At 44.3% G+C, this 55,258-nt stretch carries 43 protein-coding genes; 35 read left to right on the top strand and 8 right to left on the bottom strand.

Translation table 11 applies throughout. From position 1 onward, the window contains the following. Positions 1-284 precede the first annotated feature (284 nt). A complete protein-coding gene (locus tag NYE25_RS31050; protein WP_076298603.1) occupies positions 285-1,790 on the top strand; it encodes an alpha/beta hydrolase family protein in 1,506 nt (501 codons plus the stop codon). A gap of 430 nt (positions 1,791-2,220) precedes the next feature. On the opposite strand, the gene NYE25_RS31045 is transcribed toward NYE25_RS31050, so the two are convergent. Continuing rightward, complete coding sequence (locus NYE25_RS31045; RefSeq protein ID WP_341061677.1) at positions 2,221-3,114, bottom strand: AraC family transcriptional regulator; 894 nt, start codon at positions 3,112-3,114, stop codon at positions 2,221-2,223. A 197-nt stretch (positions 3,115-3,311) separates the two neighbouring features. On the opposite strand from NYE25_RS31045, the gene NYE25_RS31040 reads away from it, so the two are divergent. From NYE25_RS31040 to NYE25_RS31020, 5 genes are all read left to right on the top strand, one after another. After that, on the top strand, positions 3,312-4,163 hold the full coding sequence (locus NYE25_RS31040; protein WP_076283258.1) for an aldo/keto reductase: 852 nt from the start codon (positions 3,312-3,314) through the stop codon (positions 4,161-4,163). A 167-nt stretch (positions 4,164-4,330) separates the two neighbouring features. Continuing rightward, the gene (locus tag NYE25_RS31035; protein WP_341147842.1) at positions 4,331-6,235 is read left to right on the top strand and encodes an ATP-dependent DNA helicase; all 1,905 of its coding nucleotides are present in this window, start codon (positions 4,331-4,333) and stop codon (positions 6,233-6,235) included. 580 nt (positions 6,236-6,815) lie between these two features. Then, a complete protein-coding gene (locus NYE25_RS31030; RefSeq protein WP_042186676.1) occupies positions 6,816-7,859 on the top strand; it encodes a YeiH family protein in 1,044 nt (347 codons plus the stop codon). A gap of 113 nt (positions 7,860-7,972) precedes the next feature. Then, on the top strand, positions 7,973-8,785 hold the full coding sequence (locus tag NYE25_RS31025; protein WP_341147841.1) for a MerR family transcriptional regulator: 813 nt from the start codon (positions 7,973-7,975) through the stop codon (positions 8,783-8,785). A 203-nt stretch (positions 8,786-8,988) separates the two neighbouring features. Continuing rightward, positions 8,989-10,926, top strand: a complete 1,938-nt coding sequence (locus tag NYE25_RS31020; RefSeq protein WP_341147840.1) for an FAD-binding protein — start codon at positions 8,989-8,991, stop codon at positions 10,924-10,926. A gap of 73 nt (positions 10,927-10,999) precedes the next feature. Here the strand turns inward: NYE25_RS31020 and NYE25_RS31015 are convergent, their stop codons facing one another. Beyond that, a complete protein-coding gene (locus NYE25_RS31015) occupies positions 11,000-11,416 on the bottom strand; it encodes a MarR family winged helix-turn-helix transcriptional regulator (RefSeq protein WP_149643875.1) in 417 nt (138 codons plus the stop codon). Positions 11,417-11,553: 137 nt separating this feature from the next. Between NYE25_RS31015 and NYE25_RS31010 the strand changes: the two genes are divergently transcribed. Further along, positions 11,554-12,012 (top strand): DUF2798 domain-containing protein, encoded by a 459-nt coding sequence (locus tag NYE25_RS31010; protein WP_042186683.1) that lies wholly within the window; start codon positions 11,554-11,556, stop codon positions 12,010-12,012. 92 nt (positions 12,013-12,104) lie between these two features. Further along, entirely contained in the window at positions 12,105-16,196 is a 4,092-nt protein-coding gene (locus tag NYE25_RS31005; protein ID WP_341147839.1) for a choice-of-anchor I family protein, read from the top strand. Between the two features lie 73 nt (positions 16,197-16,269). On the opposite strand, the gene NYE25_RS31000 is transcribed toward NYE25_RS31005, so the two are convergent. After that, entirely contained in the window at positions 16,270-17,199 is a 930-nt protein-coding gene (locus tag NYE25_RS31000) for a MerR family transcriptional regulator (protein WP_341147838.1), read from the bottom strand. 346 nt (positions 17,200-17,545) lie between these two features. On the opposite strand from NYE25_RS31000, the gene NYE25_RS30995 reads away from it, so the two are divergent. After that, positions 17,546-19,228 (top strand): methyl-accepting chemotaxis protein, encoded by a 1,683-nt coding sequence (locus NYE25_RS30995; RefSeq protein WP_341147837.1) that lies wholly within the window; start codon positions 17,546-17,548, stop codon positions 19,226-19,228. A 416-nt stretch (positions 19,229-19,644) separates the two neighbouring features. Here the strand turns inward: NYE25_RS30995 and NYE25_RS30990 are convergent, their stop codons facing one another. Continuing rightward, positions 19,645-20,532 carry an NAD-dependent epimerase/dehydratase family protein gene (locus NYE25_RS30990; protein ID WP_341147836.1) on the bottom strand — a complete coding sequence of 296 codons (888 nt, stop codon included), beginning with the start codon at positions 20,530-20,532 and terminating at the stop codon, positions 19,645-19,647. A 420-nt stretch (positions 20,533-20,952) separates the two neighbouring features. After that, positions 20,953-21,792 carry an RNA polymerase sigma factor gene (locus NYE25_RS30985; protein ID WP_341147835.1) on the bottom strand — a complete coding sequence of 280 codons (840 nt, stop codon included), beginning with the start codon at positions 21,790-21,792 and terminating at the stop codon, positions 20,953-20,955. A 182-nt stretch (positions 21,793-21,974) separates the two neighbouring features. On the opposite strand from NYE25_RS30985, the gene clpP reads away from it, so the two are divergent. Both clpP and NYE25_RS30975 read left to right on the top strand, forming a co-directional pair. Further along, on the top strand, positions 21,975-22,556 hold the full coding sequence (gene clpP / locus NYE25_RS30980; protein ID WP_042186692.1) for an ATP-dependent Clp endopeptidase proteolytic subunit ClpP: 582 nt from the start codon (positions 21,975-21,977) through the stop codon (positions 22,554-22,556). Positions 22,557-22,574: 18 nt separating this feature from the next. After that, positions 22,575-22,784 (top strand): hypothetical protein, encoded by a 210-nt coding sequence (locus NYE25_RS30975; protein WP_231573413.1) that lies wholly within the window; start codon positions 22,575-22,577, stop codon positions 22,782-22,784. Positions 22,785-22,823: 39 nt separating this feature from the next. Here the strand turns inward: NYE25_RS30975 and NYE25_RS30970 are convergent, their stop codons facing one another. Then, the gene (locus tag NYE25_RS30970; protein ID WP_341147834.1) at positions 22,824-23,819 is read right to left on the bottom strand and encodes a LacI family DNA-binding transcriptional regulator; all 996 of its coding nucleotides are present in this window, start codon (positions 23,817-23,819) and stop codon (positions 22,824-22,826) included. Between the two features lie 272 nt (positions 23,820-24,091). Here NYE25_RS30970 and NYE25_RS30965 point away from each other — a divergent pair, with 272 nt between their 5' ends. Further along, positions 24,092-25,813, top strand: coding sequence for a glycoside hydrolase family 13 protein (locus NYE25_RS30965; protein WP_341147833.1), 1,722 nt, complete (start codon positions 24,092-24,094; stop codon positions 25,811-25,813). Between the two features lie 68 nt (positions 25,814-25,881). Here the strand turns inward: NYE25_RS30965 and NYE25_RS30960 are convergent, their stop codons facing one another. Continuing rightward, positions 25,882-27,768 (bottom strand): LTA synthase family protein, encoded by a 1,887-nt coding sequence (locus tag NYE25_RS30960; protein WP_341147832.1) that lies wholly within the window; start codon positions 27,766-27,768, stop codon positions 25,882-25,884. Positions 27,769-28,120: 352 nt separating this feature from the next. Between NYE25_RS30960 and NYE25_RS30955 the strand changes: the two genes are divergently transcribed. The 4 genes from NYE25_RS30955 to nspC all read left to right on the top strand — a co-directional run bounded on the left by NYE25_RS30955 (position 28,121) and on the right by nspC (position 32,500). Continuing rightward, the gene (locus tag NYE25_RS30955) at positions 28,121-29,611 is read left to right on the top strand and encodes an RCC1 domain-containing protein (RefSeq protein ID WP_341147831.1); all 1,491 of its coding nucleotides are present in this window, start codon (positions 28,121-28,123) and stop codon (positions 29,609-29,611) included. Next, positions 29,571-29,861, top strand: a complete 291-nt coding sequence (locus tag NYE25_RS30950) for a hypothetical protein (RefSeq protein ID WP_341147830.1) — start codon at positions 29,571-29,573, stop codon at positions 29,859-29,861. Before NYE25_RS30955 ends, NYE25_RS30950 begins: the two co-directional genes overlap by 41 nt. Positions 29,862-30,154: 293 nt before the next feature. Then, positions 30,155-31,354: a saccharopine dehydrogenase family protein gene (locus tag NYE25_RS30945; RefSeq protein WP_042126167.1), complete on the top strand. Its 1,200-nt coding sequence runs from the start codon at positions 30,155-30,157 to the stop codon at positions 31,352-31,354. Positions 31,355-31,363: 9 nt separating this feature from the next. Next, positions 31,364-32,500: a carboxynorspermidine decarboxylase gene (gene nspC / locus NYE25_RS30940; protein WP_341147829.1), complete on the top strand. Its 1,137-nt coding sequence runs from the start codon at positions 31,364-31,366 to the stop codon at positions 32,498-32,500. A gap of 49 nt (positions 32,501-32,549) precedes the next feature. Here the strand turns inward: nspC and NYE25_RS30935 are convergent, their stop codons facing one another. After that, entirely contained in the window at positions 32,550-34,073 is a 1,524-nt protein-coding gene (locus tag NYE25_RS30935) for a stalk domain-containing protein (protein ID WP_341147828.1), read from the bottom strand. A 298-nt stretch (positions 34,074-34,371) separates the two neighbouring features. On the opposite strand from NYE25_RS30935, the gene NYE25_RS30930 reads away from it, so the two are divergent. The 19 genes from NYE25_RS30930 to NYE25_RS30840 all read left to right on the top strand — a co-directional run bounded on the left by NYE25_RS30930 (position 34,372) and on the right by NYE25_RS30840 (position 55,038). After that, positions 34,372-34,995 carry a deoxynucleoside kinase gene (locus NYE25_RS30930; RefSeq protein WP_042186703.1) on the top strand — a complete coding sequence of 208 codons (624 nt, stop codon included), beginning with the start codon at positions 34,372-34,374 and terminating at the stop codon, positions 34,993-34,995. After that, entirely contained in the window at positions 34,992-35,645 is a 654-nt protein-coding gene (locus NYE25_RS30925) for a deoxynucleoside kinase (protein WP_042186705.1), read from the top strand. The genes NYE25_RS30930 and NYE25_RS30925 overlap by 4 nt, the downstream gene beginning before the upstream one ends. Positions 35,646-35,988: 343 nt before the next feature. Further along, entirely contained in the window at positions 35,989-37,200 is a 1,212-nt protein-coding gene (locus NYE25_RS30920) for a collagen-like protein (protein ID WP_341147827.1), read from the top strand. A 157-nt stretch (positions 37,201-37,357) separates the two neighbouring features. Next, positions 37,358-38,767 (top strand): extracellular solute-binding protein, encoded by a 1,410-nt coding sequence (locus NYE25_RS30915; RefSeq protein WP_341147826.1) that lies wholly within the window; start codon positions 37,358-37,360, stop codon positions 38,765-38,767. Positions 38,768-39,336: 569 nt separating this feature from the next. Continuing rightward, positions 39,337-40,995 (top strand): extracellular solute-binding protein, encoded by a 1,659-nt coding sequence (locus NYE25_RS30910; protein ID WP_341147825.1) that lies wholly within the window; start codon positions 39,337-39,339, stop codon positions 40,993-40,995. 109 nt (positions 40,996-41,104) lie between these two features. Continuing rightward, positions 41,105-42,070 carry an ABC transporter permease gene (locus NYE25_RS30905; protein WP_081951079.1) on the top strand — a complete coding sequence of 322 codons (966 nt, stop codon included), beginning with the start codon at positions 41,105-41,107 and terminating at the stop codon, positions 42,068-42,070. 48 nt (positions 42,071-42,118) lie between these two features. Continuing rightward, on the top strand, positions 42,119-42,997 hold the full coding sequence (locus tag NYE25_RS30900; RefSeq protein WP_042126182.1) for a carbohydrate ABC transporter permease: 879 nt from the start codon (positions 42,119-42,121) through the stop codon (positions 42,995-42,997). 64 nt (positions 42,998-43,061) lie between these two features. Further along, positions 43,062-44,126 carry a zinc-dependent alcohol dehydrogenase gene (locus NYE25_RS30895; RefSeq protein WP_341147824.1) on the top strand — a complete coding sequence of 355 codons (1,065 nt, stop codon included), beginning with the start codon at positions 43,062-43,064 and terminating at the stop codon, positions 44,124-44,126. Continuing rightward, positions 44,123-45,991: a WD40 repeat domain-containing protein gene (locus NYE25_RS30890; protein ID WP_341147823.1), complete on the top strand. Its 1,869-nt coding sequence runs from the start codon at positions 44,123-44,125 to the stop codon at positions 45,989-45,991. The genes NYE25_RS30895 and NYE25_RS30890 overlap by 4 nt, the downstream gene beginning before the upstream one ends. Positions 45,992-46,022: 31 nt before the next feature. After that, on the top strand, positions 46,023-47,090 hold the full coding sequence (locus tag NYE25_RS30885; protein ID WP_341147822.1) for a glycosyltransferase family 4 protein: 1,068 nt from the start codon (positions 46,023-46,025) through the stop codon (positions 47,088-47,090). Positions 47,091-47,137: 47 nt separating this feature from the next. Next, positions 47,138-48,043 (top strand): Gfo/Idh/MocA family protein, encoded by a 906-nt coding sequence (locus NYE25_RS30880; RefSeq protein WP_341147821.1) that lies wholly within the window; start codon positions 47,138-47,140, stop codon positions 48,041-48,043. A 32-nt stretch (positions 48,044-48,075) separates the two neighbouring features. Continuing rightward, positions 48,076-49,074 (top strand): Gfo/Idh/MocA family protein, encoded by a 999-nt coding sequence (locus NYE25_RS30875; RefSeq protein WP_341147820.1) that lies wholly within the window; start codon positions 48,076-48,078, stop codon positions 49,072-49,074. Continuing rightward, entirely contained in the window at positions 49,074-50,078 is a 1,005-nt protein-coding gene (locus tag NYE25_RS30870) for a Gfo/Idh/MocA family protein (RefSeq protein WP_341147819.1), read from the top strand. Before NYE25_RS30875 ends, NYE25_RS30870 begins: the two co-directional genes overlap by 1 nt. Before the next feature lie 42 nt (positions 50,079-50,120). Next, positions 50,121-50,777, top strand: coding sequence for an RraA family protein (locus tag NYE25_RS30865; protein WP_052404229.1), 657 nt, complete (start codon positions 50,121-50,123; stop codon positions 50,775-50,777). 24 nt (positions 50,778-50,801) lie between these two features. After that, positions 50,802-51,563 carry an SDR family NAD(P)-dependent oxidoreductase gene (locus tag NYE25_RS30860; protein WP_076283236.1) on the top strand — a complete coding sequence of 254 codons (762 nt, stop codon included), beginning with the start codon at positions 50,802-50,804 and terminating at the stop codon, positions 51,561-51,563. Between the two features lie 21 nt (positions 51,564-51,584). Then, on the top strand, positions 51,585-52,478 hold the full coding sequence (locus tag NYE25_RS30855; RefSeq protein ID WP_341147818.1) for an SMP-30/gluconolactonase/LRE family protein: 894 nt from the start codon (positions 51,585-51,587) through the stop codon (positions 52,476-52,478). 17 nt (positions 52,479-52,495) lie between these two features. Continuing rightward, the gene (locus NYE25_RS30850; protein WP_341147817.1) at positions 52,496-53,266 is read left to right on the top strand and encodes an SDR family NAD(P)-dependent oxidoreductase; all 771 of its coding nucleotides are present in this window, start codon (positions 52,496-52,498) and stop codon (positions 53,264-53,266) included. Positions 53,267-53,286: 20 nt separating this feature from the next. Then, complete coding sequence (locus NYE25_RS30845; RefSeq protein ID WP_341147816.1) at positions 53,287-54,186, top strand: fumarylacetoacetate hydrolase family protein; 900 nt, start codon at positions 53,287-53,289, stop codon at positions 54,184-54,186. A 12-nt stretch (positions 54,187-54,198) separates the two neighbouring features. Continuing rightward, on the top strand, positions 54,199-55,038 hold the full coding sequence (locus tag NYE25_RS30840) for an amidohydrolase family protein (RefSeq protein WP_341147815.1): 840 nt from the start codon (positions 54,199-54,201) through the stop codon (positions 55,036-55,038). Positions 55,039-55,258 lie beyond the last annotated feature (220 nt).

The raw sequence follows: 55,258 nt of genomic DNA, 5'->3' as shown, positions 1-55,258 counted from the left end.
TAGTAATGATTTAATGAAATTTTTAAGTCAACATGATATCAAATCAGAAATACATGTTCAGTAATTAAATTTGTCAATATCCCTTGGGCATGACATGCGGCGGAGGGGGCTTTTCTTTCCCCTACATAACAGCATATTGCACTGCGCCATCGTCACGAAACCTTACAAAAGTGTTAGGTAAATGTCATCTAGATCAATGAATTGTCATCTAGATCAATGGCATCAACCTAACAGCTCCTCTATACTAATCCATTGATAGGATTATTTTTAAGGGGGAGTTGGTCGTGAGGTTTTTTGAAATGCTGCTATTCTTTACAAGTGCCAGTTTTTTGGCACTCCTGTTCATTTTAAATCAACGTATTCGAAGATCTGCTTTGCTCCTGACAAGCGGAGCAGGCTCCATTTTTTTAGTGATACATTTGCTTGTCGAAGGATACAGGGTTCAACTTGTATTTTTATACGGATTTACGATCCTGATGCTTATGCTTTCGCTTAAAGACGTTTTCATAAAGCCGAAAGTCGCTCGGACTGCCTCGCGAATTCGTAGGGTGCTGGGCCGCCTTTTTATCGTGATTGGGCTAATAGCAACGGGGTGCTTCATATATGTGTTTCCTGTATTCGACTTTCCGGCGCCAACCGGCGAGTTGCAGGTAGGCACGAAAATCTTTCATTTCATAGACCAAAACCGGGAGGAAACATTTAGCAAAACCGCGACAGGCAAGAGAGAGTTGATGGTTCAGGTATGGTATCCGGCTCAAGATGGCACCGGCAAGTACGCTCCCTTTATTCCAGATACCCAGATTTTACGTTATATGGCTATGAACTATGGCCTTCCCGGGTTTACTTTACAACACCTAAAGTACGTATCCAGTCATGCTTATTCGGAGGCTGAAATCTCTTCTGCACAGACTTCATACCCACTGATCCTTGCGAATCCCGGCTTCGGCTCTTCCAGGTTCCTCCACACGGCGCAAGCTGAATATCTCGCGAGTCACGGATATATCGTGGCAGTGATTGACCACACCTACAATACATTTGCAACCAAGTTTCCAGACGGTCGAATCACGACCAGCACAACTAACGATTTATTCTCGCCTGACCATGATTACCAGACGGAAAGAGGTAATCGCGACAAGTTGGGTAAAGTTTTAACCGACGATGTGGCGTTTGTGCTGGACCAATTCGAGCTCATCCAATCGGGGAAGATTCCAAGTCATCTAAAAGGGAGAATTAATCTCGGTAATGTCGGTGTATTCGGTCATTCCATCGGCGGAGCGACGGCCTATGACGCCTCTTACGATCCGCGAATCGCGGTTGGAATAGACTTTGATGGAGGGCTTTATCGTTTGCGTGAAAGAGAGGGTCTGCGTAAGCCGTTTTTGTTCATCCACTCGGAAAGCGAATTTGAAAAATTAAAAATGGTGATGGATAACCGGGTCTACACGGATTCAGAGCTTAACCGTATGGGCTCAACAAGAGAGTGGGAGGATAAAGTAACGGAAGATAAAAAGTTAGAACTTGAACGGATGCGCCAGACAGTCGACGAAGGGGGACAGGTTCTCTATATCGAAAATACGGAGCATTTGAATTTCACCGACGTACAGTTCATTACTCCGATATTCAAAATACTGGGCGTTACCGGAAAGGTTGCTCCCGAAAGAGCAAACTCCGTTATTAATGCCTATATGCTTGATTTCTTCGATATGTATCTGAAAAATAAAGGCGGAATCTTAATGAAAGGACCGAATAGCGGCTTTCCGGAGGTGAAGTTCGTAACCTCACTATTATAAATTACGTAACAGGCTACCGATTTTGATAAGCTCCTCTTCAAGTAGACAAAGGTTTAATTAATAACCGTTACTTGAAGGGGAGTTTTTATTTTGTCTAAGAAGAATGATGTTCCCATTCGCTTTAAGCAGTGTTCTGTTAATCCTAATTTGCTTGAAGATCCGACTCACAGACTCGTCAAGCTTGTTGCTATTGAACGGAGGGTATATGAAACAAATTAGAGTCTTTGGACCGCAGAATTTCAGAGTCGCAACGACGGAAGTTCCGTTATTGGCACCCGACGAGGTATTGATCGACCTGCAAGCTTGCGGCATCTGGCTGTCGTGTGACCGGCTGCCTACTAGTCTTACTAAGTTATCGTTTCTTACAGTTAGCTATGCTCGCCCTTATTTGGGTCAGTTACTATTTAAGATTAGGTTTTATCTAAACGTGTTATGCCTTCAGACGCTTTACATCCTGTTTAGGAGGAAAACCAAACATGCGGGAATACTCACGGCTAAATTGCGAAGGACTTTCATAGCCTACTCGAAATGCCACATCGGTGGCATCTGCTGACTCGGTTAGTAATAACCGGCGGGCTTCCTGAAGTCTCAGATGTTTTTGGAACTGAATAGGGCTCATTGCAGTTACTTCTTTAAAGTACCGATGAAACGAAGAAACACTCATATTCGCTATTTCGGCAAGCTCCTCAATCTTAAAAGAACTAGCATAGTTATTCATGATATGTTCAATAACATCTTTGATTAGATGAGTTGAGCTTCCTTCCATTACAATATGCTCCAATGCAATCCCATTTTGCCCTTGTAGCACCCGATAAAGAATCTCTTTTGTAAATAATGGAGCTAACACTGGAATGTCTTTAGGCTGATCTAACAAACGAGCTAACCGTAGGACCGCATCCATTAAGGAAGACTCCATCTGGCTAACAAACATAGCTCGCTTAGGATTTTCTTTAGCGTAAACTCGAACTTCAGATTCCTGTAAAACCTCTAAAATTTGACTTGGTGTAAATTCAAGCTTGAACCCTAAGTATGGAACATCGGAAGTGGCTTCAGTGACTTGGGCGGTAACTGGCAGGTGAACGGATGCAATGAGGTAATCGGAGGGGGTGTATCTAAAACGCTCCTGTGCCAGCCATACCTCCTTAGCCCCTTGTACCACCAAACATAAGGAAGGTTTGTAAACTCCATGCTTTGGTATGGACGCATTCGAGTCACGCATGAAAAATAAAGAGGGAATAGCCGTTTGGTGAACACCATCTTTTTCTGTGTAATGGTCAATGATTTTTACGAGTTCATTCTGCTGTTTAGTGATTATTTCAGGCATTTGATCCTCTCATTTCGTTATCTCTTTATAGTCTGATTATAGTCTATATTCATCCCTTACATAAGTGTTAGTGAGAGGATTAGGCAAACATTTGGCAAGAATGGGATAACGGTCGCTTTGTCATCAGGTACATAATAAGGATATGCAAACAGAAAGAGGATTTACACTTAATCATTGAAAACTTGGAGGGTAATATTATGCAAAAAGTAGTTTTGAACAATAATGTTGAAATGCCTATACTCGGTTTTGGTGTTTATCAGATTCAAGATGCAAATGAATGTGAGCAAAGCGTTTATGACGCTATTATGGCAGGTTATCGCCTGATTGATACTGCCGCCTCTTATCTAAATGAAGAAGCAGTTGGCAGGGCGATTAAACGGAGTGGCGTGGCAAGAGAGGAATTATTTATCACTACAAAGCTTTGGGTTCAAGATACGGGTTATGAGCGCACAAAGAAAGCATTTCAACAATCACTGAACCGATTACAGCTTGATCATTTGGACTTGTATTTAATTCATCAGCCATTTGGCGATGTGTTTGGCTCATGGCGAGCTATGGAGGAATTATATCGTGAGGGCAAGATCCGTGCTATCGGCGTTAGTAATTTTCATGAGGATCGTTTGATTGATTTAATTCTTCATAATGAAGTAGTCCCAGCTGTAAATCAGGTTGAAACGCATCCTTTCAACCAGCAAATCGAAAATGCGGAATTTATGACTGAAAATAATGTTCAAATCGAGTCATGGGCACCTTTTGCTGAAGGGAAAAATAATTTGTTCCAGAATGAGTTACTGGTATCCATAGCTGAAAAGTATAATAAATCCGTGGCTCAGGTGATTTTACGGTGGCTCACACAAAGAGAAATCGTTGTGATTCCGAAGTCAGTTCGTAAAGAAAGAATTATCGAAAACTTCAATATCTTTGATTTTGAATTAAGCCAAGAGGATATGGCATCCATTGCTACGTTAGATACGAATCAGAGTTTGTTCTTTTCACATCGGGATCCTGAAATGGTGAAATGGATTGGTACTCGTAAACTCGATATCTAACATATTTTCGAATGAACTACTTTGTAATTACTCCAATCTTATGAGATAATAGAGTTTTTCCGTTGATTCTATTTTTCATGGCATAACGTGATATGCCTGATCAAATATTGGAGGTAGGCTTGTTGGCGACACAGTATCCTTTTGAATATGATCGGACCAGACCTTTTATGGAGCAAGTAGGGGAATGGGTCGGCGATGTATTCTATGAAATTCTTCCTGAGGCAGGATTTGAAGTTCGTGATGAACAGATTTACATGGCGTTTCAGGTGGAGCGAGCTTTTGCTGAGAAGAAGACGATTTTTGCTGAGGCAGGGGTCGGTACGGGTAAGACTTTAGTGTATTTGTTATATAGCATTTGTTATGCGCGGTATATGGGTAAACCTGCGATTATCGCTTGTGCGGACGAGTCCTTGATTGAGCAGTTGGTGAAGCCAGAGGGTGATATTGCCAAGCTTGCGAAGCATCTGAATATGAATATTGATGCCAGACTAGCGAAATCTCCAGATAAATATATGTGTCTGAAAAAGCTGGATCATGCTCGCAACAATGATGATGGGAGCTTGCCGCTGGAGAGTTTATATGGTACTTTACCTGATTTTGTACATTCTCATGCACCGATGCAGCAGTTCCATGCCTATGGCGACCGTAGGGATTATCCAGATCTGAATGATGAACAATGGAATAAGATCAACTGGGATACGTTTCAGGATTGTTTTACTTGTGATATGCGTCATCGCTGTGGACAAACGTTGTCCCGTGATCATTACCGGAAATCAAGCGACCTGATCATTTGTTCCCACGATTATTACATGGAGCATGTCTGGACTTATGAAGCGCGTAAACGAGAGGGTCAAATTCCTCTGCTTCCAGAGCATTGTGCAGTTGTGTTTGACGAAGGGCATTTGTTAGAATCTGCCGCCATGAAGGCGTTAGGCTATAAAATGAAGCATGTTGTCTTTGAAGAACTAATCTCTCGTCTGTTACAGAATGAGATTCGTGAAACGCTTGCTGCTCTTATCGATGAAGCGATTATGCAAAGTGAGCAAATGTTTAAACACATTCGTCGTCAATGCCGCACCATTCCTGGATCGGATCGAAAAAGCATTGAGCTAAATGCATCGCTAATCCGTGAGGTGCATCGCATGCGTAGTGTAATTGCCGCTATTGAAGAAGAATTAGTATTCGAAAGTGGACTGTACACGATTGATGAATATCAATTGCGGATTGTGGAAGAACGTTTGGAGACCATAGAGATCGCATTGAGGTTGTTTGAGGATTCAGGTGCATTAATCTGCTGGGCGACAGAAGATAGCGATGGCTTAACGCTGTCGGTCATGCCGCGTAATGTTAAAGAAGTACTTCAAGACAGCTTATTCACGCAAAAAATGCCAATCGTATTCTCTTCGGCTACATTATCCGTGGATAAATCATTCCAATACTTGAAGGATAGTCTTGGGATACACGACTTCCTGTCTTTCTCTGTAGACTCACCTTATGATTATGAGCACCAGATGAATATCTATGTACCTGAGCTTCAGAGCGGTGATTTTGCTGAGAAAATGAAGATCTCCCTGAAGCTTATCCAGCAGACAGAAGGAAGAGCCCTGTTGTTATTCCGTACTCGAGAAGAACTTCTGCAGTTCAAGCAGCTCAGCTCGCAGAGAGCAGAATCCAGCAAGTATTCTTTCCTCTATGAGGGGGATCAAGAGATCAGCTATCTGATCTCAGCTTTTCAGCGGGATGAGCATAGTGTGCTTTGTGCGGTGACACTGTGGGAAGGATTAGATATACCAGGACCTTCACTATCTAATGTGATCATTTGGTCGCTACCTTATCCTCCGCTTGACCCTGTATTTATGGCAAAACGTGCGGAGACTTCCAATCCTTTTGAAGATGTGGATTTACCTTACATGCTGCTAAGACTTAAACAAGGAATGGGACGTCTGATCAGAACGGGTACGGACCAAGGAATTGTGACGGTACTTGCGGAAGCTGAAGGACAACATCCCGTTCACGAGTATATAACTTCTGTACTCCCGAAGGGAACTAAGCTCCAGAAGCTTGAAGTGTAAATTTAAAAAAATTAATATAGGAACACAATTGCTCTTTTGGAGAGGTGGATGCTTCGGTATTCTCCTTCTCGAAGGAGTTTTTTTGTGTGAATGTGAGGAAATAAAGTAGCTAATTGAGATGACGGGTAGAGGATAAACCTGCAAAAATACATCTTTTATTGATATAAGCAATCGCTAACCGACTTATTCATGCGGATCTGCAGTAATACTTGCGTCAGAATTCATTTTCAAGTGATAAGCGGGGGGATTGCTGTATTTTTGCAGTATTTACCGATGTGAAAGAGGATATCAGAACATTTGATGTACTTTAGCAGGAATTCACTAATTCGGTCATGGATTGGATAAGTGTATGCCGGATCATTGTCAGTCGCAGATGGGGAGAGCGAATAACATTTAATAATGAAATGGCGCTCATGTACATAAATGAGTTTTTGCATGGATTCAAGCATAAGGAATACTAATCTTACGGATAGTATATTGGTATTTAACTTTCGAGCCATGGCGTATTATTGTTGATTCATGGGGGAAGGGAAATACATACCTCCGTCATCTAGAGATTCATACAAGGGGTGTACACGACATGGGGGATTCACAGGGATTATACCAATCGAACAATAAGAAACAAGTTGGTTTTGCACTTGGCATTGGGTTAACCTTAATCATTGCATTAGTCGCAAAATATTTAGCAGGCTTTCCTTTTCTCTCTATTATGGGCCAATTGGTCATTGCTATCTTAATCGGAATTATTTGGCGGGCAACAGTTGGAGTGCCGGGTACGATCACCCATGGCACTGATTTTTCCAGCAAAAAGCTGCTACGTCTAGGGATTATCCTGCTCGGTATGCGGTTGAATTTAATGGATATTGTTGCTGCAGGTCCACGGGTATTTCTACTGGCTGTGATTGTGATCGTATTTACGATCTCTGTTGTATACGGACTTGCCCGACTATTCAAGGTTGATAAGCGACTCAGTATCTTAACAGCCTGTGGAACAGCGATCTGCGGTGCGGCAGCGGTGGTGGCGATTGCTCCACAAATCAAAGCCAAAGACGACGAAACTGCGATTGGCGCAGCGATAGTTGCAATTTTAGGTACAATATTCACGTTGCTATACACATTTTTGTATCCTTTACTAGGCTTATCGAATCTAGGCTATGGGGTTTTCTCTGGAGCGACCTTACATGAAATTGCTCACGTCATTGCAGCAGCAGATGCAGGTGGGAGTGCAGCAGTAGATATGGCGGTTATCGTCAAATTGACTCGGGTGGCCTTACTCGTTCCTGTCGCTATCTTAATTGGGGTTTGGACCAATCGTGCAGAAAGAAAAGTGCAAGGTGGACAGTCTAAAGCCTCATGGAAAAGCATTCCTATTCCTTGGTTTATTCTAGGCTTCTTACTCGTCAGTGGTGTGAATTCATTAGGGATCGTATCAGCATCAGTGGCAAATGGAATTGTAACGATAGCTTATATGCTAATCGCTATGGCGATGGCTGGACTTGGTTTAAACGTTGACTTGGCGGCATTTAGACGACTGGGGATGAAGTCTTTTGCAGCAGGGCTTATAGGTTCGGTCTTGTTGTCCTTAGTTGGATTTACATTAGTTCACTGGTTTGGTCTGGCGTGATCTTTTGCATACATTAGAATCGTAAGAAATGAACTACTTCATATCTAAAAATGGTCCTTCTGTGTATCATTTCATGTGGCTGGGTATGCATGATATGGATGGAGGGACATCAGTTGAAATATTGCATAGGGGAATTTGCTTCCATTCTCGGTGTGACTGCGGATACGCTGAGGTTATACGAGAAACATGATATTGTTAGACCCACTAAAGATAACAGCAATAATTACAGATATTTTAATGATTTAGATGCAAGAGATTTGCTTATGAGTAGATGGTACAGAAGTATGGGAATTCCATTACCGGAAGTGGCAAACCTCATGAAGGAGTCTTCTTTAGAGCAAGTTATGGGTAGGATGCAAGAAACAGCGTTGAATTTAGAAGAAGAGATCAAGCAGAAGACGATGCTGCTTAATAAGATGAATGAAATTCATAAAGAACTCAGGGGATTAGAGTCCTTTTTATATACGTGTAAACTTAAACAACTGCCAGGTATGTACAGACTAAAGCAAACGGATAAGAATGCATTAATAAAAAATGATATGGTTAAAAGCTTGGTCAACACTTGGATGGATTTACTTCCTTATGCATTTTATTCTTTTAGAATTGAAGATACAGATAACTTTGTCAGCGAAAACAATAATTTTGATTACAGCTGGGGCCTTACCTTACTAGAGGAAGAAGCGCAAAAATTCGAAATGGATAGCGAAGAATATGCAGAGTATATTAGCCCAAGTCATTGTATCTCAGCTACCATATTATGTCCGGATGAAAAATATATCACGAAGAACTCTTTGCAGTTCATGATCGACTATATTGAGGCTAATCATTATGCCATAACGGGAGATGTGGTCGGGAAATTATTGCTTACTGAGAAAATCGAAGGCCAGAATAGATCTTATTTGGAAGTGAATATCCCAATCCAATAGCTTCTATTATTAAACATCTGCTCTTTGAGCGGGTGTTTTTTTCTAGTTGGACAAAAAGTATACATTGACCTTGGTGCTGCACCAAGGTTTACACTTCGGTATATAGCCTGTCGGATTACGTTGTTGATTAACAATTAAGTTTGTGAAAATTATCACGTTATCAGTTTCAGGTTATAAGATTTTAGACACTGGGGGAGAACAGAATGCGTAACAGAAATTTCGTCAAGAAAATGCTCATGTTATCTTTTTGTATGGTGCTGATCGTTTCCATGCTGAGCGGATGTACGGGAAATCGGGAGTCGGCTAATTCGTCGTCATCGTCCTTTAAAGCGGGTACGTTCACTGGGGAAGCGGAAGGTAAAGAGGGAATTATTAAGGTAGAAGTAACTATGGATGAGCCAGATAAAATTAAAGATATTAAGATTGTAAGCCAATCGGAAACAGGGGGCCTAGGCGATAGCGCACTTGAAAAAATGAAAGAACAAATTCTAGAAGGACAAACCTTGGCGGTTGATGCTGTTAGTGGTGCCAGTCTTTCCAGTGAAGCCATGCTTGCCGCTGTAGAGGATGCCGTAACCAAAGGTGGAGGTAATCTAGAAGTCCTCAAAGCTGGAGGTGTCAAAAAAGCCGGTGAAGGGAAAACAGAAAAACTGGAAACCGACGTTGTTGTAGTGGGCGCTGGAGCATCCGGTGTATCTGCAGCGGTTACAGCAGCTGATAAAGGTGCGAAGGTTATTATTATAGAAAAAACTGGTGTCATCGGGGGAGCAAGTAATCTGTCTTGGGCAGGTAAGTTCTACAACTCCTCTGCTGCTACTAGTAATAATCTAAAAGTAAATGTGGAAAAAGAAATTGCGGATTGGATTGTCAACAATCACTGGAGAGTGGATGCAGCAGCGATTAGACAATATGTTACTAAATCCGGTGAAACTTACGATTGGTTAGCCGAAAAAGGATATAAAACTAGCTTCCTGAACTTCTTCGGTGAACAACTACATGTGCTGCCGGCTTATGAAACCCGTGAAGAGACCCTTCGGAAAATGTTGTCCGAATCGGTTGAACAACATGGCGGACAAGTGATCACAGAAACGACTGCCAAGAAGCTGATTACGAATGAAGCTGGAGAAGTTACGGGAGTAGTCGCTGAGAAAGCAGACGGTACAACGCTAGAAATCTCAGCGAAGAGTGTCATAATGGCAACGGGTGGTTATGCTGCAAATAAAGAGATGGTTAAAGAGGCTTTTGGTTTCGAAGGGGTTAACGGTGGATTAGGACAAAACGTAGGGGAAGGTCTCGAAATGGCATGGGAAGCTGGAGCTAAGGTACCGGACAACTTCGGTGGACAAATGCTTCACCAAACATTAGCTAGAGCAACACAAGGTCTAAAAGCACAATATGAGCCTTTTGAAGCAAGTTATCCACTAATGTTGACTTATCTTCCGAATTTCATGAATGTAGGTACTTCTGGCGCAAGATTCAGAGATGAAGCAGCGACTCTAACTTCGGTTGCAGCAGCGAACACAAGTGCATTTAATGGACCCTATCATATGGTTATTGTCTCGAAATCCCAATTGGATGCACTTCAGACCAAAGGAATGAACGGTGTTCATGCACCAAGTCTTCCAGGAATGCCACCGGAATTCTATGCTGAATTTGCGGATCAATTTACACTTGAGAACCCTTGGGCAAATGTCGGGAAAGTATTTGATTCGATGGTGGAGAACGGAGATGGCTTCAAAGGAAATACGATTGAAGAATTAGCTACGAATGCAGGAATGGATGTTGACGTGTTTGTAGAAAATCACAATAGTTATAAAGAAGCGACAAAAACTGGTGTTGACTCTGAATTTGGTAAAGCTGCTGAGTATTTAGAACCTATGGGTGAAGAAGGTCCATATTATGCAATCATTGCTGAAATCAATAACTTGGGTTCTGTTGGGGGCTTGCTAGTAAATACAAAGTTCCAAGTTCTGAATGATAAACGGACGCCAGTGAAAGGATTGTTTGCTGTGGGTCTTGAATCTGAAGGCGTGTTGTTTAACGATACTTATGTTGGAAACGGCGTTGGTATTGGGTACTCCTTTACCTCAGGTCGTCTTGGCGGGGAGAGCGCGGCAAACAGTGCTTTGAAAGCTAATTAACGACAATTTCCCGGAAAATAATTGAAGATTTTTAAAGACGCAGGGTGGAGCCCTGCGTCTTTTTTGCTTGAGCTTAGAGCCATTCTTCTTTTAACAAAGATTTGAGATGCTCTACGTTAGCTGCCCCAAGCTTGTTAGCGATTCTTTGCTCTAATTCGATTTTGGTGATCATCATTCTTTGATTGCATTCGATACCCTTCTGGGTAAGGATGATGTTTTTGTCACGTTGATTTCCTTTGACCTCCACGGCTTCTACATAGTTGCGGGATAACAGTCCTTGAATACTTTTATGCGTACCCTGTCTTGAAATATGAATAATTCTACTGATTTCTGAGATCGTGAGCATTTCATGTGTTTCAAGAACTGCTAGGATATGGGATTCAGTCTTATTAATTTGGTCCGGGTCTTGGTCAGTCACTATTTTACGTAGGGCTAGATGTTTCTCACTAAGTAAATCAATAAGATTCATTTCTTGCAGATGGTTATCCATGTGAACACTCCTAAATCATCGCTCATTAATCCAAGTATAAGTCATTTGTATTTATTGTCAACTTGGTTGACTTAGTTGGAATGGCTGTGATATTGTAATCCAGGTTGACAATACTGAAAGATAAAAGGAGCTTGAAGATGGGAAGAAACAAAAAAGAAGCATTATTATTTACATTCATCATGTGTGCTTTGATGGTGCTGGGTATGAGCATTTACAATGTAGCGCTGATGGAGGGCTGGTCAGGTACGTTAGTTAAAGATGTGATCATCGGCTACGTACCTGCGTTTGTAGTTGCATTTATTCTGGATGTCTTTGTTGTAGGGAAAGTTGCGAAAGGGATCGCACATAAGCTGGTAAAAGAGAATGATCCGATGATCAAAAAAATCATGTTCATCTCCTTTTTTATGGTAACTGGAATGGTGCTGTTTATGTCCTTCTATGGCGCAGTTCTTCATGTAGGGTTCACCTCAGCACTACCGATGGCTTATCTGTCTGCGATAGGTAAGAATTTCATTGTTGCACTTCCACTGCAAATTCTATTAGTCGGGCCTCTTACACGATTTATATTTGTGAAAATTACTCCTGCTACTGCATAGAGAATGTTTACATCACCATTACGCAAATCTGCAGGTTAGGTAATACTATTACTCTATATTGATAGAAACTATCAATAGGAGTGAAAATCTACTTGAAACCCACAGGAAAAGCTATTGTTTCTCTTATGCTTACAGCTGAGATGTTGTTAGGTTCCGCTTGGATGGCAGGTCCAGCAGTGGCTGCATCCGTTCAATCAGGTACGCCTTATACGGCAGACGGTCAATACAATGTGAAGATTCCTCATATTATTGTTAATCAAGTTTATGGTGGGGGTAACACTGCCGATGCATCAGGTGGATTTTTCTCGAAAGGTTACATTGAAATATTTAACCCAACCGATTCCGATGTGAGTTTAGTAGGTTGGTCTATACAATATTCGGATCCTAAGCTCTCTGGGCAATGGAGCAAGTTAGATTTGAACGGAACCATTAAAGCTCATTCTTCTTATCTCATCACCGATGATGCCAACAACAAGGATCACAAAAACGATATCAGTGCCAAAGGCGATCAGTCCTGGCCGGGGATGTATTTTAATAACAAAGGCATGAAGGTTGTTCTACTAAGCAGTACAGACTTGTTGCAGGTTGTGAATCCATTTCAAACAATGTCAAGTAGTTACGTGGACATGATTGGTGTAGCAGCAAATGATGATAATGCTAAGATAGATGGATACGAGACGGACTATCCTACGGGGAAAGCGGAAGGTACTTCTAAACAAAAGTCCGTTCGACGCGTTGATTTCGTAGATTCAGACAACAATAAAGCAGATTTCAAACAGATTAGCTTTGATTCCTTAGATGCTTCAGCTTTGGCCTTGGCAAAGCCACATAACAGCGCAGATGGACAATGGGGAATAAATGTAGGCGATCTTGGCATCGCAACTCAGAATCTTTCAGAAGCAAAACTCGGATCGCCTTATTCGGTAACATTGTCCGTTTATGGGGGAGTAGAACCTTATTCTTTTGAAGCTACGGGTTTACCGGACGGACTATCACTGGATGCAGCATCTGGGAATATTAGTGGAACTCCGACGAAAGTAGGGGCGGCCACCGTAAGTATCGCAGTGTATGACAGTTCGACACCCCGGAAGAAGACAGATGCTATAGTACCACTGAATGTGGCGGAAGCCGCAGCACCTTTGACTCCAGATCTACTTAGTGTAACTAAGATCGGCGGATACGCTGTAGGCGTGACCAATAAAGATGGCGGCGTGGCGGAGATCGTGAAGTTTAACCGTGATAACGGCAAGTTCTACCTCGTTAATGGTTCATCTCACCCTGCAACAGTCGATATTGTGAATCTCAAGGACCCTTCTAATCCGCAAAAAGAATATAGTATTAATGTAGAACAGCTATCCGAAGTGGATGGATTTACATACGGAGACCTGACGAGTGTAGATATCAACACCGCTACTAAACGGATCGCTGTAGCCATTCAAGAAGAAGATGCTATGAAGAACGGTAAGGTTCTTGTACTCGATTATGATGGTAAAATGTTGGCTTCTTATGAAGCTGGAGTACAACCGGACATGGTGAAGTATACCGATGATGGTCGTTACATTTTGACAGCGGACGAAGCTGAACCACGCACGACTGTCGGTGATCCTGAAGGTAGTGTAACGATCATTGATACGCTCAAGGACACTTCGATTCAGGTGAAGTTCGATAACCCTGATGCAATTGATGATCTTGTCCATATTCGTGGAGTAGCTGATCCGGTAACTAAACAGATTACGGGCAAAGGTGAAAAAAAGGATGCGATACGTGATCTGGAGCCGGAGTTTGTGGTGCTTTCTGATGACCAGACCATTGCTTATGTAGCGCTTCAAGAGAATAATGCTATTGCTGCCATCGATATTGCCTCCAAGCAGGTTCTATGGGTTAAAGGATTAGGTTTCAAGGATTTAAGCCTTCCTAACAATGCTCTGGACCTGGTAAAAGATAATAAAGTGAATTTAGAAAATGTTCCATTCTTCGGTACGTATATGCCTGATGGTATAGATCAGTACACGGTCGGAGGTAAAACTTATCTGTTCACGGCCAACGAAGGTGACGCAACGGAATGGGATAGTAAGGTGAACGTGAGCTCAGTCAAAAAAATGAAGGGCTCATTAGATCCGGAATCAGATGCGGCTAAGTTTCTGAATAAAAATAAAGATAAATATGATAGTGTAGAAGTTATGTCTGACATGGGCAATGATGGGATTTACTTGTACGGTGGCCGTTCATTTTCCATTTGGGAAGCAGATTCTATGGAACAGGTCTACGATAGTGGCAGCGACTTTGAAAAGATTACCGGAGAACGCCTGCCAGAATATTTCAATGCAAGCAACAGTAACACGACCATGGATAACCGTAGTACCAAAAAAGGACCGGAGCCTGAGTATGTCAAGGTAGGCAAGGTTGGACAAAAAGCGCTGGCCTTTATTGGTCTTGAGCGAATCGGTGGTCTGATGACTTATGATGTGACGAATCCAGAGGAACCGAATTTTGTGAACTATATTAATACACGTCAATTCACACCTGCGAACACCATTGAAACGGACACTGGTCCAGAAGGTATCGAATTTATTTCGGCAACATCAAGTCCGACTGGATTGCCATTAGTACTCGTAGCGAATGAAGTTGGTGGTACTGTGGCCATTTATCAATTGAATGTATCGAAGGTAACACTGAATCGGACTTCTTTGTCATTGAAGGTTGGCGAGGCTTCAGCAACGCTTGAGGCTAGCGTTGTTCCTGCTGAGGGTGGATCGAATGTGGTAACTTGGAGTTCTTCGAATCCAAATGTTGCTTCCGTTGATAACAACGGAAAGGTCACTCCCTTGGCAAAGGGAACAGCGGTTATCTCCACCTATAGCGCAGATGGTTATGGCGTAGCTGAATCTACTGTGACCGTATCCGCAGCAGATCCGGTGATTTCAAATCCGGGACCTGGTACAACGGTAACGACTAAAGATCCAGTTAAACAGGCGACAACACCAGCTGTAACCACAGAAGGTAATAAGATTATCGTAGAGGTTAAGGCTTCAGCGGATGCAGAAGGTAAGTTGGTTGCCTCCGTTACTTTGGATATGGTTACAGAGGGACTTAAGTCTCTGGCGAATAATGCTAATGGTCAGTTGATATTCCGCTCTAAGGTTGATGCAGCTTCAGGTGAAGTTCTACTTAACTTCCCATCGAGTGCTTTTGCGGCACTGACAGGTAGTACTGCAAAGTCAGTTGTATTTGAAGCAGGAGCTGGTACGATAACGTTGGATCGTATTGCACTCTCGGCTGTGCACACAGCAGCAAAGGGTGAGGACATTAAGCTGTCCATCGGCAGTGCGGACATGGATGGGAAAGGCAAAGCTCAAGCTGTGGTTGGCAGTCGTCCAGTAATAAACATGGCGATTTCAGCTGGCAGTCAGCGTCTATCTAACCTAGGTGCTGGTTTTGCGACAATAACAGTGCCATATACACTAGGAGCAAATGAAGATGCTAATGCAGTCGTAGCTTATGATTTGACGAATGCGGGGCAAGCGGTTGTACTAGCAGGCAGTAGCTATAACGCAGCAAAGGGACAACTGAATTTCCAAATTTCACAATTCTCCACGTATGCAGTAGGGTACAACAAAGTGAGCTTCTCTGATATTGGCAGCAGCTTTGCTAAAGATTCTATTACGTATTTGGCAGCTCGTGATGTAATTACCGGCATTGGTGAAGGTAAGTTCGGAGCTAAGAGTCAACTAACCAGAGCAGATGTTACCTTGCTCCTAGCACGATTGGCTGGTGTTAATCTGGGCGCAGAAGGAGCAGGAAACTTCACAGATGTTAAGGCTGACGATTATTATGCGGCAGCGGTAGCGTGGGCTAATCGCAAGGGAATTGTTACCGGCGTGAGTGATGGACAGTTCAATCCTCGGGCAAATGTAACTCGTGAGCAGCTCTCTGTCATGATCGTGCGATTAGCGAAAGCTATGAACTGGACATTGCCTGTAAGTGGCGACAGTTCAGCTTTTGCGGATCAGAAGTCGATAAGCTCTTATGCTCTTGAAGCAGCCGCAGCTGCTCAGCAGGCAGGAATTATTTCAGGCAAGCCTGTTGCAGAAAGTACGGGGCTTAACTTTGCTCCAAAAGATACAGCGTCTCGTGAAGAAATAGCTCAAATGTTAGCGAAGCTGTTAATGCTGAGTCAATCTTAAGCGATCATCATATTTCTTGATGACAATAGAAACGCTCTCCAATGCCATGATGGGCAAAGGAGAGCGTTTTGTTTTATGCTCTCTTTTTTACAGGTTCGAGCAGATTTAATACATACTCATTTCCGCTGCCTTTGGGACTATCGTTACGGATATGCTCCTCAAGACATAATCTTGAATCGTGGTCAGCTTGATAATCAAGGTTATTATCCAAAAAACTCATCAGTGCTTGCCATGAGCCGTAGATATCATCACTGCTTTCCGTCATCGCATAGAGACCGCCGTCGAACCGCATCTCTTTAAGGTGGCTTGGTATTTCTACATTTTCAGGAATGGAGGCACAGAATCCATAGCCATAAGGGTTATTCTCACCACTAGGATGCGGATTTGTATTCCCGCCAAATAAACGTGCCGTCCCCAAGAGGTGTTTAACTTCCAACCATTCCAAGACAGGTAGCATAGCTTCATCCTCTGGGGATGTACTGACTGCAATGTTATAAGCAAATCTCATAGTTGGAAGTGTAATGAATCTTACATGGATAGGTGGAGAGTGTTTAATTGTTGTCATAGATAGAACCTCCTCATTCTCATTCAAATCATCCAATGTATTGCATGATTCTTCATTCAGCTCTAATAACAAATGGTTAGTTATGGACTCCTCCGTACGTGCGGATATTAATTGTAATAAGAAGCGGATTTCGCGATCTTTTTGTGTTAGCTTGGATTTCTCATTATGAATTGAAGCGGATTGCTGAAGAAGTGTTTCATACAAGGACTGTACGGACATGTTCTTTAGAACGGTTCCGATATCTTTAATACTAATATCAAGCTTTCTTAATAATGCAGTGATTTGAATGGCAAGGATTGCGTGCTCATCATAAATTCGCCAACCCGAGCTAGCCTCACGGTGACTTTCAAATAATCCTTGTGCTTCCCAGTGACGCAACGTCCGACTCGTCAGTCCGATTTGCGTAGAAAGCTTATCAATGGTCACAAATCCACTCATAGACAACTCCCGTTCTATTGATTGATAAGGCGCCCTATGAGAAGTATTTTAGCACTTAACGTTACGTCAATTGCAATAGGATAGTTGTGAACGTGTACTCGACAAAATTTACATTTCTCATACAAAACTGTGTCCGGTATTTAATGTACAGCTTCTACAATTTAGATATTAGTAAAAAGTACCTATTGCCATATGAGGCTTTATACGGAGGATGATATTGTTGAAGGCTAGGTCTATGCATCTATCAATGAAGTGGAAGTTGATCTTGAGTTTTTCTGCGGTGGTACTATTCTTTCTAGGGGTAGCGCTATACCAAAACTATAAAATCAATCAAGTAGAAATCTCTATGGAAACACAAAAAATGGAGATGGAAAAAAGAATTACAGTATCCACCATTACTCAACTGCTTCAAGAAATGAACAGTGTGGAGACCTCTCTAGCGGGTTCTAGCGATTTAGAGTTTACCCAACCTTTTAAGGACAAGCAGACAAAGCTAATGGAAGAATTGGGTAAAGTGAAGTTTGAAGCAGATTCGCCAGCGTCTAAGGAGTTAGAACAGTTACATAATCAAGTTGGAGGATATACAGGCTATTTTGACGGATTAGTGAATACCCTAAAGGATGAGCAGCTTGATCCCATGGCCGTTCTGGAACGAATTGATGAATTACATACGAAGGCATTGGCTATGAATAAAGCTATGCTGGAGACCAATGAGAAACTATATACAGCAGCAGCAGAGAACGCAGAGAAGGCTCAAGACTATTCTTTTGATTTGTTAAATCTGACTAGTTCTATGGGGGCTTATGCAGCAATACTAGTATTCATTTTCACACTTATTATTGCTGTGATGCTTATTCGTTCCTTCCTGAACCCTATAAATAAGCTGCAAGATGCTCTACGTAAAATTGCTGAGGGAGATTTGCGGCAGCAGATTAATTCGCCATATAACGATGAGCTAGGAAGTCTGAGTCATCATTTCGACCATATGGTGTTGCGGGTACGAGAGATGCTTCAGCAGACCCAATCGGTAGCTTCTTCGCTTGCGACTTATTCGCACTCTTTTCAACAATCTTCATCGATTACCGCTCATACGAACCAAGAAATCGTAAGCACAATACAGGAGATCTCTGTAGGCGCTGAGCAGCAAGCCGGACAATCTGAGCAGAGCGCAAGCTTGATTCAGGAATTGGAACGGGAAGTTCATGAAATTACGGAATATACCGAGGTTATGCTCTCGACAAGTCAAACGGCTAATCACAATACTCGAAAAGGTTCCGAGGCCGTCATCGCTTTGCGCGAGGTATCAGAGCACTCACGTGAGTCTGTGAATAAAGTATATCTTGCTTTAACCAAATTGAGCGACCAATCGAAGGATATCTCCAGAATTACCAAATCGATCACAAACATTTCAAACCAGACCAACATTCTCTCACTAAATGCAGCGATTGAAGCAGCGCGGGCGGGAGTTTATGGGAAGGGCTTTGCTGTCATAGCAGATGAAGTGAGACAATTATCTGATCAGACCAAAGAGTCCTCCGTACATATCAGTCAGATTATTAACGAGCTGCAAGCAGGGATGGATGAATTTCAGCAATATATGCTGGAGACTAAAGGAAACCTTGAAGAGCAGGATCAAAAAGTGGCAGAAACGTTGTCGTCTTTTGAAGCGATAGATCAGTCGATCGTTGAGATTAGTAAGCAGATTGGGCAAATCCATGACAAGGTAGATATGACACAGACTATGAATCGTAGACTCGCAGAGTCTGTTCACAACGTGGCTGCCATTGCTGAGGAAACTGCGGCAGGGGTTCAGGAAGTGAATGCCTCTAGCGTACAACAGGACAACGCGATCCACGACATTGCCCGCCAAGCTGTTGAGATTAATGAGATTTCGCAAAAATTATTCAAGGAAATCAACGTCTTCAAGATTAATTCGGACATAGTAGACGAGATTATCGCTGGGGATGACAGTGACTCACCTGGCGCTGAAACGCCTGAGGAGCGCTCTTATTTGACAATCTCCGCATAGGTAGGGAGAGGTTTGCTTCTTGATCGGATGCACACATATAGGGAGTGACTTGATTAGCTAGTTCTGTAATGATAAAAGGTAGCTAAGAGGGAGACTTCTGGTTGCCTTTTTTGTGGTTAGTTGTATTTAATGCAGCTATTAAAGTTTGTGTTTTCTGCTATGAGTGTTTAATTGCACTTAGTGCAATTATTTCTACGAGAATTGGCTGTTAGTGGTGTTTAGCTAGATTTTAATTGCACAGAATACAACTAAAGTTGAACCTAAGCCTGATTGGCCTGATTTAGTTGTATAGAGTGCAATTATTTAAATATTCGCAGAGGTTTTGTACAATGAAAAAGCTGCTCTATCGTAGATGAACTCTACTTTGGAGCAGCTTTTTTGTCGTTTAGATAAATGAGGGAGGATGAGGGCGTATATTACTCGTAGGTTTTGTTCAGAGAGCTAACTAGCTCTGGGAGCCAGTTCTTTAGCTTGAGAAACTTGTACCCCGCCGACTGGGCTTTTGTCGTATCCATAAACCAGGATTGTTCAATTCCGAAGGGTGACATATGCTCGTCTGCGGTTTGCTTCTGGATGATGGCGTGTTTCTCTGTTTCTTCTGCAATCATTGTGAGAATATCCTTAATTCTAACCGTACCGTCTGAGCAAGCGTTGAACGGTCCTGTCATAGTAGAGCTACAGCCTAGCCAATATAGGAAATCAGCAGCTTCATCCGAACGGATAAAGGAGATATGTGCTTCGGGATTCGGTATACCCATAGGTAACTCATTACGGACATGCTCAATATGAAAATGAAGTCTTCGCGTATAATCATCTATTCCCAGCACAATTGGAAAGCGAACCGTGGCGACTGGAAAGCTAGCCTGCTGCATGAAGACGGCTTCAGCCTGTCTTTTTCCTTCTTGATAGGTGAAATCATTTCGCCCTCCGTGGCGGATAGGGTAAGTTTCAGGATCGAAAATGTCCTCGGTCAGCGCTTCTTCACTGAAATCATAAACGGATAAACTTGAGGTGAGGATATACCGTTCCGTTTTACCATCAAAAATCCGGCGTGCCTGATCCGCTTCGTCCGGTGAATAACAAATATTATCGAACACGACATCCCATAGTGTATCTCCTACCGCCTGAGCGAGCTCGTTTGCTTGGAAACGGTCCGCATGGATCCGTTGAACGTGATCTCCAAAGGAATCGCTAGTTTCCCCGCGTGTAAGTATTGTTACGTCGTTTATGGAATCTTGTAGCAATCGTTCAACTAACCTTTTTCCAAAAAAGCGCGTGCCGCCTAAGATAAGAATTTTCCTCATAAAATATCACTCCTAACTAACATTAATGTTTATTTATAAGTCTAATTAAAGGTTTCCATAGAAAGCAGGGGAATTGTACTTTAAAGAGTGATGAGTGGTGATGAATGAAGCATAAAGATATGTGAGGAGATTTCATTAGTGTGATTGTACTTTGTGCAATAGAATTTAAACTATATAGGACATAATTTGATTCTATTGCACTTTATACAATCAAAAGATGAGAAATCGACTTAAAAGTCACTTTTATTAAGAATCTATTGCAGATAGTGCAGTAGATTCGTTTTTGACCTAACTCACAAAACATACCTATCTCATCAAACTCATACTTTTCAAAACTAATATTTGTTCGGTTATAACGTAACGTAATGTGCTTCATTTAGCTAAGCTTACTCCAGTATTACGAAATAGCGTCACGAAAGACTAAGCCACCATCCGCATTCCTGGCTCGGAATAGTTCCAGCCCATAGAGCTGAATCCGCCAGATTGGAAAGGTTGAACGCTTTGGAAGTTTTGGCTGAACACGGCCATTAGAGTTTCTTGACTTTCATCTGCAAGGACAAGCTCAATCAACTCGGCGATTTGTCCTTGTTCATAGGCGGATGCAAGACGATTCAAGGCAATCTGTAGTTCCGTATCCTGCAGTATGGAGGGGCCGTTAGATTGAAGAAGCTCTTGTCTGACTGCAGGGAGGGCTTGGCGGGCTCGATGCAGAGCAGCTTTGATGGCTCCTTCTGTGGTGTCGAGGATTTCGGCAGCTTCGCTTCCGGAGTGCTCGAATACATCGCGGAGCAGGAACACCGCTTGCTGCAGTGGAGACAGATGTTTCTGTAAGGCTTGAAAAGCAGCCTCAATCTCAAATAAACCATATCCTGCTGCTTCCTCTGTCCGTGGTTGATCCATTTCCAGCACTCGTGACAACGTGGCTTTTCGCCGCATAATATCTGTCCAGGTATTTCTGGCAATCCGCAGGAGTAGCGCCTCAGGATTCGGATGATTCGTTAGCGAGCTGAAATTCGTACGACTTGTATGTTCTGAATTATTGTTCATTTGACTTGTATCGTTCATATCGCTCTTCAGCTTCGAATGTTTGGAAGTCTTCATATAACCCAGTGCTTTGACCCACGTATCCTGAGCCAAATCTTCGGCTTCCCACGGGGATTGTGTCAGTGTAAGGCAATACCGCTTCAGGGCCATTTGCAAAGACGTGGTATGATTCTCATCCGGTTCATGGCCGGCGCTAAGCTTCTCAAGGCTGGTCACTCTGCATAACCCCTTTTCCGGTAAAGTGCTTTCGGTTACTTCTAATAATAAACGAATGAGCTCCAAATTAAGATACGCAATAATAAAAATAATATTTTGCCCGCTTAACGTATCCTATCCATAGACTAATCCGTTTACAGGGTAGATTTCAAATAAAATAAACGGATGGAGGTCGCATACGCATGGCGTACATTCCTTATGTCATTGAACAAACGAATCAAGGGGAAAGATCCTACGATATTTATTCGCGGCTCTTAAAGGACCGAATTGTGTTTGTAGGGGCGGAGATTGAGGATCAATTAGCGAATAGTGTTGTTGCCCAATTGCTGTTCTTATCAGCTGAGGATCCAGATAAAGATATACACATGTATATCAATAGTCCAGGGGGCTCCGTAACAGCGGGATTAAGTATTTATGACACAATGCAGCTCATTAAACCGCAAGTAAATACGATCTGCACAGGTATGGCGGCTTCCTTTGGTTCACTTCTATTGTTAGCTGGGGCTAAAGGTAAACGTTATGCGCTGCCGAATAGTGAGATTATGATTCACCAGCCACATGGTGGTGCGCAGGGGCAGGCCAGTGATATTGCGATTAGAGCCAAACGTATTTTGAAGCTACGGGAAGTGCTTGTCCAGATTACAGCGGACCGAACCGGACAGACGGTGGAGAAGGTACAACAAGACATGGATCGGGATTATTTCATGTCAGCCGAGGAAGCAGTGGAGTACGGGATTATCGACAAAGTTATCACAAATCTGTAAGTCGAAGGAGTGAAGTGAATGATGCTGGAAGCTTTGCAGGGCAAAGAGGTAACCATTTATTTTGTAGATGGCTCTAACGCTAGAAAAGGCATTTTGGAAACGGTAACTGAGAAGTTTATTAAATATCGGACAGAATTCGAGGAGCTTTATATTCCCATGACATCCGTCTGTTCCATCACACTAGATACTAAAGGACGGGAACGCGCCCGTGTAGGATTTACACAATAACCATTATCAGATATAAAAATAGGGTTAGGGAAGCTTTCCCTAACCCGTACTTTCACGAATTGCCAAATAATGAGCAACATTTGCATGATGCTGAATACCAGTCTCCCCTTTAATCAGCTTGATTAAAGTTCGGGTAGCAGTCATTCCAATCTCCGTTCCGGAGTATTCCACCGAGGACAGCTTGGGACGAACGACAGAAGCGATAAAGCTATTATCGAATCCGAACACCGCAACATCCTCTGGCACCCGAATACCGTTATCGATCAGAAAATTCATAGCCCCTACAGCTATCCAATCTGTGGAGCAAAAAACCGCAGTAGGTAGTTCCCCGCTATCCTTAATCCGGCGCATAGCATCACTTCCATCTTCTACGGCCATTCCACTTTCTACTACCCATTCTTCTCTTAAGGTAATGCCTGCATCCATAAGTGCTTGTTGATAGCCGCGATATCGATCGCCACCCACTGCATTATCTCCAGATACCCGGATCATGCCGATACTTCTATGTCCTTTTTGAATCAGATAAGTAACGGCTTCATAGGAGGCGGTAACATTATCCAGATGGACAGAAGGGATCGAATCAATCTGAGATTGTTCTCCAACTAACACGCAAGGTGACCCGGATTTCTGGATAATCTCCAAGTGCTCCTTACTCGGAACCGAGCCTACATATATATAACCCTCAGTCCCCATATGATGGAATAAGTTCAAATAATGAAGTTCACTATTAACACTTCCGTCTGTTAACCCGACCAAAACATCATAACCATATAGCTCGGCGAGATCACGTATGCCAATATTGAAATCATCAAGCACGGTATTACTGTTCTGCGGAATAATGACACCAATCAGAGGTGTATCCGGTCTACCTGCATCTGAAGCGATGACATTAGGACGGTAATTCATTTGTTTCATGACTTCCAATACACGCTTACGAACTTCCTCGTTTACCGGTTTGCTGTTATTGACAACCCTTGATACGGTAGCTATTGAAACGTCAGCCATTTTGGCTATATCTTTAATTTTTACCTTCAAGAATATCACCATAACTTTCCAATCTTGTATTCGTTCTAGAATATATCGCAAGCATATCACGGATAGCTTCAAGAATCCAAAAGATTGTTATTGACCAGGAAAATAAAAGATCCTATAATGATCGCATAGGAAAATAATTTCCTTAAGTAAACCCTAAATAGATAGTTTTTTAGTCGATAATCTTAAGTTTTATTATGAAAATCACTAATTTGTGAATTAAATAGGAAAATATTTTCCTAAGAGGGTATATGAATACGAAGGAGCTGCATACATTGAACAGAACATGGTGGAAAGAAGCCACAGCGTATCAAATTTACCCACGGAGCTTTATGGACAGCAATGGCGATGGTGTTGGAGATCTGCAGGGAGTAATCTCAAAACTTGATTACTTACAGGACCTTGGCATTAATGTCATTTGGATTTGTCCTATTTATAAATCCCCGAACGATGATAATGGATATGATATTTCGGATTACCAGGATATTATGGCGGAGTTCGGCAGTATGGCTGATTTCGATCAGCTATTAAGCGAGGTTCATGCGCGGGGCATGAAGCTGATTCTGGATCTTGTCATTAACCATACTTCAGACGAACACCCTTGGTTTGTTGAAGCGCGTTCAAGCAAGGATAATGCTAAACGTGATTATTATATTTGGAGAGATCCTAAGGACGGAAAGGAACCGAATAACTGGGAGAGTATTTTCAGCGGTTCGATCTGGGAGTTTGACCCTGCTACAGAGCAATATTTCATGCATGTATTCTCCAAAAGACAGCCTGACCTCAACTGGGAGAATCCTGAAGTACGTCAGGAATTATACGGTATGGTCAATTGGTGGCTAGATAAAGGGATCGACGGCTTCCGAGTGGATGCTATCTCACATATTAAGAAAATCCCAGGTCTTCCTGATCTGCCAAATCCAGATAATCTTCCGTTCGTTTCGTCCGGTGCAGGTCATATGAATAGGGAAGGAATTCACGATTTTCTTCAGGAGCTGAAAGAGGAAACATTTGATCGTTATGACATTATGACAGTTGGTGAAGCGAGTGGTGTTAGTGTCGATCAAGCGGAAATGTGGGTAGGCGAGGAGCAGGGCAAATTCAATATGATTTTTCAATTCGAGCATTTAGCACTTTGGAATAAGAGTGTTACGGGTGGCTTGGATGTTCTGCAGCTGAAATCAGCACTTTCCCGTTGGCAAAAAGGTCTTGAGGGTAGAGGCTGGAATGCATTATTTATTGAGAATCATGACCAACCGCGTTCAGTTTCCACTTGGGGAAATGATGGTGAGTATTGGAAGGCATCGGCCAAATCGCTGGCTACGATGTATTTCCTAATGCAAGGAACACCGTTTATTTATCAAGGTCAAGAAATTGGGATGACTAATGTGCGATTTGATTCCATGGATGATTATGATGATGTGGCGATGAAGAACCTGTATCGTTTAGAGACAGAAGCCGGAAAATCACATGAAGAAGTCATGGAGGTTATCTGGAAGAACGGCCGCGACAATTCTAGAACGCCAATGCAATGGGATGACTCTGAGAACGCTGGTTTCAGTAGCGGCAAGCCTTGGATGAAGGTCAATCCTAATTTCACGGAGATCAATGTGGAGCGTGCGAAGCAGGACCCTGATTCCATCTATCATCATTATAAAAAGCTAATCGCACTTCGGGCCGCTAATCCTATTACCGTTTATGGAACCTATGATTTGATCCTGCCTGAGGATGAACGAATCTACGCTTATACTCGTACACTTGGCAATGAGAAATTGCTGGTCATGTCAAACCTGACTTCAGAGGAAGCGCTGTTCGACCTTCAGTTTGATTTGGAATTTGACTCCAGTGAGTTGCTGTTGAATAACTATGAAGTTGACCCTGCCGAGAAGATCGAGACGGTGGCATTACGCCCTTACGAATCTCGTGTGTATATGCTGGTTAACGCACCTGTAGAGAAAGAGGCAATTCTTGAGAGTGTGCCTGCAACAACGGTTTAATTATTTTAATAAACGCAAGAATGCCCTTCGGCCAATGGCTGAAGGGCATTCTTTTTATTAAATATCAATTATTTGCTCTGTTCGCCATCATCCGTAGAAGACAAATCCGGCCGTTGCAGAATATAACTATTAGACATATTCAGAAGCCGCTGAACGGCATCAAATTGCGCTTGTGTCGAACCGCCCTCAGTGTCAGATCCGTCGATTAGGTTGTAGTTATTTCCATCATCGTAATCGACACCAGTCAAGTACAAGCTTGTGTCATTAATAAAAGAACCAGTAGGAAGAAAATGTCTAACAGGTAGCAGATTGGTCTGTTGATTCATCAGATCTTCTCCGAAGTGGAGCTGGTCCTTCATAGAAATCCCTAACAGATTAGCTACAGTTGGTAAAATGTCAATCTGACCGCCAGTTTGGGTATACACAGTAGGCTGGTCTATGCCCGGGGCATGAACTATTAAAGGAACGTTGAACATATCGGTATATCCATACTCGTGTCCGACCATTTCCTCCATTAATGATTTCTCATTGCCGTCAAGGGAATACAGGGATACACCTTGATGATCTCCGTAGAAGACAATCACGCTATCGTCCCATAACCCGCTGGACTTCAGCTCGTCTAGAAATTGTCCCATGGCGTAATCCGCATAATTTTGGGCTAATATATAGTCGCCGACTAAGGTCCCTTCGTACCGTTTAGGCAACGTCATCTTAAATTTAGATTCTGGCATTTTATAAGGGTGATGAGCACTCATAGAAATGACCATCGCGTAAAAAGGATCGTCTTCCGCATCCATTTTGACTAATTCAGGAACGGTCTTGGCATACAGCACCTCATCGGAAGATCCGAATGCAATATGATCATCATCTCCATAGAAGGACTGATCGTAGTATTTATCAAAGCCTAGCACCTTGTATAAGGTTTTGCGGTTCCAGAATTCTACGCTATTGGTGTGAAAGGTGGCCGTGTTATATCCATTAGCTTTCATCAGCTTGGGCAGACTTGGAAGTTCCTTAGTCATATAGTTGGACGAAGTGGCTACTTCGTGATGAGGAACATAGAGAGAGGTGTTCACTACAAACTCAGCATCCGATGTTGTTCCTTGCCCCGCATTTGTATAGAAGTTATTGAAATAATGTTCGCTTGAAATAAGTTTATTTAGATTGGGAGTTACTTCCTGTCCGTCAATGCTTAAGCCAAGCAGGAAATTCTGAAAAGATTCCATTTGCACTACAATGAGATTTTTACCTTGAGCCGCTGCCCAATACTTTGGAGAGACTTGCTCCGTAATCCCCTTTGTAGCGTCCACAGACTGCTGCGTAATTTCTTCGCTGTCGATCATTTCTTTCTTTTCTGTGGTGTCGGCAAAAATGGTATATACCTCGTAATTGAGAATCCCCATACTCTCTGCCTTTTTGTTGTCGTTCATACTGGCATGATTCGGCCAAATATTAAAGACACAGATCGCAAGTGAAACACTGATGATCCCAAGTAAGGCGGTTCGGTTCATACGCCGGTTCATGCCTCTTTCTTTCCAGATCGCAATATACTTTGGACGGAACATAAAGAACATGAAGACTACAATATCCACAAAAATGAACAAATAGTAAGGATCCAACAAGGAGTATGTGCTTTCTCCGACCTTGGTTACCTTATCTGCCTGTTGCAAAGCATGGTAAGTGGCAATTACGCCGTAATATTTGTAATACATCAGGACGGCAAAATAAATTACTGAAATTAATAAGTTCGCAATCATGTAATACAGAAACTTCCGTTTGGAAGCCATCCACTCAATGAGTCCAAAGACGATAAAGAAGAACGGAATCTCTGTGAGCAGCATGCTCCAATTAGGGCCGTCACTAAATACTACGAACCAGGCCACTGCGCATTTTAAGAGCAGGATGAAGCTAAAAATTAGAAAGGGCTTATTTTTTATTTGAAAATCTTTTTTCACTCGTAATCATCCTCTCTGGTGCAAAACACACTAAAATCCTGCATAACTCTGTATGTTGTGGGAATCCGTTGCAATATGCCGATGCTTATTATGCTCTTGAAGTTTTAGTGTGTCAAAAGACGGACGAGAGACCTAGAGCGCAGCAACAAGCGATTTATGCCATATAAACAGTTAAAATCAGCTTCAATCCTAAACTACAGGTTAAAGCGTATAAATTGATTTGAAAAATTACAGTTTCTCGCAACTTTACATAATATTCCACAGTCTATATAAGAAGATTGAATACAGTGGGGGTCTCTATTGTTGCAGATCAACAGTTTGACCCTACCGATTCTAAAAGGAGTGATCTTAAGTGGGAAGACAAATTTCAAGCATTAAAATTCAGATAAGACGAATAGGTATTGTAGTTGTTGGGGCAGCTATTATCCTAGCTACAGCCTCACCATTATTCGTAAGAGCGGAAAGTGTTGTGAATTTCCCGGATGAAAAGAAGTTATTGTCTGGCATCACAGGACTGGATGCGGGGGATAGAAGCGCTTATGCCATCACTGCGGATGGAACATCCTGGGCTTGGGGTGGTGGATACGGCTCTATTGGTAATGGGGCAACCACACCAGCGTATACTCCAGTCAAAATGCGCATCGATCATGTTAAGCAAGTTTCAGGTGGCTACCGTCATAATTTGATGTTGAAAGATGATGGAACAGTGTGGGCAGTAGGGGGGAACGAACATGGACAACTTGGCACTGGAGCGCAGTCCTCGACAGTCCTTCTAGAGCCGGTTCAAGTGAAGGGGCTAACGGATGTGATTTCTGTTTCAGCAGGAGACACATTTAGCATAGCGCTTCGCAAAGACGGAACGGTATGGGCGTGGGGAGGCAATGAGCAAGGAGAACTCGGTGATAATTCGGGGAAAAACGGGCTAACACCGGTGCAGGTGAAAGGACTACCCTCCATTTTAGCTATAGCTGCAGGATCGAATAATTCAGTGGCACTTGGGAACGGCGGAGAGGTGTGGGTATGGGGCTCATCTAAAACTAGAGGCATTAAAAAGGATGCGGTTCTAAAGCCTACCCTACTTAAAGGCGGCGGGGAGTATAGAGCTGTTGATACTGATGGGTGGAATGGAGTAGCTTTGAGATGGGATGGTACCGTTTGGTTATGGAATAATTACACAGATATGAATCCGGGCGGAACTTTACAGCCGATTCAGATTCCAGGACTCACTGATGTCGTATCGATGACAACGGACTCTGCAGTAAAAGCCGATGGAACCGTATGGCAGTGGAGAGTTGGCGATAAGAATAAGATGAATGTTAAACAGATTAGTGGTATTCAAAATGCAGTTTCGATTACCAGCGGGAACAGAAATCATTATGTGCTCTTAAAAGACGGTCATGTTCTTGCATGGGGAACGAATGAATTTGGACAGACTGGGTTGGGGGTTAGAGATTTTATGATTGACACGCCTCAGCCCGTGAAGAAATCGATACAGGTCCTGTTGAACAATAGTGAAATGGATCTGACTATGCCTCCTTTACTGCTCAACAATTCTACTTACGTTCCTTTAAGAGGAATATTTCAGCAAATGGGAGTGGATGTACGTTGGGACGTTCCTTCGAGATCAGTTATTGCCGTGAAGGAATCTACATCTACTACGCTGATCTTAAATTCGATTAATGGACAAACGACAGTGAATGGAAAAGTAATAGCCACAGATCAAAAGCCAGTCTTTATTAATGATAGTGTATATGTACCTTTAAGATTGGTGAGTGAAATGTTAGGCGCTAAGGTAGAATGGGATGCCGAAGCTTACGCTGTTCAAATCCATTCAAACCAATAAAAAACAGCTCGAAATTCTTAATCATGATGCTGATGAATATTGGATCAATGGGACAACGTATAATAACCCCAATGATCATTCAATTAGGATCTTGAAACGGATGGGCATAGGAACAACGGTAATATTGGGACAAAAACGGGTAAGAGTATACATTACGGCCCTCTTTATATTCATTGCAGTGCTGTTGATCGGAACTGGTGAATGGCCGTTCAGGATGCCACTGAAACTGAACGTCTCTACGCGGATTTGAAAGGGTGGTGAGGTTTCTCATTGAGTTTAAAATAAACGTATGAAGTAGCCCCTTCTTGTGATAGAATAATCTAGTTGTCCAAGTTTCCGGAAATTTACTCCATTCCAGCGATTTTCATTAGATATATAGGTGGATAATCGAGGAAATATGAGCATTCAAGAGTATTAACAAGAATCCTTGAAGATTTTACACAATAAACATCAATTTTTGTCGGTTTTTATTGATTTATTCAAAAATATTATGTATAATCAGCCTTGTTGATTTTGCAAATGGAATTTTAGGAGGTTTTTATTTTGGGAAAAGCGTTAATTATTGGCGCTGGCGGTGTTTCCAGTGTTGTTGTTCACAAATGCTGCCAGAACCCGGATGTATTTGAAGAGATCTGCATAGCTAGCAGAACTGTCGCGAAATGTGACGCTCTGAAAGATAAATTAGCCGGAGGCCGCACGAAGATTTCTACTGCTCAGGTCGATGCAGATAATACGGACGAAGTCATTGAACTGATCAAGAGCTTTGAGCCGGATGTCGTTATTAATGTCGCTCTCCCATATCAGGACCTGACAATCATGGATGCGTGCCTGGCAACAGGAGTGCACTATGTGGATACTGCCAATTATGAACCACAAGATACAGCGAAATTTGAATACTCTTGGCAGTGGGCTTACAAAGAAAGATTCGAAAAAGCAGGCCTTACCGCGTTGCTTGGTAGTGGATTTGATCCAGGTGTAACGGGCGTGTTCACAGCTTACGCTCAAAAGCACTATTTTGATGAGATTCATACCATTGATATTGTAGACGCCAATGCTGGTGATCACGGATATCCATTTGCAACAAACTTTAATCCTGAAATCAATATTCGTGAAATTACAGCCAATGGCCGCTATTTCGAGAATGGCGAGTGGATTGAAACTGCACCGCTTTCCGAGAAAAAAGTATACGATCTTCCGGAAATTGGACCAAAAGATATTTATCTTTTGTATCATGAAGAATTAGAGTCTTTGGCCGTTAACATCAAGGGTGTAAAGAAGATCCGTTTCTGGATGACCTTCTCGCAGAATTACCTGACTCACTTGAAAGTGCTTGAGAATGTGGGCATGACTTCTATCGAGCCTATCATGTATGAAGGAAAAGAGATCGTTCCTCTGCAATTCTTGAAGGCTATTTTACCGGACCCAGCTTCTTTGGGACCAAGAACAAAAGGAAAAACGAACATTGGATGTATCATCCAAGGAACTAAAGACGGAAAGCCAAAAACTTATTATGTATATAATGTTTGCGATCATGAAGAGTGCTATGCAGAGGTTGGCTCCCAAGCCATTTCCTACACTACAGGCGTTCCTGCAATGATCGGAGCGATGTTAATTATAAAAGGTATCTGGAAGAAGCCGGGCGTATTCAACGTCGAAGAGTTCGATCCAGATCCATTCATGGAAGCTTTAAATAAACATGGTCTGCCTTGGCAAGAAGATTTCTCGCCAACGCTGTTAGACTAAGGCGCGATAATGGATATAGATATCAGCGCGGTCCCGTCACCATGTTACCTTGTAGATGAAAGATTGCTTACACGTAATCTTGAGATTATGAATTCTGTACAGGAACGCACTGGAGCAAAGATTTTGCTCGCGCAAAAAGGCTTCTCCATGCATTCCTTGTATCCGTTAGTTGGGAAGTACTTGCATGGTGTAACCTCAAGCTCCTTGTTCGAAGCCAGACTTGGCTATGAAAAGATGGGCAAAGAGGTTCATGTGTACGCACCAGCTTATATAGATAGTGAGTTTGATGAGCTCCTTGGATACTCCGATCACATTGTGTTCAATTCTTTTGACCAGTGGAATCGATTCAAGGATCGCGTTAAGAATGCACCGAAGCACATCAGCTGCGGCATTCGAGTGAATCCGGAATATTCCGAGATCGAAGTTCCGTTGTATGATCCGTGCTACAATTATTCCAGAATGGGAGTAACTCTCCCTAACTTCAGACCGGAAGAGCTTGAGGGCATTGATGGACTACACTTCCATACAATGTGCGAACAGAATTCGGATACACTTGAGCGTACGCTCAAGGTAGTCGAAGAGAAGTTCGGACCTTATCTCAAAGGAATGAAATGGCTTAATTTCGGTGGCGGTCATCATATTACACGCCCTGATTATGATCTGGAGACCCTGGTGAAGTGTATTCTACACATGAAAGAGACTTACGGTGTGGAAATCTATCTGGAGCCGGGAGAGGCAGTAGCTCTCAATACCGGATATCTGGTAGCTACCGTTCTTGATGTGATGCATAACGGAATGGACATTGCGATTCTCGATACCTCGGCAGAGTGCCACATGCCGGACGTACTGGCTATGCCGTACCGTCCGAACATTATCGATGCTGGACAATCTGGGGAATTTCCTTATACGTACAGATTAGGTGGAATGACTTGCCTAGCGGGAGACGTTATCGGAGATTATTCCTTCAAGGAGCCTTTGAAATACGGAGACAGACTCGTATTCCTTGATATGGCCCATTATTCTATGGTGAAGAACCATATGTTTAACGGTGTGAATCTGCCTTCCATTGTTAGTTACAATGAAGAAGAGGGAATCAAAGTGATCAAACAGTTCGCTTTCGAAGATTTCAGCGAACGTTTATCTTAAGATTAATAAAAAGGTGTCCCGTGATGGGACACCTTTTTTTGATTACTCGTTATTGCATTGTGATGGCGATGCGCTCCTCCTGTGGGAGCCACTCAACATTTGCTCCGAGTTGCTCACTTATAAAGCGAAGTGGCAGATACATCGAACCGTTTACGATGAAGGGCAGTGTAGGAAGATTTACGGTTTTATTGTTCACCATTGTCGCTCCAGTTACACCGTTAATACTGATGGCGAGAGCCGGTTTATCTGTAGCGGTTCGTGTGATCATAATTTGTTTATCTATTGTTTTCGCAGCTGTAATGTTCTCTTTATAGGTAATTGTGGCTCCTAATTTTTCGAACAGTGATCGAAGCGGGACGAAATTTTGTCCGTTTCGAGTAATAACTCCATTTGAGAGTGGGATAGATTCTCCGTTTAAGGAGATCGAAATAGGCTTTTGCACTGGAACGGGCCCGGCATGGCTGAATTCATAGTCGCCATAGCCCAGCTGTGCGTCCTTATTGACGCCCCAGCCCCAGAGTGAGCCGTCTTTCTTTTGCATGATGATATGTCGTCCGCCTTTCTTTAGGCTACTTACTTCTTTTTCGAAAAATGTAAATTTTGAATCTACGGGCATCATTTCGTTTTCAATAGAAGTTTGATAGACGTTTCCTTCCCCGGTTAATGCAACAATAGAGCGCTCTACGATGTAAGCATCAACTACATTCTTGATCCCTTTTAGAAGAATCGGTGGTTGTTCATGATAGGTTGTTCCGTCTGAAGAACCTGTAATGGTAGCGCCCCAGAACCATAATTGAGAGGCCCCATCAATGGCTAATAGGCTGTTCTGATTTCCTTTTAAACTTTTAATATTACTGATTCCCTTGAGAGGGGTCGCAGATAGATCTATTGGAGCTCCTTGGTTCTTGTAATAATCTTGGACTGGCCAACTCCATATGGAGCCGTCCTTCTTAAGTGCAAGATTGTTTTTGATTTGAATAATATCCGTTAAATTCTGGATGGTTTCGAAGCTTTCGAAGTCATCGCGTGTAGTAGAAACAGTTCCATCTTTCTTTAAGAACACGTAACGTGTCCAGCTCTTATGAAGATCAGACTCATAGTAACCGCCCACAGCTGCCACGTTATCGACGCCGGAAACCGGTGTGAAGGCGGAGGTAGTGAGTCCATCGGATGAAAGGGGGGCGCTTAGAATCGTCCCGTCTCCCTTAAGGGCTATCGTTCTATTTCCCGTCATGAACATATCGACCAGATTGTCTAGCTCTTGAACGGGGGTCACTTTAACAGCTTCAGAATATGCCGATGTTCTCCATTGCCAGACCGAAAGGTCTTTCTTCATTACATATTGGGAACCAAAGTATGCTTGTACCTCATTCAGGTCATGGATTTGCGTAGGGACGGAGCGATTACCGCCCCATACCCAGAAGGAACCATCTGTTTTGGTCAGATAATCCGCGCCATACGAAGTGAGGTTGGTAGTCGTGGTTGTGTTCTCTGCAGCTGCAGCTGCGCTTACGTTACAGGCGAGGCTTAATACTAGAAGAGCACTAACCATGCTGATCCATTTTTTTTTCATAGGAATACCTCTCTTTTTCTTATTAGATAAATTTGATATGTTCACGATATAATCCATTATCTTACATTTAGACGCTAGAACTACTGGAAAAGTTTCTTCATATTTACCCACTCACAAGAAAGGTCTCATGTGATACAATAATTTAGTCTGTTTTTTAAAAAATGAAAGTATAAGTTTCACACTATACTTTATCCTTATATTTCTCGCTTACACACTTACCGTCCTTATAAGGACGCCGAAGGCGTTTATGCTTGATTAGCTATTGAAAGGTTCGTATCTGAGGAGGAAGTCAGCGTCAATGAGACATGCACCGTTTATTGCAGTGGAAGGCCCAATCGGGGCTGGAAAAACAACATTAGCGTCTATGCTAGCAGAGGAGTTAAATTTACCGATCATTAAAGAGATTGTCGATGAGAATCCGTTTCTAGCTAAATTTTATGAGAACATGGACGATTGGAGCTTTCAACTGGAGATGTTTTTTCTCTGTAATCGGTATAAACAGCTTGAAGATACAGTTACACAATACATAGATAAAGGGATCCCGGTCATTTCGGATTACCATATTTATAAGAACCTGATCTTTGGAGAACGAACGCTGAATGGAACGAAACGTGAAAAGTATCGGCAAATTTATCATGTGCTTACGGATGACCTGCCAAAGCCAAATATTATCCTCTATATTAAAGCCAATTTAGATACGTTATTAACAAGAATTGAAAAACGTGGGCGGCCCTTTGAAGAGGGGATGGATACTGCATATTTGGAGCAATTAATTAAGGATTATGATGACGCGATGGCCGCTCTTGCCATTCAGGAGCCTTCGACCGTAATTATTACCATTGATGGAAATGCAGTCGATTTCGTGGAGAATCCAGAACACTTCACTGAAATTGTCTCTTATATAAAGGAGCTAATGAAATGAATTCATATCATATCCCGGAAAATGCCATAATTACCGTAGCTGGAACTGTCGGGGTGGGGAAATCCACTTTAACAGGCGCCTTGGCCAAAAGACTTAATTTTCAAACCTCGTTAGAGCAGGTCGATCACAATCCTTATCTCGAAAAGTTCTATCATGATTTTGAGAGATGGAGCTTTCACTTGCAAATCTATTTTCTTGCTGAACGTTTCAAAGAGCAGAAGAAGATGTTCGAACTCGGCGGTGGTTTTGTTCAGGACCGTTCCATCTATGAAGATACCGGTATTTTTGCGAAAATGCATGCAGATCAAGGTACAATGTCCAAAACAGATTATGAAACCTACACTAGCTTGTATGAAGCTATGGTTATGACGCCATACTTCCCGCACCCTGATGTGCTGATTTATATCGAAGGCAGCCTGCCTTCCATCCTGACTCGAATTAATGAACGTGGCCGCGAGATGGAAATTCAAACGGATGTTTCCTACTGGGAACATATGCATGGCAGATATTCGAAATGGATCAACGAGTTTACAGCTTGTCCAGTGCTTCGTTTGAACATTGATGATTATGATGTAAATGATGAGACTTCGATGTCTGATATTCTTGTGAAGGTGGGCAATGCGATTCGTAAGCCTGCTGATAAAATATAATAATTAATGGTTAGAAGCCCCCGGGATTTGGGGGCTGTTTTTTTATGAAATCAGAAAGCGAATTAAGCGATATAAACTGAGTTTGAGGGATGATTTGTAAAAATAAAAAAAGACCCAAATCATAGATATGGGTCTAATAGGGAAATGTCAGTTGTCCTAGTGATAAAATACGAAAAACAATACAAATTGGTGTGGACATTGTAATCTACTCAAGGGCCAGCCCCTATTTTTATAGCCCTTTTTTATAGAAATAGGTTCCAGTCTAATAGAAACTAGTTATTGGTCCATGTCCAAAATTAATAAGATGCGTACACTGAACTATCTTTATAGGGAGGTGTACGTATTGAGTTGTCCAGATGATAAAAAGTGTCATAAGAAAAAAATCGCCACTGTATTTCCTTCGAAAAGAAAAAGAAAAGAACATCGTCGAAAAGTTATTAAGAAGATTGTAAAAGTCACATGTCCTCCGCCCGAAGTAAATGTTACCACTCCAACAGTCGTTGGTGCTACAGGACCTCAAGGAGCACAAGGAATCCAAGGAGTACAAGGGGCCCAAGGAGTACCAGGACCCCAAGGAGCACGAGGAATCCAAGGAGCAGAAGGACCTCAAGGTCCCGCCGGTGGGCCCCCAGGACCCCAAGGACCGCAAGGTCAACCTGGTCCAGCGGGAGCAATAGGTCCACAGGGTGTAGCGGGACCCGTTGGTCCTCAGGGTGCACAAGGAGCCGTAGGTCCTCAGGGACCGCAAGGTTTACCTGGTCCTGCAGGAGCAATAGGACCACAAGGTTTTGTGGGAGCAACCGGATCGACTGGAGCGGCTGGAGCACCTGGGGTACCGGGAGCACCCGGAGCGGCAGGAGCACCAGGAGCAACCGGAGCGGCAGGAGCACCCGGAGCGGCAGGAGCACCAGGAGCAACCGGAGCAACCGGGGCACCAGGAGCAGCCGGAGCGCCAGGGGTAGCGGGAGCAACCGGAGCAACTGGAGCACCAGGAGCACCAGGAGCACCAGGAGCGCCGGGAGCAGCAGGAGCAACCGGAGCACCAGGAGCACCAGGAGCGCCGGGAGCGCCGGGAGCAGCAGGAGCAACCGGAGCGGCAGGAGCAACCGGAGCGACCGGAGCAGCAGGAGGAGTATTAGGTTTTGCTGATTTTTTTGCCCTGATGCCCCCTGATAATGCAGCAACTGTAGCACCGGGCACAGACGTGAGTTTTCCTCAAGATGGCCCTACCAGCGGGACGACGATTGCACGAACGGGTCCTAGTTCTTTTAACTTAGCAGCAATAGGGACTTATCAGGTATTATTTCAGGTTAGTGTAACCGAAGCAGGCCAACTCATCTTGACTCTTAATGGCGCAGATCTGGCCTATACGGTAGTTGGACGTGCGACAGGTACATCAGAGATCGTAGAAATGGCAATAGTGCAAACAACGGTCATTAACACCATACTGACAGTTCGGAATCCTGCTGGTAATTCAACTGCACTTACTATTACTCCTCTCGCTGGAGGAACAAGATCTGTTTCAGCACATCTCGTTATTACACAATTAGCATAGCGAAATCTCTTGCGTATAGATAATTTGGAAGTTTGCCACCTTAATTAGGTGGCTTTTCTTATGGCATTTGCTGGTATTTTTATTTGACTTCAAATCAGAGTTGACGCAAAATAAGAAGGAGATGATGTAAATTTGAATTTTTCGGGGAGAATTGTACATGAATAATAAATCAGGTCGTCATTCCTTCCGAGAGCGACTGGATCATATGGTGGGTAAGCTTCGTACGGATATCCTAAGTGGAGTGCTACAGCCAGGTGCTTATCTGCCAGCAGAGAGTATGCTAGCCAAGCAATTTGAGTTAAGCAATAAATCGGTCAGAAGAGGGCTGGATGTGTTAGTCCAAGAAGGCCTTATCGTCAAAATCGACCGTGTCGGAAGCAAGGTTATGGAGTCCGTGCAGGAGAGAATCCGTATTCATTTTGGCTGCAGTGCCTCGCTGTCCAAGGACTTTCTGCTGGATGATCTAATTGGTGAATTTCATCGACTGCATCCCGGTATTCATATTCTTCCGCTGGCGCTGAATGATTTTGACCATGTGAATTCTGCCGTAGAGATGATCAATAATGGGATGCTTGATGCCGTATCTCTGAATAGCACGCAATTTCAGGAAATGGCTGAAAATGGCTCGGCTGAGCTGCTGGAATCGCTTGATCCTGATCCTGAATTATATCCAATCGCGACAGAAGCTTTCTATCATGAAGAACAGTTGTATGCTTATCCGATTTCCTTCTCCCCCGTGGTGCTGTGCTACAACAAGGCTCATTTTCGGGAAGTGGATCTTCCTGAGCCGGATAGCTATTGGACCTGGGATGACTTAATTGAGGCGGCTCGTCAGTTGGCAGAGAAACGTGGACGCCATGCTATTTATTTTGTGCCTGCTTCCGAGAACCGTTATTCTGTATTCCTGCTGCAGAGCGGGATTCAAACCGTGGCAGACGGGACCGAACACCGTACACTTAGTCCGGAGACGGCAAATAGTCTCAGTGTGTATAGCCGGCTCGTGAACAACCATCAGATTTTCCCTAAATATCTTGCTGGCAATCATGAAGATGAGACGATCTCCTTGTTTGTTCAAGAACAAGTTTCCATGATTCTGACGACATTTTTTAATTTAAATGAATTCAAGGAATTAACACTGGACTATGATCTTGCGCCGTTACCTAGGCTAAAAACAAAAGATCCACAGAAGACGCTGCTAGTGACGATCGGAGCGGCTGTAGTCGGAAATTCAAGACAAAAGGAAGCGGCTCGTCAATTCGTGAACTTCCTTGCATCCGTAGAAGCACAGAAAATTATCCGGGAACGCACAGTGAGCATTCCAGCTCGAAAGCGGATCGCTGAGATGAGCACTACGGATCATTTGAATCGTCCTTCGAGATATCTGATGTACAGAGAGTTATTTCCAACCTTCTCCTACCTTAGAGATTTAGGGCTTCCCATAGCCGTTCTAAAAAGCTTTCGTAAATTGTTGAACGCTTATTGGTCAAAGATGATTGATGAGGAAACGCTTCATGAGGAATTGAGTCTCTTAATTTCGGAACAGGATGATACCGAGCAGAAGCTTTGAAAGGTGCTTTTCTGCGATGGATGTTCTTGGTAGAATAAATGAAACGCGTGATAATGGTGCTGGTGGGCCATTATTACGCATTTTTTTCAAAAAAAAGAAAGTTTAAGTTGCGCGCTATATCTTATCTATATAAGATCAGAGTCGGCTTATTTGAAGCGTCTAAATGCAGGTTTTTTTGTAAGCGTTTTCTATTAAATTTGAGGGATTTCAACATTTTGCGACAGGTACATGTTATATAAGATCACACTTATTAGAGATATTTCTTATTATTATATTGACATCATGTAGGCTGGAAAATATAATAAAATACATCAGATATATATCAGATTAGCGAAATAAGAGATCTGATACTCTGAAATGTAAATCAAAAAGAAGTCAGAACAGATGTTTTCGTCTAATTAAAGTAGAAAAAAGGCAGTTGAAAGGAGGATATCCCCTATAAAAGGTAATTTTCAGAGTGATGACTCATTTAAAAATTTATTAATGTATCGTTGATTCCTTCTGATTGATGTTAGTGAATATATCATAATGATTATCTTATTTTTTAGTTATTAATAGGGGGTTGAATTATGAATGTTGCTAAAAGGAAATTAGTTCTGCTGCTGCCTGTCCTGTTGTCATTAGTTACACTCGTATCTGCTTGCGGCGGTTCGAATACTAAGACAGGCAATACCGCAGATCCTACTGCGGAAGTTCAGAAGGCTACGCAAGCTCCCGCTAAGGAAGGTAAAACAGTAGGTGGTTTGCAGCTCCCGATTGTTTCGGATAAGCTTGAACTGTCACTTTGGTCACCCAGCGGCGGCAATTTCAGAGGAACTAATTTTAATGAGAAATTATCCTTTCAGCAAATGGAAGAGAACACTAACATTCATATTGACTTTCAGCATAGTACGGAAGCCAGTGCGGAAGCCTTTAGCCTATTGATGTCATCTGGTAAGCTGCCGGACATTATCTACAATGATCTATGGGGCACGGATTCCGGAAAATATGGTACACAAGGCGCGCTGCTTCCTCTGGAAGATTTAATTGAGAAAAACGCGCCAAACTTCAAGAAAATCCTCGACGACAACCCGGATATCCGGGGACAAATTACTTCGCCTGAAGGCCACATTTTTTATCTGCCTAATCTCGTTCTTGATTCACAGGATCTCACTCAAATGTTCCCGCAAGTACGGAAAGACTGGATCGATAAGCTGGGTCTGTCTATGCCGGAAACTACCGAAGATTGGTATAACATGCTCAAGGCTTTTAGGGAGCAGGATGCCAACGGAAACGGCAAGAAGGATGAAATTCCACTAGTCACAGTCAACTTGGAAAATATCATGATGTTATTCGCGCCTGCCTTTGGCGTCGATTACGGATTCTTCGTGGATAATGGCCAAGTAAAATATGGCCCGAATGATCCTAAATTCAAGGATGTCGTAACCTATCTGCATCGTCTTTACGATGAACAATTGCTTGACCCGAACTATCTGGTAGATACTACATTCCAGACGCTGACTGAGAAGGTGACTACCGATGTGGCAGGGGCATGGTTTGGTTGGTCTGGCTCCTACATGGGGAACTTCACTACCCTAATGGAGGGCAAACATCCAACCTTCAAAATTGCACCAGCCATTCCACCTAAAGGACCGAACGGTGATCAACGTCATGTCTCCTTCCGCTGGCAGGCAGCAGCACACGGATTAGCGGTTTCCTCGCGGACGGAACATCCTGATGAAGTGATGAAATGGCTGGATTATCAATACTCAGAAGAAGGCATTCTGCTGAACAACTTTGGGGTTGAAGGCAAGTCATATGATCTGGTAAACGGAGAACCGATTTATAAGAAAGAAGTAACTCATCCGACCAATGGCCTCACGAATACGCAAGAGCTGCTGAACCATACGATCGGGGGCGGAAGCTGGGCTACGGTAGCGGATACCAGATATGCTGAACAAATCCGAGAAGCTAACGGGCAAACGGAGAATCCGCTCGAGTTATATAGTGACTATATCGATTTTGATAGCAAGTTGCCTCCAGTCCAATTCACAACAGAGGAAAACGATGTAGTTGTTCCTTTGATGGCCGATATTCAGACCTATGTAGCCGAAACAATCAATGCCATGATCATGGGGCGCCAAAAGATTGAGGACTATGACAAAGTAATGAAGCAACTTGAGAAGATGGGAATTAACGATGTGTTAAAAGAGTATCAGGTTGCATACGAGCGATTTAAAGGGAAATGATTCAGCTTGTGAGGAGGTTGTCGTGGGTCGAGCGGTTCAGAGAGTGCTTTGTGACCGCTCGCCACATGACAGCTATGACTAACGCCAGTGTCCGGGAGAGGAGAACTATATGGCTGTACCTGTAAAAGTCGCTAAAGTTGAAAGCAGGAAGCTTCCGGTCAAGAGGAGTCCGATTCCTTGGAAGCGGATAGCCTCCAATCGCTATCTTTATCTCATGCTCCTTCCTACGGTTTTGTATTTTCTGATTTTTGAATACAAGCCGATGTATGGGGCGATCATTGCCTTTAAGAATTTCAACCCCTACTTGGGGATCACGGATAGTCCTTGGGTGGGCTTCAAGAATTTCGAGAAGTTTTTCGAAAGCTATTATTTTCTCAGACTGCTTAAAAATACCTTCTTAATGAGTTTCTACTCACTCATCTTCATTTTTCCTGCTTCACTTGCTTTTGCACTGCTGCTCAATGAGCTGCGGCTCAAGAAGCTGAAATCCTTTCTGCAGACCGTGTCTTATTTGCCGCATTTTATTTCGCTGATCGTCATCTGCGGGATGATTATTGATTTCACCAAGCCCGGAGGCATTATTAACAGCCTGTTGCTTGGCATCGGCCTGATCTCGGAGCCTATTCAGTTCTTGATCCTGCCAGAATGGTTTCGAACGATCTATGTGGGTTCTGGCATGTGGCAGAGCCTAGGCTGGAACTCAATTATCTACTTAGCAGCGTTATCTGGCATCAATCCGAGCCTGTACGAGGCTGCCGTTGTAGATGGAGCAGGGCGATGGAAACAGCTAACGAATATAACGCTGCCCGGGATTCTACCTACGGTGCTAATTCTCTTGATTCTGAATGTGGGTACCCTGCTGAATGTGGGCTGGGACAAAATTATATTGCTTTACAATCCTGGAACGTACGTCACTGCGGATGTTATTTCAACATTTGTTTATAGACGAGGTGTGATGGAGGCGAATTACAGTTTTTCTGCCGCAGTAGGATTATTCAATTCCATAATTAACTTCACATTACTCGTTCTAGCCAACCGTATTAGCCGGAAAACAACTGAGAGCAGTCTATGGTGAGCATAAGCTTCCGATACGAGTTTTGTACGATTTTTAGGAGGGTAGACAATGGTTGTGAAACGCAGTATGGGTGAAATCATTTTCGACAGCTGCAATGTGCTGTTTCTAATCTTGTGTTCTTTCCTGTTCCTGTACCCGATGTGGTACGTGCTGGTCTCCTCATTCAGCGATGCTCATGCTATTGCTGCGGGGAAAGTAAGCTTCTTTCCAATCGGCTTTAATCTGGATGCTTACAAGCTGGTATTTGAGGATACGCGGGTATGGACGGCTTACGGAAATACTTTCTTTTATGTCATTGTCGGTACGTTGATTAATCTGGTACTAACTACACTTGGTGCTTATCCTCTGTCCAGAAAGAATCTGGAGGGGAGAAATGTCATTATGGCTTTCATAGTGTTCACGATGTTTTTCAGTGGTGGTCTAATTCCTGCGTATCTGAATGTCCGTGAGCTTGGCTTGTATGATACGCGGTGGGCGCTGCTGTTGCCTGGAGCGGTTAGTGCCTTCAATTTGATAGTGATGCGGACCTTTTTTCAGTCTATCCCTGATAGTTTGATAGAGTCTGCCAAGATAGACGGCGCCCACGATTTCAGAATTTTACTGCGGATCGTGCTTCCGCTCTCCATGCCGGTTCTGGCGGTGATGACCCTCTTCTATGCGGTAGGCCACTGGAACAGTTGGTTCTCGGCCATGATTTATTTACAGGATCGGAATTTGTTCCCGCTTCAATTGATATTGAGGGAAATCCTGATTCAATCCTCTGCGCAAAATATGCTGGCCGGCGTTACCCAAGATGAGGTGTTTCGTATTAGTGAATCTATTAAATTCGCTACGATTATCATTGCTACCGTTCCCATTCTAATGATTTATCCATTTTTGCAGAAATATTTTGTAAAAGGCGTAATGATTGGTGCGTTGAAGGAGTAACAGCGATAGAGAAGATGCTGCATGTGACGGAATTGTTTCTGAAGCAGTCGGGAGGAGAAGACATATGAAGGCGGTAATATCTCAGGAAGGACAGATTCGCATGTCGGATGTTCTGACACCAGTCATTGAAGATGGATTTGTACTAGTCCAGACTGAATATTCGGCGATTAGCCCCGGAACGGAAATGATGATGAATGGCCTGCACCGTACGCAACAAATTGTACTTGGATACAGTGCAGCGGGTGTAATCCGAACACGTGGGAAAGGAATGGAACACTGGCCTGAGGGGCTTCGGGTAGCTTGTTACGGCGGACCTTATGCAAAGCATGCGGAATGGCTGCTAATGCCTCAGCATCTGATGGTGCCCATTCCTGACCATGTTAGTTCGGAGGAAGCATCAACAGTAGGGCTTGGAGCCATTGCAGTACATGCAGTAAGGCAGGTTGCACCGCAGTTTGGGGAGACACTTGTGCTGATCGGTGCCGGAATTCTTGGGCAGTTGATTGCTCAGATTGCTAAGGCGGCAGGATGCCGGGTGATCGTGTATGATTTGCTTGCAGAGCGCTGTGAGATGGCTGAGCGCCTTGGAATTAGACATATTGCTACTGGCCCGGAGAAGGTTAAGGAACATCTTGCTAACCTGACGGAGGGCATGGGAGCAGATGCAGTTATTGTATGCGCCGGTGGTAAAACAGGAGACCTTATTGATCAAGCGCTAGAGTGGGTACGGGATCGCGGCAAGGTACTGTTGGTTGGAGATGTTAAGCCTGATTTCTCTCGTGATCTGATGTTCGGGAAGGAAGCCCAAGTGCTGATTTCTAGAGCCGGAGGTCCCGGACGATATGATCCTATCTATGAGCGGAAGGGGATCGACTATCCTTACGGCTACGTGCGGTGGACGGAAGGTCGTAATATGGCTGAATATATTCGGTTAATCTCTGAAGGGGACATTCAGGTGAAGCCGTTGATTAGCGCAATATTCCCGGTCGAACGCTGTGAAGAAGCATTTCGGCGTTATGCAGAGGACCCCGTGGATCTGTTGGGAGCGGTCTTAGCTTATCCTGCAGCAGTCTCTGGATGTGAAACGAAGGTGAAGGAACAGCTGACGAAAGAAGGCGGGAGCAGATGAAGGCGCTGCGGATCGGTGAACCACTGAACGGTCTGGCGGTTTGGGCTTCAGCTTATGGAACATGGCAAGGGGCAGACCGGATCTACGCTGTTTCTTCCGGAAGTCCTTGTATCTTATTTGTTCTAGACCCGAGCGGTGAACAAGCGGTGGAACGGTATGCGCTGGAAGGCTCGGATCATTGCTGGGGTGTAGTCTTAACAACCAGCGGAGTGTATATCGGGGGAAGCGGTATGTTGTACAGGTACACTCATGAGAATGGTGTGGAGAACCTGGGTGAGATGATTCCCGGTGAATTCTATACGTGGCGGTTGGCAGCAGATACGCAAGGCAGGATCTATGGGGGATGTTATCCTGGGGGGAAAGTGTTCCAGTATGACCCAGCGACAGTAGTGTTTAGGGATTACGGTGTTATGGTAGCTGGAGAACAGTATGCACGTTCTATGGAAGCGTGGAACGGTAAGCTCTATGTGGGAGTTGGTACACAAACCCCGCATATTGTTGTACTGGATACGGAGACGGGAGAACGCTCGGAAATCAGGCTACCGGATGAATGTAAAGGCGAGCAACTGGTTTATGACTTGAACATCGTTCAGGGTAAGCTTTTTGCTCGGATTACACCGTCTGCACGGTTGTATATTTATGATCTGGAACTGCAGGAGTGGAGAGACACTGTGGATCATGTGAGTGGACTTAGTGTTTCGCCTCCGGATGAGCTGGGAAATGTGTATTTCATTAAAGATGACTATTTGCAGCGTTATGATGTCCGGACTGGAAGCCTGTTCGTTACTTCACTAGCTATGCCAGAGCCGGCAGGTGATTATGGCTGGCTGAATAACCATGCTCTAAATCGGAAAGAGCGCTGTTTAACGGGTGTATACAGGGACGGGAGTTGCTGGATTTACGATCCGGCGACGGATCGGTATACGGTCAAAGACTTCGGCCTGCAAGGTCAATCGGTCCATTTGCAGTCTATGACCTATGGACCTGATGATGCTCTCTATATCGGAGGGTATTTCGCAGGTGGGCTGGCCAGATTCGATAAGGCAGCCGACGAGATCATTTCATATCGGGGCATTGGTCAGACGGAAGGTATGCTTGCTGGGAGCGATTGTCTTTATCTAGGTGTATATCCGCGAGCGAATATTTTCAAATATGACCCGAATGAAGATTGGAAGCCGGGAGAGAATCCAGAGCTGCTATTTTCCTTACAGGAAGAGGAGCAGGACCGCCCTTTTGCTTGGGCTTGGGCAGGAGAAGAACTGGCAATTGGAACGGTTCCTTCCTATGGTCGGCATGGAGGAGCGTTGACACTGTACAATCCTGCGAGCGGTGCGCGTGAGGTATTTAGAAATCTTTTGCCGCTGCAGAGTGTGGTGTCCTTGACCTGTAGAGATCAGCTATTGTTTGCTGGAGGGTCCGTCTGGGGTGGACTTGGGATTGCTCCTCAGCGTGCGGATGCCTCTCTAATGATTTGGGATCTAGAGAAGCGCTGCAAAGTATGGGAAGGTGTACCGGTGCAAGGGGAAAGGGCTATTTCTGCTTTGGTTCTAGATGATGCAGGGCATCTTTGGGGTTTGACGGCGGGACTGTTATTTCGGTTCGATCCACAGCTGAAGCAAACTATAAAGACTTACTCATTGTTCCCCATGGACTGGAATGTAGTGACTCATTTTTGGCGCAGTGGTAATGAATTGCTCTACAAGGAAGGCATGTTGTACGGCGTGTCGATGAATCGCTTGTTCAAGTTTAATATGCGGAGTGAGGAGCTTGAGGTGTTGGATGACGATGCGCGGCTGCTGGCAATGGACCGTGAGGGTGATCTATTTTTTGCAAGAACTACAGCATTGTATCGGATGCACAAGTAAGGTCTGCACTATCCTTGGCGAAGGGTGAGGAATGATGAGAATCTTATATTTTTATAAATTCTGTATTCTAGGTGGGGTAACCACTCAACTTGCAAATAGACTTAAATTTTTGCGGCACCACTCGGAAGTGCATTTTGCTTTTTTGGAAGATTACGGCGGGGCAAGTGCTTTTGATGGATACGAGCATGTCCGAATTCTGGGGACGGTTGAAGAGATTAAGAGCTACATGGAAGTCTATGATTTCGATGTCATTATTACTATTGATACTTACGAGCTGTATGAAGCGCTTGGGCCTGTACAAGAGGGAAAGGTTATTATTCATGAGGTACATACCACCTATTCCGAACCCCTGCAGAAGTTGGCCGCAACGAAAGATAGTTTGCCTTTTCACTATGTGATCACTCCCTCCGCTTACATGAAGGATTATTTGGACGGTATCGGCATAGCGGGTGCTTATCATATTAATAATTGCCTGGATACCGATTTGTTCCGATATGAAGCGGGTATTGAGCAGGAGCCTGCCACTATTTTGTGGGTGGGTAAACTGGATGATCACAAGAACTGGTCGTCCTATTTGAACATTGCTGGAAAGCTGAATGCCAAGATGCCAGAGCTGCAATTTATGCTTGTTGGGGGATATACTGCTCCCGACGAGATCAAGAAACAGCTGATGTTAAAGGTAGAACAGCAGGGGATTAAGCATTTCAAGTGGATTCCCAAAGTGGATTACGATGAGATGCATCGCTATTATTCATCGGTTGCGCAGAATGGTGGGTTATATATTAGTACCACGACCAATGAATCTTTTGGGATGACCGTACTGGAGGCGATGGCCTGCAGGTGTCCGGTAGTGGTTCCGAGTGTAGGGGCGTTGCCGGAATTATTGGATGGTCCGTTAAGTGTTTCCCTATACGAATCAGGCAATGAAGAGGAGTGTGTGGACAGATTGAGCGCACTGCTGGAGCAGAATAGTCTGAGGGAAGGTTTGAAGTCATTGGGAGAACAGAAAGCTAGAACTACTTACAGCATCGAACAAGTAGGAAAAGAATACATGGAACTACTTGAACGTTTCAGGGAAGAACGTTTAATTCTTAAATAAGTGGATCACTCCATGGGGCTGTCAACCGAATAAGAGGTGTTGTTGAAATGGAAGAGTTGCAGATCGGTATGGTAGGAATGGACACTTCACATAGCAGGATTTTCGCGGCGCTGCTAAATGATGAATCTCATCCGCTATATATTCCGGGTGGCAGGCTCCACTGCGGTTATCCGGGGGGTTCTCTTGATTTCGAGCTAAGCTATTCACGTGTGAGACCGATTAGCCGTGAATTGCAGGAGCGCTATGGGGTTGAATTGCTCGATTCTATAGAAGAAGTTGCGGAGAGATCCCATGCGATTCTATTGACTTCTGTAGATGGGAGAGTGCACAAGGAACAATTTGCGGTGCTGGCTCCTTACGGAAAGCCAGTATTCATTGACAAGCCGTTAGCGGTTTCTTCTGAAGATGCGAAGGTGATTGTGGAATTGGCGGAGAGGTATGGAACGCCATTTTTCTCCAGCTCTATGCTACGTTTCGGTGGACCGCTGGTAGCCCTCTTAGAGGATGAAAGTGCAGGTGCTATTCTAGGTGCGGATTGCACTGGACCACTCGATCTTCAGCCGACACAACCGGGGTTATTCTGGTATGGTATACACGCTGCTGAGATGTTATATGCCGCTCTTGGAGAAGGTTGCCATTGCGTACGTGCCGTCAGTAACGATGCGCAAGAATGGGTAGTCGGCCAGTGGAAGGACGGGCGAATCGGGACGATCCGCGGAAATCGTACAGGCGGCTCTGATTTCTATATCGTATTGCACCGTGAACGGGGGAGCAACGGAATTAACGCGCTCGGAGCAAATTACAACGCAGGACATCAGCAATTACTAAAGAAATTTATAGCTATGGCGCGAGGGGACTCTCCACCGGTACGAACTTCCCTAACACTAGAGTTGATTCGCTTCATCGAAGCGGCCAACGAAAGCCGGGTAAGCGGTGCTGATGTTCGTCTGTAAAGGAAAGCACAATCTGAAAGGAGTGTAGTGTATTGATTAGGACAGCAGTGATTGGATGCGGTGGCATGGGGACTGTTCATGCGGATCGCTACAAGTCCATGCCCGAAGCTGAGCTTGTCGCCGTATGTGACATCGTTGAAAAAGCCGCTGAGGTGCTAGGAACTTTAGTGGGCGTTAGCTATTTTACATCTGTACAAGAAATGCTCGAGCAGGTAAAGCCAGAGGTGGTCAGTATTGCTGTGCCGACTTATTTGCATGTAGAACTGGTACGGATTGCGGCTGACCATGGAGCGCATGTGATCTGTGAGAAGCCGCTCGCACTCACTTCGCAAGAAGCGGAAGAAGCAATTAGTTACTGCAACGAGCGCGGTGTACGTTTGTTTGTGGGCCATGTCGTTCGTTTCTTTCCTTCTTATAGACAGCTTGCGGAGGGAATAACGCAGCTTGGCAGTGTTCAAGGCGGAATATACCATGCTAAACGGGCGGGTTCACATCCCGGAAACGTGCAAGCGTGGTTTCGGGATCCATTTCTTAGCGGTGGCGTCATTATGGATTTAATGATTCACGACATTGACTACATTCGTGGGGCTTTTGGTGAAGCCCGTGAAGTATATGCGTTCCAGCACCAGTCGGAAGACATAAATTATGCTTCAGCCACTTTCCGGTTCAAGAATGGAACCATTGCACAGCTTGAAGCATTTTGGGGGTATCCAGGGACGTTCCATTCCTCTTTTGAATATGCGCATGTGGAAGGAATCATCTCAGGCGGGACCGGGGATGGCGAAAGTCTGCATATTCGCAAGTCGATAACGACGGGCTCTACATCGGGATTTGTGGAGACGCCTTCGAGTGTGCTGCTGAAGGATCCGTATTATTTGGAACTGGAGCATTTTCTAAGCTGTCTAACAAGTGAGGAAGAGCCGATAGTCACTGCGCAGGATGCGCTGGAAGCTGTACGCTGGGCTGAAGCCGCTCAGCAATCGGCAATGACCCATCAACCGGTGAAGCTTGAAGTGAAGGGGGATATTTAATGAGCCGTTTGAATATTGGCATGATCAGTTTCGCGCATGCGCATGCTTTTGACTATTTGGCAAGTTTACTGCACATGTCTGAAGTGACGGTCAGTGGAATTGCTGATGAGGTGCCGGAGCGCACACAGGCGCTCGCAGAACGTCATTCAATTCCCTATTATGCTAACTACAAGGAACTTCTGGAAGATGCGAATATAGATGCCGTAATTATTTGCTCGGAAAATGTCTATCATGCTGAGCTAACCATCGCTTCAGCCCGAGCGGGCAAGCATGTACTGTGCGAGAAGCCGCTAGGTCTGTCAGTAGAAGAAATGCAACGCATGATTTCGGTCTGCTCTGAAGAGGGAGTACAGCTTATGACAGCCTTTCCTTGCCGCTTCCTCACTCCGGTTGTGCGGGCTAAGGAATCACTAGATCGCGGCGATATTGGTGAAATTATCGCTTTTAAAGGAACTAACAGAGGTTCTTTTCCGGGACCTAGATGGTTCTCTAATGAAGCCCTATCGGGAGGCGGTGCAGTTCTAGATCACACTGTGCATGTGATGGATCTGATGAACTGGTTCTCCGGTTCTTCTGTAGAACAGGTGTATGCCTATGCGGATACCTTATTTGATTCAGAGCGCAAGCGGACGATCGATGATGCTGGAATGGTGCATGTAACTTTTGAAAATGGTGTGTTCGGAGTGCTGGATCCTAGCTGGTCACGCAATCCCGGCTTCCCCACATGGGGGGATGTGACCCTGGAAATCATTGGAACTAAAGGTGTCATCTCCATAGATGCTTTTAACCAAAAAAACAATGTATACGGAAGAGCATCTGGCAAAGGGAACTGGTCCTTCTGGGGAGATGACATGAATGAACTGATGCTGAAGGCTTTTGTACAGGCGCTTCTAAAAGGGGTGGAGGTACCGATTTCGGGAATAGATGGGCTCCGATCCACAGAGGTTGCACTTACCGCTTATCAATCTGCTCATGCAGGCCAACCGGTGCGTTTAAATAAATGAGGATGCTGTAAGCACAAAACTTTGAGGAGGATGGAATCGCCTATGAAGGATCAGGAATTGTTCGATAGCATGTGTGAAAAGCTCTACTCTGCGGTAATCTCTGACACGTTGGATCAATTGGGCTATCGTAATCAGGTGATGCGGGAAAATATCAACCCGATAGATCCTACCTGGATCGTTGCCGGAAGAGCAAAGACCATTCTGTCTGTGGATATTCATCATTTGCCGGAAGATCCGTACACGAAGGAGATTGAGGCGGTGGACAGCGTTAAGCCCGGTGAGATTGTCATCGGGTGTACGAATGAATCGCGGCAGAACGGACTGTGGGGAGAGCTATTGTCTACGGCTTCCAAAATGAGAGGTGGCCGCGGAGCCATTGTAGATGGACTAATCCGTGATACTGCTAAAATTCTGGAGCTTGGTTTTCCTGTCTTTGCTACCGGGACCAAACCTGTTGATTCTCAAGGGCGTGGAATTGTTATCGACTATGACATTCCGGTGCTATGCGGTGGCGTAATGGTCCATCCCGGAGATGTAATCTTTGGTGATCGTGATGGTATCGTTGTGATTCCGGGCGCCATCATCGATGAAGTGTTCCAATTAGCCATGGATAAGGTGACTCGCGAGAATCATACACGGGATGAACTGCTCGAAGGATATACCTTGCGGCAGGTCTACGATAAATACGGGGTGCTCTGAACAAGATTCGAGGGAGTGATATACATGAGGCTGGCTGGCAAAAGAGCGCTAATCACAGGTGCAGCAAGAGGAATTGGACTGGGAATCGCCCATCGATTTCTGGAAGAAGGCGCTCAGGTGGTGTTGCTGGACCGAAGTGAGGGTGAGCTTCTTATTGCACTTGAAACCTTGAAGGATTATGGTGAAAAAGCTGCAGTAGAGATATGTGATCTTCGCGATGTCTCACAGTTAGAACAATCTGTTGCCCAAGCCTTTGAAAGGTTCGGTGGGATAGATATTGTAGTGAACAATGCCGGAATCGCCTTTCGTGAACACTTTCTTGACATCTCGGTTGAGCATTGGGATGCAGTATTTGATATCAACGTAAGGGCGGTTTATTTAATAGGTCAGCTTGCAGCGAGACAAATGATTTCTCAGGGTGGCGGAGGCGCCATTATAAATATGAGTTCCAAAAATGGTCTATCAGCAAGCTCGGAGCTCGCGCATTACAATGCTTCTAAGGCTGCTGTTATACTGCTAACCGAATCGATGGCAGTGGAGCTGGCGGCTTATGGGATCCGGGTAAACGCAGTAGCACCGGGATTTGTGGATACACCCCTCGACCGCAAGCTGCGCGAAGCTTCTAAACTCCCGGCTTATTCGGAGCATACACCGATGAAGCGGGCGGCAACGATAAGGGAAGCGGCCAATGTATTTCTTTTTCTGGCTTCTGATGAAGCCTCCTATGTAACGGGAGAAACCATTCGTGTGGATGGTGGACATTTGGCTAATGGTAGTGAGCTGTAAATAGAAGAAGGAGTGAACGTTTTGGAAATTACAGAAATTCAGGCAGAATTGATGATTGATGCTCAGGCTGAGCTTGGTGAAGGGCCGCATTGGGATGCCGAATCCAAACAGTTGTATTGGGTCGATATAACGGGTAAGAAGCTTAGAATATACGACCCGATCACTGGTGGTGAAGTAGTTCGCTCTTTCGACCAAATGGTCAGTGCAGTTATTCCTACGACAACAGGAGGACTTCTATTGGCTATGGAGGATGGGGTCTATCTCTCTCAAGCTGAGAATTCTCCTGTCTTATTGACTTCGATAGAAGCAGAGCTACCACTCAACCGATTAAATGATGCCAAATGCGATCGACAAGGCCGACTGTGGGTGGGAACGATAAGCTTGAACAATGATGCGCCGGATTCCGGAGGTTTCTACGTCGTGGAGCCTGATGGTTTCACACACCAATTGTTATCCGGCATCGGCTGCTCGAACGGAATGGCTTGGGACTATTCCCGGAGCAAGATGTATTACATTGATACGCCGACTAGGCAGGTGGATGTATTTGATTACGAGGAAAAGTCTGGAAGGATAAGTAACCGAAGAGTAGCGTTCCGAATTCCTACAACAACTGGCTATCCGGACGGAATGACAATAGATAGTGAAGGCATGCTTTGGGTCGCCCACTGGGGCGGCGGCTGTGTATCACGATGGAACCCGGAGACGGGTGAGCAGCTTGGACTCATTCGAGTTCCAGCACCACTGGTGACCTCGTGTACTTTTGGAGGCAGTGATCTAACGGAACTCTACATTACAACTGCAAGGATGGGGATGCACGAGAAAGAGTTACGTGATTATCCGTTTGCTGGCGGTTTGTTTATGGTTAAGCCCGGAGTGAACGGCTTGCTGCCCGGAAACTTTCAGGCTAAGGAGTAAGATGAGGAGGCGAAGCGATGCGACTCAAAGATAAGATCGTCATTATAACCGGAGCAGGCTCGGGGATTGGAAAAAGCACGGCTGCTTTATTCGCTTCAGAAGGAGCGACAGTAATCATTGCCGATGTCCAAGAGGATTCAGGAAAAGCCGCTGTCGCTGAAATAGAGGCGACGGGTGGAAATGCGATGTTCATACCCTGTGATGTAACCGATGCTAGCAGTACTACCGTGATGGCTGATCAAGTCTTTTATACTTTTGGACGTATCGATGTGCTCTTTAATAATGCAGGAATCAGTGGCGTGGGTGCGGTACATGAGGTTTCCGAGGAAGTATGGGAGAGGGTCATGCGGGTTAATGTGACGGGTGTGTTCTTAACCTGCAAGGCTGTCCTCCCTTATATGATGAAGACCAAGAAGGGTTCTATCATTAATATGTCCTCTGGCATCGCCGAAATCGGAGTCGCAGAGCGAGCTTCCTACAGTGCTTCTAAGGGAGCTGTTCTATCTTTAACTAAAGCAATGCAGGTTGATTATGCACCTTACGGCATTCGTGTAAATGCGCTGCTACCAGGTACGATTATGACTCCGTTTGTAGAAGGTTATTTGAAGACTTCTCTGGATCCAGAGGCTTCGGTTGCGGCCATTAAGCGTAGACAGCTTAGCGGTGAGCTTGGCAAACCTGAGGATGTGGCACGAGCTGCACTATTTCTAGCTTCCGATGAGTCCGGGTTTGTAATGGGTTCGCCGCTATATGTGGATGGTGGCCTTGTCTTCGGAAAAAATGCATAAAGTGAAGGAGAGTGTTATAGATGAGGCTAGTTACCTTTTTGCAAAAAGAAGATGATCATATGGGCGTTCTAACCGACCGTGGTGTGGTGGATATTGAGGCGGCACAGACTGCATTATCCACTCGGACGGAGGTTCCAGTAACGGTTAAGCAATTGCTTGATGGTGGGGAGGATGCACTTAACCAACTGAGGATTTTTGTGAATGAGCTGCCTGAAGGAGAAGTGAATCCATCCTGGCTGAAGCAGGAAGATGAGTTAGCATTCGGTCCCTGTGTTACTGATCCTGGAAAAATCATCTGTATTGGCCTTAATTATCGCCGGCATGCGGAAGAGACTGGGATGGCCATTCCCGAATTTCCCATCCTGTTCAATAAATTTAACAATACACTAACCGGACATGGCTCAGAAGTTCCGCTTCCGAGGAACAGCCAGAAGGTGGACTACGAGGCAGAGCTTGGTATCGTCATCGGACGAACCGCGAAATATGTGACGGAGGAAGATGCACTGGATTATGTCTTCGGGTATTGTACGGCTAATGATTTGTCGGCGCGGGATTTACAGATGCGGACGAGTCAATGGCTAGCGGGAAAGTCTTGCGATAAATTTTCACCCATTGGGCCTTACTTAGTCACTGCGGATGAAGTAGGCGATCCCAATCAGCTCGATATTCAGTGCACGGTGAATGGTGAACTGCGTCAGAACTCCAACACTTCTGACATGATTTTTAATTGCAAGCAGATTGTCAGCTATGTATCCCAGTGTATGACGCTTTCGCCGGGGGATATTATCTTGACTGGAACACCAGAAGGCGTAGTGATGGGTTACCCTCCAGAGGATCAGGTCTATTTGCAAGCTGGTGATGTGGTCACGGTGCAGATTGAGAAGCTTGGTGCCATTACAAATACGATGGTTAGCGAATAGGAGGGAGTAGGGATGATCTTCGATTGTCATACTCATTTGTTTGGACCGGGAATGGTTTCAGGACCTACGGATGAGGCGATCAAACGGGCTTGGGGACCGGATATGAATATCGAAGCAACCCCCGAGCAACATCGTAGTAATTTGGAAGGATTCTCTGGTGCTATCGTATTGGCCATGGCAGCGCATGCAACGGGACTGGTTGTGCCGAATGCTTATGTCGCAGATTACTGTCGCACGGATCCGGATCGATTATTCGGTTTTGCAAGTGTAGATCCCAATCATCTGGATTGTGTTGCTGAATTTGAGACTGCGATTCGTGAGATGGGATTAAAAGGGTTGAAGCTTGCGCCTATCTATCAGAACTTTTATCCTGATGATCCCAGGCATTATGCCCTCTATGCCAAAGCAGAACAGCTAGATGTACCTATTCTATGGCATCAAGGAACCTCTTTTGTACCGGAGGGTTATCTGGATGCATCAAGGCCGGCGATGCTGGACCCGATTGCCCGTGCTTTTCCGAAGCTGAAGATGATTGTAGCGCATATGGGTCATCCCTGGATTGATGAATGTATTTCATTGGTGCGCAAGCATCCTAATCTGTATATGGATGTTTCTGCTTTAGGAAGTAGACCTTGGCAATTTTACAATGCACTGGTGTCTGCGATGGAATATGGGGTTCAAGATAAAATATTGTTTGGGTCGGATTATCCGTTCTTTGGGACACAGAAGATGCTAGATGCTCTGTACCATATCAATGATCTAGCGGAGGGAACGAAGCTGCCACAAATACCGCGAAAATTTATCGAGGACATAATACATCGTCTAACACCGGAGATTCTTGGTTTTATCTGAGGGATTAAGTGCTTGGTCTATAAGCGAGGTTGTTAAAAGGAGATGGGGTCATGGCGGAGTGCAGAGACAGCGAGGAGAGTGTGGCTGAATCAGGCGGTAAGTTGAAGAGCGAGGCTTATTTTCAGGAAAAAGATCTATGGGGATTTATCCATCGTTCCTTCACGAAGTCTATGGGATACACCGAAGAAGATCTCCGCAAGCCAGTGATCGGCATTTGCAA

The organism is Paenibacillus sp. FSL E2-8871, assembly GCF_038000345.1.
Classification (GTDB): Bacteria; Bacillota; Bacilli; order Paenibacillales; family Paenibacillaceae; genus Paenibacillus_AQ.
This window is presented reverse-complemented; position numbering and strand designations above follow the sequence as displayed.

Excerpts from the sequence above, each read along its gene's own strand:
- NYE25_RS30975 (WP_231573413.1), top strand. The coding sequence starts at position 22,575 with ATGATGCTGGAAGCTTTGCAGGGCAAAGAGGTAACCATTTATTTTGTA.
- NYE25_RS30910 (WP_341147825.1), top strand. The coding sequence starts at position 39,337 with ATGAATGTTGCTAAAAGGAAATTAGTTCTGCTGCTGCCTGTCCTGTTG.
- NYE25_RS31015 (WP_149643875.1), bottom strand. The coding sequence starts at position 11,416 with ATGGATAACCATCTGCAAGAAATGAATCTTATTGATTTACTTAGTGAG.
- NYE25_RS30890 (WP_341147823.1), top strand. The coding sequence starts at position 44,123 with ATGAAGGCGCTGCGGATCGGTGAACCACTGAACGGTCTGGCGGTTTGG.
- NYE25_RS31020 (WP_341147840.1), top strand. The coding sequence starts at position 8,989 with ATGCGTAACAGAAATTTCGTCAAGAAAATGCTCATGTTATCTTTTTGT.
- NYE25_RS31035 (WP_341147842.1), top strand. The coding sequence starts at position 4,331 with ATGGAGCAAGTAGGGGAATGGGTCGGCGATGTATTCTATGAAATTCTT.
- NYE25_RS30870 (WP_341147819.1), top strand. The coding sequence starts at position 49,074 with ATGAGCCGTTTGAATATTGGCATGATCAGTTTCGCGCATGCGCATGCT.
- NYE25_RS31010 (WP_042186683.1), top strand. The coding sequence starts at position 11,554 with ATGGGAAGAAACAAAAAAGAAGCATTATTATTTACATTCATCATGTGT.
- NYE25_RS30935 (WP_341147828.1), bottom strand. The coding sequence starts at position 34,073 with ATGAAAAAAAAATGGATCAGCATGGTTAGTGCTCTTCTAGTATTAAGC.
- NYE25_RS30845 (WP_341147816.1), top strand. The coding sequence starts at position 53,287 with ATGAGGCTAGTTACCTTTTTGCAAAAAGAAGATGATCATATGGGCGTT.
- NYE25_RS30865 (WP_052404229.1), top strand. The coding sequence starts at position 50,121 with ATGAAGGATCAGGAATTGTTCGATAGCATGTGTGAAAAGCTCTACTCT.
- NYE25_RS30900 (WP_042126182.1), top strand. The coding sequence starts at position 42,119 with ATGGTTGTGAAACGCAGTATGGGTGAAATCATTTTCGACAGCTGCAAT.
- NYE25_RS30925 (WP_042186705.1), top strand. The coding sequence starts at position 34,992 with ATGAATTCATATCATATCCCGGAAAATGCCATAATTACCGTAGCTGGA.
- NYE25_RS30880 (WP_341147821.1), top strand. The coding sequence starts at position 47,138 with ATGGAAGAGTTGCAGATCGGTATGGTAGGAATGGACACTTCACATAGC.
- NYE25_RS30840 (WP_341147815.1), top strand. The coding sequence starts at position 54,199 with ATGATCTTCGATTGTCATACTCATTTGTTTGGACCGGGAATGGTTTCA.
- NYE25_RS30905 (WP_081951079.1), top strand. The coding sequence starts at position 41,105 with ATGGCTGTACCTGTAAAAGTCGCTAAAGTTGAAAGCAGGAAGCTTCCG.
- NYE25_RS30990 (WP_341147836.1), bottom strand. The coding sequence starts at position 20,532 with ATGAGGAAAATTCTTATCTTAGGCGGCACGCGCTTTTTTGGAAAAAGG.
- NYE25_RS30995 (WP_341147837.1), top strand. The coding sequence starts at position 17,546 with ATGGAAACACAAAAAATGGAGATGGAAAAAAGAATTACAGTATCCACC.
- nspC (WP_341147829.1), top strand. The coding sequence starts at position 31,364 with ATGGATATAGATATCAGCGCGGTCCCGTCACCATGTTACCTTGTAGAT.
- NYE25_RS30895 (WP_341147824.1), top strand. The coding sequence starts at position 43,062 with ATGAAGGCGGTAATATCTCAGGAAGGACAGATTCGCATGTCGGATGTT.
- clpP (WP_042186692.1), top strand. The coding sequence starts at position 21,975 with ATGGCGTACATTCCTTATGTCATTGAACAAACGAATCAAGGGGAAAGA.
- NYE25_RS31000 (WP_341147838.1), bottom strand. The coding sequence starts at position 17,199 with ATGAGTGGATTTGTGACCATTGATAAGCTTTCTACGCAAATCGGACTG.
- NYE25_RS31030 (WP_042186676.1), top strand. The coding sequence starts at position 6,816 with ATGGGGGATTCACAGGGATTATACCAATCGAACAATAAGAAACAAGTT.
- NYE25_RS30860 (WP_076283236.1), top strand. The coding sequence starts at position 50,802 with ATGAGGCTGGCTGGCAAAAGAGCGCTAATCACAGGTGCAGCAAGAGGA.
- NYE25_RS30915 (WP_341147826.1), top strand. The coding sequence starts at position 37,358 with ATGAATAATAAATCAGGTCGTCATTCCTTCCGAGAGCGACTGGATCAT.
- NYE25_RS30850 (WP_341147817.1), top strand. The coding sequence starts at position 52,496 with ATGCGACTCAAAGATAAGATCGTCATTATAACCGGAGCAGGCTCGGGG.
- NYE25_RS30950 (WP_341147830.1), top strand. The coding sequence starts at position 29,571 with ATGCCGAAGCTTACGCTGTTCAAATCCATTCAAACCAATAAAAAACAG.
- NYE25_RS30885 (WP_341147822.1), top strand. The coding sequence starts at position 46,023 with ATGATGAGAATCTTATATTTTTATAAATTCTGTATTCTAGGTGGGGTA.
- NYE25_RS31040 (WP_076283258.1), top strand. The coding sequence starts at position 3,312 with ATGCAAAAAGTAGTTTTGAACAATAATGTTGAAATGCCTATACTCGGT.
- NYE25_RS31045 (WP_341061677.1), bottom strand. The coding sequence starts at position 3,114 with ATGCCTGAAATAATCACTAAACAGCAGAATGAACTCGTAAAAATCATT.
- NYE25_RS30930 (WP_042186703.1), top strand. The coding sequence starts at position 34,372 with ATGAGACATGCACCGTTTATTGCAGTGGAAGGCCCAATCGGGGCTGGA.